Source organism: Streptomyces sp. ISL-98 (genome assembly GCF_018614055.1).
GTDB classification, from domain to species: Bacteria; Actinomycetota; Actinomycetes; order Streptomycetales; family Streptomycetaceae; genus Streptomyces; species Streptomyces spiramyceticus.
In genome coordinates this window covers 114,605-169,184 of sequence record NZ_JAGGPB010000020.1, presented here as the reverse complement: position 1 = coordinate 169,184, position 54,580 = coordinate 114,605, and the positions used below count along the sequence as shown (strand labels likewise).

General features: G+C 70.2%; 59 protein-coding genes, 1 pseudogene and 1 riboswitch (1 of these 61 only partly in view). Of the genes and pseudogenes, 24 read left to right on the top strand and 36 right to left on the bottom strand.

Features of this window, described 5'->3' with window-relative positions:
- Positions 1–135 carry the 5' end (the start) of a glycosyltransferase family 29 protein gene (locus tag J7I98_RS15420; RefSeq protein WP_214921253.1) on the bottom strand. The gene continues 1,374 nt to the left of window position 1, outside the view, so the window shows 135 of its 1,509 coding nt (coding positions 1–135); its start codon is at positions 133–135; the stop codon falls past the left edge of the window.
- A gap of 370 nt (positions 136–505) precedes the next feature.
- On the opposite strand from J7I98_RS15420, the gene J7I98_RS15415 reads away from it, so the two are divergent.
- The gene (locus J7I98_RS15415) at positions 506–1,954 is read left to right on the top strand and encodes an aldehyde dehydrogenase (protein ID WP_214921252.1); all 1,449 of its coding nucleotides are present in this window, start codon (positions 506–508) and stop codon (positions 1,952–1,954) included.
- A gap of 30 nt (positions 1,955–1,984) precedes the next feature.
- The gene (locus tag J7I98_RS15410) at positions 1,985–2,410 is read left to right on the top strand and encodes a nuclear transport factor 2 family protein (protein ID WP_214921251.1); all 426 of its coding nucleotides are present in this window, start codon (positions 1,985–1,987) and stop codon (positions 2,408–2,410) included.
- Here J7I98_RS15410 and leuE read toward each other — a convergent pair.
- Positions 2,393–3,052, bottom strand: a complete 660-nt coding sequence (gene leuE, locus J7I98_RS15405) for a leucine efflux protein LeuE (protein WP_214921250.1) — start codon at positions 3,050–3,052, stop codon at positions 2,393–2,395. The two genes, J7I98_RS15410 and leuE, sit on opposite strands and share 18 nt — an antisense overlap.
- A 137-nt stretch (positions 3,053–3,189) precedes the next feature.
- A complete protein-coding gene (locus J7I98_RS15400) occupies positions 3,190–4,770 on the bottom strand; it encodes a methylmalonyl-CoA mutase (RefSeq protein WP_214921249.1) in 1,581 nt (526 codons plus the stop codon).
- Between the two features lie 199 nt (positions 4,771–4,969).
- Between J7I98_RS15400 and J7I98_RS15395 the strand changes: the two genes are divergently transcribed.
- Positions 4,970–5,845 (top strand): L,D-transpeptidase family protein, encoded by an 876-nt coding sequence (locus J7I98_RS15395; RefSeq protein ID WP_214921248.1) that lies wholly within the window; start codon positions 4,970–4,972, stop codon positions 5,843–5,845.
- 211 nt (positions 5,846–6,056) lie between these two features.
- On the opposite strand, the gene J7I98_RS15390 is transcribed toward J7I98_RS15395, so the two are convergent.
- From J7I98_RS15390 to J7I98_RS15365, 6 genes are all read right to left on the bottom strand, one after another.
- Positions 6,057–7,157, bottom strand: coding sequence for a hypothetical protein (locus J7I98_RS15390; RefSeq protein ID WP_214921247.1), 1,101 nt, complete (start codon positions 7,155–7,157; stop codon positions 6,057–6,059).
- The gene (locus J7I98_RS15385; protein WP_214921319.1) at positions 7,157–7,900 is read right to left on the bottom strand and encodes an RNA polymerase sigma factor; all 744 of its coding nucleotides are present in this window, start codon (positions 7,898–7,900) and stop codon (positions 7,157–7,159) included. The genes J7I98_RS15390 and J7I98_RS15385 overlap by 1 nt, the downstream gene beginning before the upstream one ends.
- Before the next feature lie 373 nt (positions 7,901–8,273).
- Positions 8,274–9,113 (bottom strand): hypothetical protein, encoded by an 840-nt coding sequence (locus J7I98_RS15380; protein ID WP_214921246.1) that lies wholly within the window; start codon positions 9,111–9,113, stop codon positions 8,274–8,276.
- On the bottom strand, positions 9,110–9,736 hold the full coding sequence (locus J7I98_RS15375) for an RNA polymerase sigma factor (RefSeq protein ID WP_214921245.1): 627 nt from the start codon (positions 9,734–9,736) through the stop codon (positions 9,110–9,112). The genes J7I98_RS15380 and J7I98_RS15375 overlap by 4 nt, the downstream gene beginning before the upstream one ends.
- 161 nt (positions 9,737–9,897) lie before the next feature.
- A complete protein-coding gene (locus J7I98_RS15370) occupies positions 9,898–10,341 on the bottom strand; it encodes a hypothetical protein (protein ID WP_251020654.1) in 444 nt (147 codons plus the stop codon).
- Positions 10,342–10,489: 148 nt separating this feature from the next.
- On the bottom strand, positions 10,490–11,029 hold the full coding sequence (locus J7I98_RS15365) for a GNAT family N-acetyltransferase (protein ID WP_308377816.1): 540 nt from the start codon (positions 11,027–11,029) through the stop codon (positions 10,490–10,492).
- A 155-nt stretch (positions 11,030–11,184) separates the two neighbouring features.
- On the opposite strand from J7I98_RS15365, the gene J7I98_RS15360 reads away from it, so the two are divergent.
- From J7I98_RS15360 to J7I98_RS15345, 4 genes are all read left to right on the top strand, one after another.
- Complete coding sequence (locus tag J7I98_RS15360) at positions 11,185–11,994, top strand: DUF4239 domain-containing protein (RefSeq protein WP_214921243.1); 810 nt, start codon at positions 11,185–11,187, stop codon at positions 11,992–11,994.
- 197 nt (positions 11,995–12,191) lie between these two features.
- The gene (locus tag J7I98_RS15355; protein ID WP_308377794.1) at positions 12,192–14,861 is read left to right on the top strand and encodes an FG-GAP-like repeat-containing protein; all 2,670 of its coding nucleotides are present in this window, start codon (positions 12,192–12,194) and stop codon (positions 14,859–14,861) included.
- A gap of 80 nt (positions 14,862–14,941) precedes the next feature.
- Positions 14,942–15,697: a hypothetical protein gene (locus tag J7I98_RS15350; protein ID WP_214921241.1), complete on the top strand. Its 756-nt coding sequence runs from the start codon at positions 14,942–14,944 to the stop codon at positions 15,695–15,697.
- A 38-nt stretch (positions 15,698–15,735) separates the two neighbouring features.
- Positions 15,736–16,188 carry a DUF1877 family protein gene (locus J7I98_RS15345; protein ID WP_214921240.1) on the top strand — a complete coding sequence of 151 codons (453 nt, stop codon included), beginning with the start codon at positions 15,736–15,738 and terminating at the stop codon, positions 16,186–16,188.
- 11 nt (positions 16,189–16,199) lie between these two features.
- Here the strand turns inward: J7I98_RS15345 and J7I98_RS15340 are convergent, their stop codons facing one another.
- The 3 genes from J7I98_RS15340 to J7I98_RS15330 all read right to left on the bottom strand — a co-directional run bounded on the left by J7I98_RS15340 (position 16,200) and on the right by J7I98_RS15330 (position 19,481).
- On the bottom strand, positions 16,200–16,790 hold the full coding sequence (locus J7I98_RS15340) for a hypothetical protein (protein WP_214921239.1): 591 nt from the start codon (positions 16,788–16,790) through the stop codon (positions 16,200–16,202).
- A gap of 72 nt (positions 16,791–16,862) precedes the next feature.
- Entirely contained in the window at positions 16,863–17,717 is an 855-nt protein-coding gene (locus J7I98_RS15335) for a DUF4328 domain-containing protein (RefSeq protein WP_214921238.1), read from the bottom strand.
- Positions 17,718–17,846: 129 nt separating this feature from the next.
- Positions 17,847–19,481, bottom strand: a complete 1,635-nt coding sequence (locus tag J7I98_RS15330; protein ID WP_251020652.1) for a glycoside hydrolase family 20 protein — start codon at positions 19,479–19,481, stop codon at positions 17,847–17,849.
- A gap of 164 nt (positions 19,482–19,645) precedes the next feature.
- Here J7I98_RS15330 and J7I98_RS15325 point away from each other — a divergent pair, with 164 nt between their 5' ends.
- The 6 genes from J7I98_RS15325 (at position 19,646) to J7I98_RS15300 (ending at position 24,446) form a co-directional block, all read left to right on the top strand.
- Complete coding sequence (locus tag J7I98_RS15325; protein ID WP_214921316.1) at positions 19,646–20,242, top strand: 2-oxo-4-hydroxy-4-carboxy-5-ureidoimidazoline decarboxylase; 597 nt, start codon at positions 19,646–19,648, stop codon at positions 20,240–20,242.
- 148 nt (positions 20,243–20,390) lie between these two features.
- Entirely contained in the window at positions 20,391–20,771 is a 381-nt protein-coding gene (gene sdhC / locus J7I98_RS15320) for a succinate dehydrogenase, cytochrome b556 subunit (protein WP_214921237.1), read from the top strand.
- Positions 20,772–20,778: 7 nt separating this feature from the next.
- The gene (locus tag J7I98_RS15315) at positions 20,779–21,252 is read left to right on the top strand and encodes a succinate dehydrogenase hydrophobic membrane anchor subunit (protein WP_214921236.1); all 474 of its coding nucleotides are present in this window, start codon (positions 20,779–20,781) and stop codon (positions 21,250–21,252) included.
- Between the two features lie 22 nt (positions 21,253–21,274).
- Positions 21,275–23,029, top strand: coding sequence for a succinate dehydrogenase flavoprotein subunit (gene sdhA, locus J7I98_RS15310; protein ID WP_214921235.1), 1,755 nt, complete (start codon positions 21,275–21,277; stop codon positions 23,027–23,029).
- Positions 23,029–23,796: a succinate dehydrogenase iron-sulfur subunit gene (locus tag J7I98_RS15305; protein ID WP_214921234.1), complete on the top strand. Its 768-nt coding sequence runs from the start codon at positions 23,029–23,031 to the stop codon at positions 23,794–23,796. Before sdhA ends, J7I98_RS15305 begins: the two co-directional genes overlap by 1 nt.
- A 125-nt stretch (positions 23,797–23,921) precedes the next feature.
- A complete protein-coding gene (locus J7I98_RS15300; RefSeq protein ID WP_214921233.1) occupies positions 23,922–24,446 on the top strand; it encodes a hypothetical protein in 525 nt (174 codons plus the stop codon).
- Here the strand turns inward: J7I98_RS15300 and J7I98_RS15295 are convergent.
- A pseudogene (locus J7I98_RS15295) lies at positions 24,422–24,744 on the bottom strand (Lrp/AsnC ligand binding domain-containing protein); the annotation flags it as partial. The gene J7I98_RS15300 and the pseudogene J7I98_RS15295 sit on opposite strands and share 25 nt — an antisense overlap.
- Positions 24,745–24,838: 94 nt before the next feature.
- Between J7I98_RS15295 and J7I98_RS15290 the strand changes: the two are divergent.
- From J7I98_RS15290 to J7I98_RS15280, 3 genes are read left to right on the top strand one after another with little or no spacing between them, the layout of a single operon-like run.
- Positions 24,839–25,282 (top strand): hypothetical protein, encoded by a 444-nt coding sequence (locus tag J7I98_RS15290; protein ID WP_214921232.1) that lies wholly within the window; start codon positions 24,839–24,841, stop codon positions 25,280–25,282.
- A 5-nt stretch (positions 25,283–25,287) separates the two neighbouring features.
- Positions 25,288–25,698 (top strand): thiol-disulfide oxidoreductase DCC family protein, encoded by a 411-nt coding sequence (locus J7I98_RS15285; protein ID WP_214921315.1) that lies wholly within the window; start codon positions 25,288–25,290, stop codon positions 25,696–25,698.
- Between the two features lie 11 nt (positions 25,699–25,709).
- Positions 25,710–26,414, top strand: coding sequence for a TetR/AcrR family transcriptional regulator (locus J7I98_RS15280; RefSeq protein WP_214921231.1), 705 nt, complete (start codon positions 25,710–25,712; stop codon positions 26,412–26,414).
- Positions 26,415–26,493: 79 nt separating this feature from the next.
- Here J7I98_RS15280 and J7I98_RS15275 read toward each other — a convergent pair whose 3' ends face one another.
- Both J7I98_RS15275 and J7I98_RS15270 read right to left on the bottom strand, forming a co-directional pair.
- Positions 26,494–27,819, bottom strand: coding sequence for a metallophosphoesterase (locus J7I98_RS15275; protein ID WP_214921230.1), 1,326 nt, complete (start codon positions 27,817–27,819; stop codon positions 26,494–26,496).
- A gap of 8 nt (positions 27,820–27,827) precedes the next feature.
- Entirely contained in the window at positions 27,828–28,079 is a 252-nt protein-coding gene (locus tag J7I98_RS15270; protein WP_214921229.1) for an SCO4848 family membrane protein, read from the bottom strand.
- A 124-nt stretch (positions 28,080–28,203) separates the two neighbouring features.
- Between J7I98_RS15270 and J7I98_RS15265 the strand changes: the two genes are divergently transcribed.
- Positions 28,204–29,475, top strand: a complete 1,272-nt coding sequence (locus J7I98_RS15265; RefSeq protein WP_308377789.1) for a D-alanyl-D-alanine carboxypeptidase — start codon at positions 28,204–28,206, stop codon at positions 29,473–29,475.
- Here the strand turns inward: J7I98_RS15265 and J7I98_RS15260 are convergent.
- The 3 genes from J7I98_RS15260 to J7I98_RS15250 all read right to left on the bottom strand — a co-directional run bounded on the left by J7I98_RS15260 (position 29,423) and on the right by J7I98_RS15250 (position 31,953).
- Entirely contained in the window at positions 29,423–30,388 is a 966-nt protein-coding gene (locus J7I98_RS15260; protein ID WP_214921227.1) for a YihY/virulence factor BrkB family protein, read from the bottom strand. The two genes, J7I98_RS15265 and J7I98_RS15260, sit on opposite strands and share 53 nt — an antisense overlap.
- Before the next feature lie 67 nt (positions 30,389–30,455).
- Positions 30,456–31,421 carry a decaprenyl-phosphate phosphoribosyltransferase gene (locus tag J7I98_RS15255; RefSeq protein ID WP_374225126.1) on the bottom strand — a complete coding sequence of 322 codons (966 nt, stop codon included), beginning with the start codon at positions 31,419–31,421 and terminating at the stop codon, positions 30,456–30,458.
- A complete protein-coding gene (locus tag J7I98_RS15250) occupies positions 31,414–31,953 on the bottom strand; it encodes a phosphatase PAP2 family protein (protein ID WP_214921226.1) in 540 nt (179 codons plus the stop codon). Before J7I98_RS15250 ends, J7I98_RS15255 begins: the two co-directional genes overlap by 8 nt.
- A gap of 122 nt (positions 31,954–32,075) precedes the next feature.
- Between J7I98_RS15250 and J7I98_RS15245 the strand changes: the two genes are divergently transcribed.
- Positions 32,076–33,452, top strand: a complete 1,377-nt coding sequence (locus J7I98_RS15245) for an FAD-binding oxidoreductase (RefSeq protein ID WP_214921225.1) — start codon at positions 32,076–32,078, stop codon at positions 33,450–33,452.
- A gap of 18 nt (positions 33,453–33,470) precedes the next feature.
- Entirely contained in the window at positions 33,471–34,226 is a 756-nt protein-coding gene (locus J7I98_RS15240) for a decaprenylphospho-beta-D-erythro-pentofuranosid-2-ulose 2-reductase (RefSeq protein ID WP_214921224.1), read from the top strand.
- 23 nt (positions 34,227–34,249) lie between these two features.
- Here the strand turns inward: J7I98_RS15240 and J7I98_RS15235 are convergent, their stop codons facing one another.
- Together J7I98_RS15235 and trpS are read right to left on the bottom strand one after the other, a co-directional pair.
- Positions 34,250–34,843, bottom strand: a complete 594-nt coding sequence (locus J7I98_RS15235; protein ID WP_214921223.1) for a 2'-5' RNA ligase family protein — start codon at positions 34,841–34,843, stop codon at positions 34,250–34,252.
- A gap of 153 nt (positions 34,844–34,996) precedes the next feature.
- Entirely contained in the window at positions 34,997–36,010 is a 1,014-nt protein-coding gene (trpS, locus tag J7I98_RS15230; protein ID WP_214921222.1) for a tryptophan--tRNA ligase, read from the bottom strand.
- A 54-nt stretch (positions 36,011–36,064) separates the two neighbouring features.
- On the opposite strand from trpS, the gene J7I98_RS15225 reads away from it, so the two are divergent.
- From J7I98_RS15225 to J7I98_RS15215, 3 genes are all read left to right on the top strand, one after another.
- Positions 36,065–36,739, top strand: coding sequence for an RNA polymerase sigma factor (locus tag J7I98_RS15225; RefSeq protein ID WP_214921221.1), 675 nt, complete (start codon positions 36,065–36,067; stop codon positions 36,737–36,739).
- A complete protein-coding gene (locus J7I98_RS15220) occupies positions 36,732–37,598 on the top strand; it encodes a hypothetical protein (RefSeq protein WP_251020651.1) in 867 nt (288 codons plus the stop codon). The genes J7I98_RS15225 and J7I98_RS15220 overlap by 8 nt, the downstream gene beginning before the upstream one ends.
- Positions 37,599–37,683: 85 nt before the next feature.
- The gene (locus tag J7I98_RS15215) at positions 37,684–38,376 is read left to right on the top strand and encodes a hypothetical protein (RefSeq protein WP_214921220.1); all 693 of its coding nucleotides are present in this window, start codon (positions 37,684–37,686) and stop codon (positions 38,374–38,376) included.
- 37 nt (positions 38,377–38,413) lie between these two features.
- On the opposite strand, the gene glyA is transcribed toward J7I98_RS15215, so the two are convergent.
- Positions 38,414–39,685 carry a serine hydroxymethyltransferase gene (gene glyA, locus J7I98_RS15210; protein WP_214921219.1) on the bottom strand — a complete coding sequence of 424 codons (1,272 nt, stop codon included), beginning with the start codon at positions 39,683–39,685 and terminating at the stop codon, positions 38,414–38,416.
- 41 nt (positions 39,686–39,726) lie between these two features.
- Positions 39,727–39,816, bottom strand: a riboswitch (ZMP/ZTP riboswitch).
- Between the two features lie 117 nt (positions 39,817–39,933).
- On the opposite strand from glyA, the gene rocD reads away from it, so the two are divergent.
- Positions 39,934–41,145: an ornithine--oxo-acid transaminase gene (rocD, locus tag J7I98_RS15205; RefSeq protein WP_214921218.1), complete on the top strand. Its 1,212-nt coding sequence runs from the start codon at positions 39,934–39,936 to the stop codon at positions 41,143–41,145.
- A 92-nt stretch (positions 41,146–41,237) separates the two neighbouring features.
- Here rocD and J7I98_RS15200 read toward each other — a convergent pair whose 3' ends face one another.
- Positions 41,238–42,236 (bottom strand): ScbA/BarX family gamma-butyrolactone biosynthesis protein, encoded by a 999-nt coding sequence (locus J7I98_RS15200; protein WP_214921217.1) that lies wholly within the window; start codon positions 42,234–42,236, stop codon positions 41,238–41,240.
- A gap of 121 nt (positions 42,237–42,357) precedes the next feature.
- Here J7I98_RS15200 and J7I98_RS15195 point away from each other — a divergent pair, with 121 nt between their 5' ends.
- Positions 42,358–42,975, top strand: coding sequence for a ScbR family autoregulator-binding transcription factor (locus J7I98_RS15195; RefSeq protein ID WP_214921216.1), 618 nt, complete (start codon positions 42,358–42,360; stop codon positions 42,973–42,975).
- A 67-nt stretch (positions 42,976–43,042) separates the two neighbouring features.
- On the opposite strand, the gene J7I98_RS15190 is transcribed toward J7I98_RS15195, so the two are convergent.
- From J7I98_RS15190 to J7I98_RS15125, 14 genes are all read right to left on the bottom strand, one after another.
- Positions 43,043–43,771, bottom strand: coding sequence for a ScbR family autoregulator-binding transcription factor (locus J7I98_RS15190; RefSeq protein WP_214921215.1), 729 nt, complete (start codon positions 43,769–43,771; stop codon positions 43,043–43,045).
- Between the two features lie 113 nt (positions 43,772–43,884).
- Positions 43,885–45,015, bottom strand: a complete 1,131-nt coding sequence (locus J7I98_RS15185; RefSeq protein WP_214921214.1) for a tRNA-dihydrouridine synthase — start codon at positions 45,013–45,015, stop codon at positions 43,885–43,887.
- A complete protein-coding gene (locus J7I98_RS15180; protein ID WP_214921213.1) occupies positions 45,012–46,124 on the bottom strand; it encodes an NAD(P)-dependent oxidoreductase in 1,113 nt (370 codons plus the stop codon). Before J7I98_RS15180 ends, J7I98_RS15185 begins: the two co-directional genes overlap by 4 nt.
- Before the next feature lie 11 nt (positions 46,125–46,135).
- Entirely contained in the window at positions 46,136–47,035 is a 900-nt protein-coding gene (locus J7I98_RS15175; RefSeq protein WP_214921212.1) for a ScbA/BarX family gamma-butyrolactone biosynthesis protein, read from the bottom strand.
- Positions 47,036–47,185: 150 nt separating this feature from the next.
- Positions 47,186–47,629: a MarR family winged helix-turn-helix transcriptional regulator gene (locus J7I98_RS15170; RefSeq protein ID WP_214921211.1), complete on the bottom strand. Its 444-nt coding sequence runs from the start codon at positions 47,627–47,629 to the stop codon at positions 47,186–47,188.
- A 150-nt stretch (positions 47,630–47,779) separates the two neighbouring features.
- On the bottom strand, positions 47,780–49,099 hold the full coding sequence (locus tag J7I98_RS42215) for a sulfotransferase (RefSeq protein WP_214921210.1): 1,320 nt from the start codon (positions 49,097–49,099) through the stop codon (positions 47,780–47,782).
- Positions 49,100–49,237: 138 nt separating this feature from the next.
- A complete protein-coding gene (locus J7I98_RS15160) occupies positions 49,238–49,633 on the bottom strand; it encodes a MarR family winged helix-turn-helix transcriptional regulator (RefSeq protein ID WP_214921209.1) in 396 nt (131 codons plus the stop codon).
- The gene (locus tag J7I98_RS15155) at positions 49,612–50,304 is read right to left on the bottom strand and encodes a DsbA family protein (RefSeq protein ID WP_214921208.1); all 693 of its coding nucleotides are present in this window, start codon (positions 50,302–50,304) and stop codon (positions 49,612–49,614) included. The genes J7I98_RS15160 and J7I98_RS15155 overlap by 22 nt, the downstream gene beginning before the upstream one ends.
- Positions 50,305–50,356: 52 nt before the next feature.
- On the bottom strand, positions 50,357–50,866 hold the full coding sequence (locus J7I98_RS15150; RefSeq protein WP_214921207.1) for a nucleoside deaminase: 510 nt from the start codon (positions 50,864–50,866) through the stop codon (positions 50,357–50,359).
- Positions 50,863–51,513 (bottom strand): 4'-phosphopantetheinyl transferase superfamily protein, encoded by a 651-nt coding sequence (locus J7I98_RS15145; RefSeq protein WP_214921206.1) that lies wholly within the window; start codon positions 51,511–51,513, stop codon positions 50,863–50,865. Before J7I98_RS15145 ends, J7I98_RS15150 begins: the two co-directional genes overlap by 4 nt.
- A 38-nt stretch (positions 51,514–51,551) precedes the next feature.
- Positions 51,552–51,770, bottom strand: coding sequence for a DUF6253 family protein (locus tag J7I98_RS15140; RefSeq protein ID WP_214921205.1), 219 nt, complete (start codon positions 51,768–51,770; stop codon positions 51,552–51,554).
- The gene (locus J7I98_RS15135) at positions 51,751–52,560 is read right to left on the bottom strand and encodes a maleate cis-trans isomerase (protein WP_214921204.1); all 810 of its coding nucleotides are present in this window, start codon (positions 52,558–52,560) and stop codon (positions 51,751–51,753) included. Before J7I98_RS15135 ends, J7I98_RS15140 begins: the two co-directional genes overlap by 20 nt.
- Positions 52,561–52,585: 25 nt before the next feature.
- On the bottom strand, positions 52,586–53,281 hold the full coding sequence (locus tag J7I98_RS15130; protein ID WP_214921203.1) for a transglutaminase family protein: 696 nt from the start codon (positions 53,279–53,281) through the stop codon (positions 52,586–52,588).
- 74 nt (positions 53,282–53,355) lie between these two features.
- On the bottom strand, positions 53,356–54,495 hold the full coding sequence (locus J7I98_RS15125; RefSeq protein ID WP_214921202.1) for an acyl-CoA dehydrogenase family protein: 1,140 nt from the start codon (positions 54,493–54,495) through the stop codon (positions 53,356–53,358).
- Positions 54,496–54,580: the final 85 nt, after the last annotated feature.

Genomic DNA, 54,580 nt, shown 5'->3' with positions numbered 1-54,580 from the left:
GAGCTTGCCGCTGTGCACGGCGCATGCGCGCAGGCACTCGTCCAGTTCGACCTGGTTCACTTGGCCGCCGTCCGGCGCGGCAGCGGAATTCTCCCCGTCGCGCGGTCTCGGCCATCGGTTGCGGGCCTTCGTCATGATGCTCCAAGGTCTTTCCGCCCCGCTGACTGGTGGCGGGTCCGCGTCACCCTAGGAACCGAGCACGACTCGTGGGTGAACTCCCCCGGTCGGCCGGGAAAACGGCAGGGCCCTACTCCCTCTGTTCGAACAGAACCCGCCTGGCGGTGGCCTTCGCGCCACCGATCCAGGTCGTTGTTCCGTACACCGACGAGGGCGGCGTCGACGAGCCGCATTGTCGGCATCGGTCCTCCGTCTGGTGCAGGCCCGCGCGCGGCCGAGGCCCGGACGTGGTCGGCTGAGGGCTGACATCACGCGGTGACGGCTTGGCTGCTTCGCGCCCCGACGGCCATCCACGTGGGCGCGTCTTGGCACTACGAAAGGAGCGGCCATGAGCAGCCGCACGATTCAGGACCGGCTGTTCATTGGCGGGGACATGGTCACGCCGTCCTCGGAAGACGTGATCGAGGTCATCTCTCCCTTTACGGAGGAGCGAGTCGGTACGGCTCCCTCGTCGAAGCCTGCTGATATCGACCGCGCGGTACGCGCGGCTCGTGCCGCCTTCGACGATGGTCCCTGGCCCCGCATGTCTCCACAGGAGCGAGCGGATGCGCTGGGTCCGTTCGGGGAGTACCTGCGCACGCGTGTCCCCGAGATCGCACAGCTCATCACCACGGAGATGGGCTCTCCGATCACCTTCTCGACCCAGCTCCAGGCACCCGTTCCCGTGATGGTTCTGGACTACTTCCGGGACCTTGCCGCGACGTTCCCCTTCGAGCAGGATCGAGCCGGTCTCAGCGGTCCCGCGCGGATCCTTCGGGAGCCTGTGGGCGTCGTGGGGCAGATCGTGCCGTGGAACGTGCCGCTCATCCTGACGATGGTGAATCTTGCTCCCGCGCTGATCGCCGGCTGCACCGTCGTGCTGAAGCCCGCGCCGGAGACCCCGCTGGATGCGTATCTGCTCGCCGAAGCTGCCATGGAGGCCGGTCTGCCTCCCGGTGTCCTCAACATCGTGCCCGCCGACCGGGAGAGCAGTGAGGCGCTCGTGCGGCACCCGCTGGTTGACAAGATCAGCTTCACGGGCAGCTCTGCCACGGGCCGGCGGGTTGCCGCGCTGTGCGGCGAGCAGTTCAAGCGCGTCACCCTGGAGTGCGGCGGGAAGTCGCCTGCCATCATCCTCGAGGACGCCGACATCGACAGTGTGGTGCCCGCCCTCATGCCGTACGCCATCATGATGTCGGGTCAGCAGTGCCTGGCGCAGACACGGATCCTCGCTCATCGCAGCCGCTACCAGCAGGTCGTCGACGCCGTATCCCAAGCGGCTGCTGCGCTGCGGGTCGGCGATCCGGACGACCCCTCGACCGAGGTCGGCCCCCTGGTGGCCGAGCGCCAGCGGCGGCGGGTCGAGGACTACATCGCCGACGGGCTGAAGGATGGCGCGACGATCACGGTCGGCGGCGGCCGACCCGCGAGCCAGCCAACGGGTTGGTACGTCGAGCCGACGATTTTCGCCAACGTCGACAGCTCGATGCGCATCGCTCAGGAGGAGATCTTCGGCCCCGTGCTCGTCGTGATTCCGTTCGACGACGACAACGACGCCGTCCGCATCGCGAACGACTCGAAGTACGGCCTGTCGGGAAGCGTCTGGGCCAACGACCTGGACCGGGCCATGCGCGTCGCCCGCCAAGTGCGCACGGGGAGCTTGACGCTGAACGAGTACCGGATCGAGTTCGCCGCCCCCTTCGGCGGATACAAGGAATCCGGAGTCGGCCGCGAGTTCGGCCCCGAGGGCCTCAGCTCGTTCCTGGAGTACAAGACGATCAATCTCCCTGGTAGTTGACAGGGACGGTGGCATCGGAAGGAACGAGCAATGCCCGATGACGAGGGACAGATCCGGACGCTGATCGAGCAGTGGGCCGAAGCGGTGCACCGTGGCGATATCGACGCTGTCCTCGCGGACCACACCGACGACATCGTGATGTACGACGTGCCGCCGCCCCACGACGGCGTGCGCGGCATCGGCGCCTACCGCGAGACGTGGCCGCCCTTCTTCGAGTGGCAGGCACAAGGCGCCGCGTTCGAGATCCTGTCCCTGGACGTGACCGCCGGCAGTGACGTCGCCTACGCGCAGGCGCTGCTGCGGTGCGGAACTCCGAAGGAGCTCGCCGAGCGTCCGGAGAGCCGTCTGCGGCTCACGGTCGGGCTGCGCAAGGAGCAGGGGCGGTGGGTGGTCGCACACGAGCACCACTCGTTCGCCGACACCACGGCCGGGAGCGGGTCAGACGCTGCTGAATGACAGCTTCGCCGCAAAGCCCAGGAACAGCGCTCCCGCCGCCGACGTGGCGCCCGCCGACAGGCGCTTGCGGCGGCGGAAGGTGGCGGCCAGGCGGGTGCCGCCGAAGATCAGGGCCGAGAGGTACAGCACGCTCGCGAGCTGCGCGAGGGTGCCCAGCAGCAGGAAGGACAGCGTGGGGTGGGCGTACCCCGGGTCGACGAACTGCACGAAGAAGGAGATGAAGAAGAGGATCGCCTTCGGGTTGAGCAGGCTGATCAGGAAGGCGCGGCGGTACGGGCGCTCCGCGGCGGCCGCGGCGGAAGCGGACTCGGATGCCGCGTCCGGCGTGACCTCGTCGCGGGTGCGCCACATCGACCAGGCCGCCCGAACCATCCCGATCGCCAGCCAGGTCAGATAGCCCGCACCCGCGTACTTCACGATCCCGAACAACAGGGGGTTCGCCTGCAGCAGCGAGGCGACACCGGCCGCGGACAGCACCATCAGGACGGCGTCCCCGCTCCAGACGCCTGCGGCGGCGGTATAGCCCGTGCGTATGCCGCGTCGCGCGGCGACGGACAGCACGTAGAGGGAGTTCGGCCCCGGCAGAAGAATGATCAGGACGAGCCCGACGAGGTAGGTCGGCAGATCGGTTACACCCAGCATGGGCGGAGTGTCGCATGCACATACGACACTCCGCCCATGTGTTTCACATGGCAGGCAGCGGGGCGCCCGTCAGTCCTCGTCGCCGCCGAGGAGCATCCGCGCCGGATCAGCCGTCCGGGTACGCCCCTCATCCCGCCTCAGAACGCGTCCGTGGGGACATACATCCCCCAGACCTCCCGCAGCGCGTTGCACACCTCGCCGACCGTCGCCCGCGCCCTCAGCGCATCCTTCATCGGGTACAGCACGTTGTCCGTGCCCTCCGCCGCCTTCTTCAGCTCCACCAGGGCCGCGTCCACCGCAGCCTGGTCGCGCTCGGCGCGGAGCTTCGCGAGGCGTTCCGCCTGCTGGGCCTCGATCGCCGGGTCGACGCGGAGCGGCTCGTACGGCTCCTCCGCGTCCAGCTGGAAGCGGTTCACGCCGACGACGACGCGCTCGCCGCTGTCCGTCTCCAGGGCGATGCGGTACGCGCTGCGCTCGATCTCGTTCTTCTGGAAGCCGCGCTCGATCGCATTGACCGCGCCGCCCATGTCCTCGACCTTCGTCATCAGTTCGACGGCGGCGGCCTCGACCTCGTCCGTCATCTTCTCGACGACGTACGACCCGGCGAAGGGGTCGACGGTGGCCGTGACGTCCGTCTCGTACGCGAGGACCTGCTGGGTGCGCAGGGCGAGGCGGGCGCTCTTGTCGGTGGGGAGCGCGATCGCCTCGTCGAAGGAGTTGGTGTGCAGGGACTGCGTGCCGCCGAGGACCGCCGCCAGGCCCTGTACGGCGACGCGCACCAGGTTGACCTCGGGCTGCTGCGCGGTGAGCTGCACGCCCGCCGTCTGCGTGTGGAAGCGCAGCATCAGCGACTTCGGGTTCTTCGCGCCGAACTCGTCGCGCATGACCTTCGCCCAGATCCGGCGCGCGGCACGGAACTTGGCGACCTCTTCGAGGATCGTCGTACGGGACACGAAGAAGAAGGAGAGGCGCGGCGCGAAGTCGTCGACGTCCATGCCGGCGGCGACGGCCGTACGGACGTACTCGATGCCGTCGGCCAGCGTGAACGCGATCTCCTGCGCGGGCGAGGCACCGGCCTCCGCCATGTGGTAGCCGGAGATCGAGATCGTGTTCCACTTCGGGATCTCGGCCTTGCAGTACTTGAAGATGTCCGCGATCAGGCGCAGGGACGGCTTGGGCGGGAAGATGTACGTCCCGCGCGCGATGTACTCCTTGAGGACATCGTTCTGGATCGTGCCGGTCAGCTTGTCGGCCGGTACGCCCTGCTCCTCGCCCACCAGCTGGTACATCAGGAGGAGGAGCGCGGCCGGCGCGTTGATCGTCATCGACGTCGAGACCTTGTCCAGCGGGATGCCGCCGAACAGGACGCGCATGTCGTCGATCGAGTCGACGGCAACGCCGACCTTGCCGACCTCGCCGCTCGCGATCGCCGCGTCGCTGTCGTGGCCCATCTGGGTCGGCAGGTCGAAGGCGACGGAGAGGCCCATCGTGCCGTTGGCGATCAGCTGCTTGTAGCGGGCGTTGGACTCGGTCGCGGTGCCGAAGCCCGCGTACTGGCGCATCGTCCACGGACGCCCGGTGTACATCGACGGGTATACGCCGCGCGTGAAGGGGTAGGAGCCCGGCTCGCCCAGCTTCTCCGCAGGGTCCCAGCCCTCCAGGGCGTCCGGCCCGTACACCGGCTCAATAGGCAGTCCCGACTCCGACTCGCGCGCCATCTGCTGTGCCTCCCGCTGAACGTACTGGCTGGTAATTAACCGACCCTCGCGACGGACTGTAGCGGCGGGCGTGCGGCCGGTGGAGAGTCGCAGGCTGGGACCTTGCTCACAACGTCGCTCTTCCCATCATGCGGTGGCTTACGCAACCGGGCAGAGCGGAAAACAGTCCTAAGGGACAGACGGAAGACCGGGGGCCGAAATGCGCCAGAAGAAGCGGAACGTACCCATAGGCAGAGTCGTCGCCACGGCCGCTGTGCTCGCCGTTACGGCGGGATGCACGGCGCAGGCGGCCGGGGCGGGAGCAGGGGCGGGCGCCGCGCGTACGAAGCCGCCGTTGCCGGCAGCGGCGCACGAGGCGACGCCCGCCCCGTCGCCGACGAAGACGACAGAGCCTACGAAGGCCGCGCCGAAGCCCACGCCCACGCCTACGCCCACACCCGAGCCCAAGACGCTGCTCGCACGCGGCGCCGACGGCGCCCAGGTGCGCGAGCTTCAGGCCAGGCTCCGCCAGATCGGCCACTTCAACCGCACCCCCACCGGCCACTACGGCTCGGTCACCGCCGCCGCCGTCTCGTCCTTCCAGGGCAAGCGCGGCCTGGACCGCACGGGCACGACGGACACCGTCACCTGGGACAGGCTCCTGGGGATGACGAAGGAGCCGACGCGCGCCGAGCTGTACCCGTCGACCGCCAACCCGGTCGCCAAACCCGATCCGCGCTGCATGACGGGCCGGGTCCTGTGCATCAGCAAGACGAGCCGCACGCTCTCGTGGATGGTCGACGGGAAGGTCGTCTCGGCGATGGACGTGCGCTTCGGGTCGCAGTACACGCCCACGCGTGAGGGAACGTTCAACGTGTACTGGAAGTCCCGGCACCATGTCTCGACGCTGTACGACACCCCCATGCCGTACGCCCTCTTCTTCAGCGGCGGGCAGGCCGTCCACTACTCGTCGGACTTCGCGGCCCGGGGCTACAGCGGTGCCTCGCACGGCTGCGTGAATGTCAGGGACGAGGGGAAGATCGCCGGCCTGTTCGCGCAGGTGCGCAACGGCGACAAGGTGGTTATTTACTGGTGACACCAGTGACGGTCTGAAGAGGAAGATGTGGCGCGGGCGGGACCGGGGGAACGTGTCCCGCCCGCGCCTAGTGCGCGGAGCCGAAGGTACGGGGGGAACCCCGGCTCGTCGCGCTGCCGATGACCAGTCGGCTCACTCATTACTGCGTCACCGGCTCGAAAAACGTCACACCAGCGCGGGCGAAGTACGGAAAGAATCAGAAAACCGCAGGTCAGCCGGGCTGCGGCGTGGGCGCGGTGGTGGTGGAGGGGGCGACCGTCGGGGACGGCGGGAGGGTGTAGGAGATCGGCGGGAGGGCGCGGCTGCCCTCGGCGCCGGGGGCGCCTTGGCCGCCGCCGCTCCTACCGTCGTCATCTCCACTGCCGCCGTCGCCGTCGCCGCTGCCGCCGTCGCTGCCCTGGCCGCTGCCGTCGCCGTTGTCGCCGTCGCCACTGCCGCTGTCGCCGTTGTCGCTCTCGCCGTCGCCGTCCCGCCCGTCGGCGCCGTCCAGCACGCGGTCGCAGAAGCGGTCCACGCCTTCGGAGCCCTTGGCCGCCGCTTCGAGGCGGCGCTTGCGGTCGGCGGCGATGTTGCCGCTGCGGTAGTCCTGGCAGGCCTGGACGGTCCTGCGGTACAGGTCGCCGGATCCCACGCCGCCACCGGTACCCGCCGCGGGGTCACTTGTGGCACCGTCGCCGGATCCCGGGTCGGTGGTGGACGTGCCGCCGTCCGTTCCCGGGGCGGACTGGTCCGTACCGTCGCCGCTGCCCGGGTAGCTGTCGTCCGGTGTCTCGCCGGGCCCGCTCGGGGTGCCGGTGCCCGGCGTGCTCTCTCCGGGGCCGCTGGGTTCGCCGGTGGGTGACCCGGAAAGGAGCGGATCCGGTGTCGCGGCTGCCGATACGGAGGAGGCGGGCGTGGGGTCGGAGCTGCGCCCGAAGGGGCTCGACAGTACGCCCGTACCGGCCGCCACCGCTACGCCGCCGAGGGCCACACCGGCAAGCGCACCGGCCAGGCCGATGCGTACGGGACGCCCCCACCGGACGGGGGCGCCGCCCCTGCGCCCGGGGGGTACGGATGCGGCGGAGGAGCCGATACGTATGCCGGGCATCGCTTCGGGGGATGCGGCTCTGGCCTTGCGGAACGCTGCGAGCGCGGCCGCCTCGCCGGGGAGTTCACCCGCTTCGGGGCCGCCGGCGCGGGCGATGCCGTCCAGGGCGGCGGAGAGGCGGTCGGCCTGGGCGCGCGCGTGGTCGCCGACAGGCCCGACAGGTTCTCCGCGGAGCAGCCGCTCCGCCGTGTTCTTGTCGAGCCACTCATAACGCTCGTCGGCCATCACATGTCCTTCTGCGTCCGCACGCACGATTGCGTCACACCGGCGGACGTCACCCTGCCCTGTCGTGGGCCACGCTGTGGAGGTACGGCGTCGAGTTCCGGCCGGTCACCGACGGACCCGCCGGCGTGGCCGCTGCCGTGGGCATTGCCGCCGCGGTGGGCCGCCGCGCCGGCTTCCGCTTCGGCTTCGGCTTCCACCGCGCTGAGGAGCTCGGCCAGCCGCTTCAGGCCTCGGTGCGCGGCCGTCCGTACGGCGCCGGGGCGCTTGCCCAGTGTCTGCGCGGCGCTCTTCGCGTCGAGCCCGACCACGACGCGCAGGACGACGGCCTCGGCCTGGTCCTGCGGGAGCTGGGCGATGAGGGCGAGCGTGTCACCGGTGGCGAGTGCTTCCATCGCCTCGCTCGCCGTGTCGGAGTCGCCGGGCTTGCCTGTGAGCTCCGTCTCATCGCCGCCGATGGCGGGGCGCCTGCCCCGCATCCGGATGTGATCGAGGGCGCGATTGCGCGCTATTCGCGCCGCCCAGCCCCTGAAACGGTCGGCGTCACCGCTGAACCGTTCGAGGTCGCGGGCTATCTGGAGCCACGACTCGGAGGCGACGTCCTCGGCCTCCGGGTCACCGACCAGCGTTCGTATGTAGCCCAACAACCGCGGGTGCACGGCGCGGTACACAGTCCGGAAGGCGTTCTCGTCTCCGTCCTGTGCCGCGAGCACCGCGGCGGTCAGCTCCGCGTCGTCCCCCAGCACTCCCTCAACCTGTTCCAAAGTCGCAGCTGGTCACCACTGCCGCGCAACCCAGCGCGAGTCAGCACGCTACGACGTCCGACGGGGTCGCGTCCACGTCTTGTACAACGCGCAACTGCATGCTGACACAGAGCGGTGTGACAGAAAACGCACCCGCGGCGCTGAGAGAAGTACGGGCCGCCGCACGGTCCGTACGGACGGCGACCGGGGCCTCTCCTGTGGGGGGTGGCGGCCCCGGTCGTCCTTCCGGACTGGCGGCGGTCCCTTTTGCAACCCGGGACGGGTTGTTGGCAAATGTCACAGCCGGGAAGAATGGGGTCTCCCCTGCTCGAACGAAGTTGAGAGCTTGGGGAAGGGTGAGGGGAATCCCACTCACTCACTGACCGCGGCTGCCACCCTGGCTTCCCGCTCCGCTCCCGCCCTTGCCACCCGGCTTCGAGTCCTCCCCCGTCCCGGCCTCCGGCGGCTTCGTTCCCTTGGAGGCGGACTGGGAGGGCTTCGCAGGCACTTTCGTCGCCGCCCCCAACAGCCCCTCGCAGTACGTCTGAACCGTCACCCCGGCGTCCGCAGCGCCCGCTTCGAGGCGCTCAAAGGCCGTACCTGTGTCGGTACCGCGCCCCGCACCTGTACCCGGACCCGCACCCCCGCCGCGCCCCTCCGCCGCCAGGTACGCCACGCAGCGCGCCTCGTCCTCCCGGGCCTGGGCGGTACGCGCCGGCCCCGAGGGCGTCACGGCGGCCGAAGGGCTGCGCGACGTCGGCCCCTCCGTCGCGCCCTCCGCACTCCCCCGCGCCACTCCCGGCGTCGCCGGCGCACTGGTGCCCGGCCGGGCACCCGCCCCGCCGCCACCCGAGCCGCCGTCTCCGATGCCGAACGGCGCCGGGATCGCCCCGGACTGGGCGGCCAGCGCCACGCCGCCCAGCGTCACCGTCGCGGCGAGCGACGCGAACGCCGCCCGCACCGGAAGTGCGCCGCGCCGCCGTGCCGGCCGCCAGTCGTCGCGCCTGCGCACCCGCCACCAACGCCCCGGGGGCACATGCGCCCCCGTGTCGCGCGCCTCGCGGAAGGCGGCGAGGGTCGCATCCAGGATCTGGGCATCGGCCTCACCAGGGCGTCGTACGGCGGCCAGCAACGCCTCGACTTCCGCCGGGACCCGCCCGTCCGCCGTTGCCTCTGTCACCGCATCTACTGCTTCGTGTTCGCTTTCCCGACTCATGTCTCATCCTTCAGCGTGCGCGGCGCCGCAGACGTCACAGCGCCCGCCCCGCGCGAGGCCAACTGCTCGGCCAGCCGCTTGAGTCCGCGATACGCCGACGTACGCACGGATCCGCTGCGCTTGCCCAGCACGCGGGCCGTCGCCGGCCCGTCCAGCCCGACAACGACGCGCAGCAGTACCGCCTCCGCCTGCTCGCGCGGCAGGGCGGCGATCATCGCCAGCGCATGTTCGGTCGAGAGCGATTCGAGGGCGTCGAGCGCGGTGTCCTGCCTGCCGGGCAGCTCAAGCACATCCTGCTCGATCAGGGACGTACGCGGTCTTCGCTTCTGCTTGCGCAAATGATCGAGCGCGCGGTGGCGGGCGATCGTCGCCGTCCAGCCGCGGAATCCCGCCCCGTCGCCGCGGAACCGTCCCAGATCCCGGGCAATCTCCAGCCACGCCTCGGACGCGACGTCCTCGGCGTCCTCCCCCACCAGCCCCCGTACGTATCCGAGCAGCCCGGGATGCACGAGCCGGTACGCCGCTGCGAACCCGTCCTCGTCCCCCCGTTGAGCCCGCTCGACGGCAACGCCAAGTTCCACGTCGTACACCTGTGTACGACGCCGCTCCCCGCCCCTGACCACACGTCCCTCTTCGTGCCGACGCGACACTGGTCACCGTGCCCATGCCCCCTGGGCGACCATGGCCCCCCATAGCTCTGCGCCGGGGGACACAGAAACGTCACAGCTTCGCCGCCAGTCCCGACTCGGGCCCACATCAGAAGGTCACTTTCGAGCCAAGTGCCCTAGTGGCAGACGGCTTTACGGGCACGCCCGTGAAGCAGCAGATAGAACCGCTGCACCGACTCCTCCGACCCGGCCTCGAACCGGTTGACGACCTTCCCCAGCGGATTCCACACCCGCCCGTCGGGCATCCGCACACCGACCGGCTGCCGGAACAGCTCCCGCTGCTCGGCCCCGAAGTCGACCCAACGGCCCCCGGCCCTCCGGACGATGACCTCACCGGTGTACGCCCCGAGCCCCTGCAGCACCGCGTCGATCTCCTCGCGCCCGGGCCCGTTGCGCCGCAGGCCGTCGACGACGAGGTCGACGAGCCGGAGGCTGGCCACCGAGTAGTCGAGGGGCAGCCGGTTCCGCTCCGTCAGGTACGCGACGAATTCGGCGACGTACGCACGCATGCCGGCCGCACCGGCCACAGGGAACTCCAACTCCCGCACGCGCTCAGCCATGTTCCCCACGCCCTTTCGGCGCAGCTGGTCCACGCCCTCACTGGTCAAGCGCCAGGGGCTTCAGGAACATCACGCGGATGGGCATGTGGCAGTTCTCACGCCCTGGATCCAGCTAAATCTTCCACCGCAGTACAACCTTTGAGGCAACTCAGGCGCCTGAGCAGCTCGCCCACTGCCACCTGACCTCGCCCTCATGCAGTTGTTCGGTGGGCGCGAGCCCTGCGGCAGCGGCAACGGCGGCGGACGCCCGGTGATCCGGGTGAACATGGGCGACAACGGTCCCCACCGCCCGGCCCCGAAGCCACGCGACGAGTCCCGAGGCGGCTTCGGACGCGATACCTCTCCCCTGCCAGGGCGTCCCCACCACCCAGGCGACCTCGGCGACGGTTCCATCGCCGTAGGGCGTCACGGTGGCCTGAACGGTCCCCACAAGAACCGCTTCGCCACGGAGGCGGACGACCCAGTTGCACCAGGAGACGGCGGGATCGGGCGGGCCCGCGACCATACGGGCGTAGCGCGCACGCAGCGCGTCGGGTTCGGCGGGAGCACCGCCGATGAATGTGTGCAGACCGGGATCGGCCAGTACGACGGCCATCTCCTCGGCGTGCCCGACGCTCAGCGGCAGGAGATCCAGCCGGGGGGTGGCGATGGCCTCGGGCCTGAAGTCACCCGCACGTGAACGGCGAATCGTTTACTCCCTCTGTTTGCGGACGGAACACGCTCGCGTTGCCCGATGCGACAGGCCTATGACTGCTATCCAGGTGATCGCCGACGAGGTGACCACGGAGGATGGCGGAGAGATGACAGGGCTAAGGCCGTGCGAGAGGCGACGGTACCGCTGACATGGTGACGACGCTCGTCGTGGTCGGGCTGGCGCTGGTACTGGGCATGGCAGCGAACCGGCTGCTGCGCCACAGACTGCTGGGCGAGGACGCCGAAGCGCTCACCGTCCGGGATTTCCTGGAGCCGCTGCTGACACTGGCCGTGCTGGTACTGGCCTTCGTGATGGTGCTGGCCGCCGAGTCCTACGGCAATGCCGAGGACGCCGCACGCGCGGAGGCAGGCGTGGTGGACCACCTCTTCGAGGTGTCCGACTTCGCACCCGATGCCCAACGCGAACGCCTGCAGGCCGACGCGGTCTGCTACGCGCGAGCGGTGCACTCCCGGGAGTGGCCGGCGATGGTGGACGGCAACGGATCCTCCACACCGAGCAGGTGGAGCACCGACTTCCGCATGCAGCTCAAGCAGATGGACAGGCAGGACTCCGTCTTCGAAATCCTGGTGACCGCAGACCGCGACCGCTCCGAGGCACGGCAGACCCGAATCGCAGAGTCCACTCCGGCCATTGCGCCGCTGTTCTACTGGTTCATGCTCGTCACCCTCGCGGTGACGGTGATCGTGCTCGCCTTCTGCCTTCCACGCAGAAAATGCGGCACGGAGATCACCTTGCTGATCGTGCTCACCACGCTGCTGACCTCGTCGCTGCTCATCATCCACGATGTCGACCGCCCCTTCGACGGCCTGATCGACGTCCCACCGACGGCGATGGCCGAGGCCGAGCGCGATGTAGCGGACGACTTCGCGGCGGCGTACGGCGAGAGCAGACTCCCTTGCGACACCGAAGGCCAAGTTCGGGAACCCTCCGCGGCCTGACGTGCGGTGATCTGCGCCACAACCCTGCCAACCCGTGTGACGTTTGCGTGGGAGGGCTCGCTGGGTACAACAGGCGGCCCCTGTGACAGGTGTGCCGCAAGTGAACTCTCGTGAGGGGTAAGGGATTTGAGCCGCGCAAGTCGCATGCCTACAGACCGCTGAGCCTGAAACGCCGAGCATGGCTGACCGTCGGCGCAGTGGTACTCGGCGGTGCAGGGGCGGTCACCGTCGCCATCGCCAATCCCGATGCCGATCCCGCGCAGGACGGGCTCCAGCCGCGCAGGGCCGAGGTGCACGCGCTGGCCTTCAAGGGGACCGGAAGCACCAAGCGGGATCTTCCGCGTACAGGTACGGAGCCGTTCTCGCTGGTCGGCGTCACCTGGGCCGACCCGGACGCCGAGATCGACGGTACGGCGGAGGTGCGTACGCGCAGCCGCGAGACCGGCGAGTGGGGCAAGTGGCTGGAGGTGCACCTCGACCAGCACCTGGCCGAGAAGCGCGACGCCAAGGCGAAGCTGCCCGGCATGTCCGAGCCGCTGTGGGTCGGGGCTTCCGACGGTGTCGAGGCGCGCATCCTGAAGGCCGACGGCACCTCCACCGCCGGGCTGCCCAAGGGGCTCGAACTGACCCTTGTGGACCCGGGCGTGACGGCCAAGGAAGCCAAGGCGCCGGGCGCGGACGCCCAGACCGCGGCGTACGCCGTCGAGGCGACCGAGACTCCGGCTGCGACGCCGACTCCGACTCCGAGCGATCCGGCGACCGAGACGGCCGTTCCCACGCCGACCGACAGCGCCACGGCCACCGAGAGTGCGACCGCCATGCCGACGGACACCGCCACGGCCACCGAGTCCGCGACCGCCACCCCGTCGCCTACGCCGACCGTCCCCACCGCGCCGCCGTCGACCGTGACCCGGCCGCCGATGACCCTGCGCGCAGGCTGGGGCCCGGAGAAGTCGCTCGCGACGAACTACAGCGACCCCGAGTACATCGAGAAGGTCCAGGCCGTCTTCGTCCACCACACGGTCGACTCGAACAATTACAGCTGCGCCGAGTCCCCCGCCATCATCCGGGCGACGTACGCGTACCACGTGACACCGCGCCCCGACGAGAAGTACGACGGCTGGAAGGACATCGGCTACAACTTCCTCGTCGACAAGTGCGGCCAGATCTTCGAAGGCCGTGAGGGCGGCGTCGACCTGCCCGTCCTCGGCGCGCACACGTACGGCTTCAACTCCTACTCCACCGGCATAGCGCTGCTCGGCGACTTCGAGTCGGGCAAGCCCACCCAGGCCGCCCTGGACTCGGCCGCGCGCGTCGCCGCCTGGAAGCTCGGCCAGTACGGCGTCAGCCCGACCGGCACGGTCACGCTGGAAGCCGCCGCCGACACCGGCAAGTACGCCCGGGGCCAGAAGGCCACGCTGAACACCGTCTCCGGCCACCGCGACGGCTTCGCCACTGTGTGCCCGGGCGCGAACCTGTACAGCAAGCTGCCCGCGATCCGTAAGTTCGCCGTCGGCCCCGGACGCAACTCCGCGATCCCGACCACCGACGTCAACCGCGACGGCATCACCGACCTCGCCGTCGGTACGCCGAAGGTCGCGAGCGGCGACGGCACCATCACCGTGCTGCCCGGCTCCACAGACGGCCCGGTCGCCGGGGCCCGCCGCACCCTGAACCAGAACAGCCCCGGCGTTCCCGGCAGTTCCGAGGGCGACGACCGCTTCGGTTCCTCGTCGGCGTACGGCGATGTGAACGGCGACGGCTTCGCCGACCTGGTCGTCGGCGCCCCCGGTGAGAACGGCACGTCGACGCAGGTCAACACCGGTGCCGTCACCGTCATGTACGGCCCCGGCCTCACCACCGGCACCTCGTACTGGACCAACACGGCCACCCGCACCTCGGGCGAGGCACTCGGCGCGACCGTCGCCACCGGCGACTTCAACGCCGACGGCAGGTCCGACGTCTTCTCCGTCGCCCCGGGCAAGCCGGGCCGCTGGTGGGCCTGGGACTCGAAGACCGGGGCCGCGAAGAACGGTTACCTGAACACGGCGGCGTACACCGGCGCCGTCTCCTACGCGTCCGCCGCGAGCGGCGACTTCAACCGCGACGGCTACGCCGACGTGGCGGTCTCCTACCGCGACCCGGCGGGCGCCGGACGCCTGCTGTGGCTGAAGGGCTCGTCGACCGGTCTCCAGCGGGTCGGCATCCTGACCGCGCGCGGCGGCCGTTCGCTCGCGAGCGGCGACATCAATGGCGACGGTTACACCGACCTCGCCGTCGGCCTGCCCTCCGCCACCGAGTCGGGTCACACCGCCAAGGGCGGTGCGGTCAGCGCCGTGTTCGGTTCCCCGACCGGGCTGACGTCCACCGGCGCCAAGACCGTCCACCAGGACACCGCGGGCGTCCCCGGCGGCGGCGAGACCGGTGACGACCTGGGCGCGTCCGTCTCGGTCGGCGACGTCAACCTCGACGGGTACGGCGACATCCTCGCCGGTCAGCCCGGCGAGGACCTGACCCGCAGCGGCGTCTCGTACGCCAACGCGGGCCAGAGTGTCCTGCTGCTCGGCACGTCCACCGGCCCGACCGGCACGGGCTCCGTCGCGTACTCCCAGGACACCTCGGGTGTCCCGGGCGCGGCCGAGGCCAACGACCGCTTCGGCTCTGCGGTCTCGCTGACCGACCTGTCCGGCTTCACCCGGGCGGACCTGGCGATCGGCGCGGACGGCGAGGACGCGGGCAACGGCACCGTCCTGCAGCTCGACAACAGCAGCACGAACGGCGTCGTCGCCTCCTCCGGCATCTACTACAGCACTACGCCGCTGGGCGCCCCCACGGGCGCAGCGATCGGCAAGGTCCTCAACCCGTAAGTCACGCACATCACCGGGGCCCCTTCTCTCAGGAGGGGCCCCGGCCCTTCGCGCCACGAAGTCTCACCAGTAAGGCAGTCATGAAGACCCTCGCTTCACGCACGCTCGTCCCGGCCGTCACCGCTGCGGCCGCCCTGCTGGCCCTGACGACGGGCTGTTCGAGCTCGGACGCCAACTCCCCCAAGGACGACAACCCCGCGACGGAGAAGGCGGCCGACCAGCCCGCGAAGGAGCCTCGGGGCGCCGTCCTGACCGAGACCCAGCTCAAGGCGGCCCTCGTCGGCAAGGCCGACGCGAAGGCCTACGAGCCCGAGGACAACACCGCCCCCGCCGTGCGCCCCAAGGCCGACAAACCGGAGTGCACCGCCCTCGCCGACATGACGGCGTCCGGCACGGGCCGTACGCCCGAGGCCGAAGCCTGGGCCAGCCGTACCTATGGTTCATCCACCGCGCCGGGCCTGGCCGTGAAGACCGGCCTTCTCTCGTACGAGGGGGAGGGCGCCCAGCAGACCCTCGACGGCGTCCGCAAGGCGATGACCGACTGCGCGGGCGGCTTCTCGACGACCGGCAACAACGGCGGCGCGACGGTCAAGTACGTCTCGGTGAAGCCGGAGCAGAACGCGAAGTCCGGCGACGACTCGCTGTCCTTCGTGATGACGGGCGAGGTTCAGGGCGCGCAGGTCCCGATGCGCTTCACGCTCGTGCGCGAGGACAACACGGTGGCGTCCTTCTTCACCATCCACCTCGCCGAACCGGCGAAGGCGAAGCTCCCGCAGGACCTCTTCACCAGCCAGGTCACCAAGCTGGCGGAGCACGCGGGCAGGGCGGCGAGTTGAGCCTCTACTTCCATCTGCGTTCGGTGCCCCAGGAGGTCGTGAGCGACAATCCCGACCACCTGCGGGCACTGTTCGCCGACGACTGGGACATCGTCCGCGCCCGGTGCCGGACCGCGACCGAAGCCGTACTGAACAAGGACTACCTCGACGTCGAGCGCCTGTACTCGGGTGCGCCGGCCCGTCCGGGCCCGCCCGGCCCCGAGGAGCTGCCGGTGCTCGGCGGGCGGCCGGTCCCCTACCCGGACCACCAGCTGCCGCCGTTCGTCGTCCTCACCCCGCCGCAGGTGGCGGCGGCCGCCGCGTACCTGGCCACAGTGTCGTTCGACGCGCTGTGGCAGGCCGGGCGCGAGGACCTGACGAAGCTGTACGGGCAGCCCTACGACGCGTCGGAAGTCCGGGACCACTTCGCGGGCTGCCACAGCGAGCTCCGCGCCTTCTACGCGCGCGCCGCCGACGAGGGCCGTGCGGTCGTCAAGTGGCTGCTCGTCTGAGGCAGAGCCGCTCAGCCCCTGCTGCGGGCCCGGCGCGAGGCCGCGGCCCGCAGTACGCGCTTGCCCTCGTTCGAGAGCTGGAGGGCATGGTTCAGCCCGCCGCCGCCCGAGCCTTCGGCGAGCATTTCGAGGAGCTGGGCCTGGCGGCGCAGTTCGCCGGCCGTGAGCGGGCTGATGCCGTCGGTCTCACCGTTCCGGTACGCCTTCACACGTGCCTCGTCGTTGCCGGTCGCCACCCCGTCCAGCCGCAGATGGACCTCCAGCACCGCCGCCGAGCAGTCCTCGGCCCAGTCGCGCAGTTCGGGACCGTGGTACGCGGCCGGGACCGCCGCGGCCATGCGGATGGCGAAAGGAGCCAGTTCGCCGGGGGCCGCACCCGCGACGCGCTGCACGACGGCCGCCACCCTGCGCAGCTGGCCGAGCCAGGCGTCGCCGCCCTCGACCGCGACCCACAGGGGTCTGAGCGCCTCGTCGGTGTCGAGGCCTATGCGCCCGGCGCCTTCGACGTACTCCAGCAGCGGCAGGCAGCGGTCCAGGCAGGCGACCGCACTCGCGGCCAGGCTCCGTTCATCGGCGCGGCCGATCAGTTCCACCAGGGTCACGATGCCTCCATAGGCACTGCTTGGCCCGCACTATTGCGGACCCTCTCCTTCCGACTGCGTCCAGCGCCGCGTTTACGTCACAGGCCGCTCACTGACGATCACAGCCCCAGCCGGTCCGGGAAGCGGCGGCTCGGTTGAAACAGCGGGCCCTGCCGTGGCCTTGAGGTGCTGCATGCGCGTCAGCGCGCGTACGAAGAAGATCGCGAGCACGGCGGCCGCGATGTCGAGCAGATCGGCGACGATCAGCAGGTCGAGCGCGTCGCGGATGTCGGCCGGCGCCTCGGCCTTCTCGTAGCGCTTGTTGGCGAACCGGCCGTACAGCAGCGACGCGACCCATGCCGTCCACCACAGGTCCAGGACGAGCTTCGGCTCCCTCTTCGCGGTCTCCAGTCCGTACGGATCGCGCCTGCTGGCCGCCCATACGTCGACGGCGATTCCGCGCGGCATCCAGAGGTTGGCGACCGGAATGAACCAGGTGCCGATCGCCCAGCCCCGCCCTCTGCGCTGGAGATCCGGCGCGAAGACGTCGGCGTTGCGCCGTACCCGGAAGAACCAGACGAGGAAGACGGCGGCCGTCGCCACCAGCACCGGGGCGTACACCATCGACGACCAGACCACCAGGATCTGGCTCCGGTCGATCTCCTCGGCGGCGACGGTGGAGAAGCCCTCCGACGCCAGATCACTCCACTGACCGCGGGAGTGGGCCAGGACGACGAAGGAGAAGCAGTCGGCCGCGACGACGGCGCCCAGCAGCGCCATCACGGCGTAGGAGAGTCCGACCGGCGAGCGGAGCACCGCCGCAGGCCCGGACAGCGGCACCGCGGGTGCGCGGGGCAGCGGCGCGGAATGGGCGGCGGCGATCACGCAGCCGTCGCAGAGCCCTTCGCCCGTCGTGGCCTTTTCTGTACCGCAGTTCGAGCACGGCATGACTGGGCAGCCCCCCAAGAGCGCCGGGACGCCCCTCCCCAGAGGCGTACGGATGTGCGGACGCCTGCCGGCGGCTGCGTGCGGAACATACGCTGCCGCCGGCCGGGCCGTCCATCACGATTCCGCAGCTCAGCCCGTACGCTCGGCCAGCGCCTTGAAGCCCTCCCAGCTGAGGGCCGGCTTGTCCGGGTCCCAGGTCTTCTGGGCGAGGGCGCGCAGCGGCAGGTGGATGCCGCGCGCGACCTGCTCCTGCGTCTGCGCGTTCGACAGGTCGCACCAGACGGCGAGGCGGCCGCCGAGGATCTGGCCCGAGTAGCGCGCCGGTACGGGGGCCGTGCCGCGCAGGACGAGCGGGGTCCAGTCCTCGTAGATGCGGCGGCCCGTCGGGTAGGTGAAGGTGTTCGGCTCACCGAGTACGTAGTAGAGGTACTCGTCGTTGGCGTTGACCAGGTCGCGTCCCTCGTTCAGGTACTCAATGGGCTGCCGCGCGCCCAGCTCCTTGCCGGTCCAGTACTCGACCTCGCGGTCCTGGTCGGCCTTGACGACGCCGCCGGCGTGGAGGCCGTCGTTCCATGCCTTGAGGCGCTTGCCGTGGGGGCGCAGCGTCTCGGCGCGGTCGTTCAGCCAGCCGGTGGCCAGGTCCTGGATCTTCGCGTCGGGGCCGTACGAGCGGACGGCCTGGCGGGCGAGTCCCGGGTACGACGCCTCGGGGTCCCGCTTCATCAGCGCCTGGTACTCGTCGCCGCCGAGGTGCCAGTAGCGGCCGGGGAAGACGTCGGCGTACTCGCGCAGCAGGTCGTCCACGATCCGCGCCGATTCGGGGTTGGCGATGTCCACGGCGCCGGGCGCCGCCACGCCACTGGTGTCGCGCAGCTGGAGTCCGGGGTGCGTGCGCGTCACCGCGCCGAGATGGCCGGGCGAGTCGATCTCCGGGATCACCGTGATGTGGCGGCTCGCGGCCAGCTTCACGATGCGCCGGACCTCGGCCTTGGTGAGGTGCTGCTCGGAGACGACCTCGGGGTGGCTGTCCGATGCGATACGGAAGCCCTGGTCGTCGGAGAAGTGCAGGCCGAGCTGGTTGAGCTTGAGGTCGGCCATCTCGCGGACGGTGTCCTCGATCCACCCGGCGGTGAAGTGCTTGCGCGCGATGTCGAGCATCAGCCCGCGCTGCGGCTTGGCGGGGCGGTCGCGGACGACACCCTCCGACAGCCGGCCGTCGGCGTTCAGGGCCTGCTTGACGGTGCGGGTCCCGTAGAAGACACCGGCCTCGTCGGCGCCTGTGACGCGTACACGCCCGTCACGCACGGTGAGGGTGTACGACTCGGGGGCACCCCCGGGCACGATCGCGAGCTCGATGTCACCCGCGCGGCCGGACCCGGCGGGCGAGAAGCCCCGCTTCAGTTCCTGGGCCAGGAGCTTTCCCTCGTCGGCGAGCGCCCGGCTGTTGTCCGGTGCCACGACGACCCGCGTGCCACGGCCGGGCTGCCAGCCGGGGCCGGTCGCGGCGTCGTATTCCCGCACCGACGGGATGGCGCCGGGAGCCTTGGACGGCCCCGCCGGCGCGGACGGCGCCGCCGTCCTGGAGGGTGCCGCCGCCGGCTTCGAGGGCGCCGCCGGCTTGGGGGACGCCGTCTTGGACGGTGCTGACGGCGCTGCCGGTGCCGCCGTCGGCGCGGACGGCTTGGACGGTACGGCGAGGGCTATGAGCGGGATGGACAGGGAGACGGCGGCCACGGCCAGCGGGCCCCGGAATTGCGACATCATTGGGCGAACGATGCCGAATGGGCCACCAAACTTCCACAATGTGTGCCCAAACTCTCCCGTCCGGGTGAAATCGCCGCATCCGTCGGACAGCCCTCCCGGACCGTCGATAGCGTTGCGGCACACCAGCACCGCCCTTCTCGTCGGTCCCATTCGAGGAGCTCACGCTGTCCGGTCGAACGCCCGTACCCCAGCAGAAGCACGGACCGGCGGTCGCAGCCGGTCTCGACCGGTTCAATGCCGCGCCCGCCGGCGCCGCCGAAGCCGCCCTGCTCGCCTGCTGCGGCAGCCGCCGCTGGGCGCAGCGGCTGGTCGCGCACCGCCCGTACCCCGACCTCGAATCCCTGCTCGCCGCGGCCGACGAGGCGGCGTACGACCTGTCCTGCGACGAGATCTCCGGCGCCCTGGCCGACGAGTCCTCCGCGGGCCTGCGCGACGGCGCCCCCGCCAGCGCGCGCACCGCGCTGCGCGCCGCCCACGCCGCGTACGAGAGCAGCTTCGGCCACGCCTTCGTGATCTGCCTGGACGGCCTGCGCCCGGAGGAGCAGCTCAACCAGGTGCTCGGCGGGATCCGCACCCGGCTGGGCAACGAACCGGACGAGGAGCGGGCCGTCGCCGCCGACGAACTGCGCAGGCTGGCACGCGGACGGCTCGCCCACCTCGTATCCGAACCTCAGAAATCCGTTGATTTCCTGGAAAATGCTGACCATCCTGGCCACACCGGCCGCCCTGACCGGCCCGATAGCCCGTCCGTGGCTGTTTGATTGCCACTTTGATCACACCTGTCGACCCCGCGCGAACGAACCGACAAGTCGTCGCTACGATGGCCGGGGCCGGTGGACCGTACCCGGCCGGGCCAGACCGACAGAGAAGCCGGCATGGCCCCAATCCCCGCTCCCGGAGGGTTTTTCCGTGCCGGCTGGAACGCTGTATCGCGGCCGGGAAGGTATGTGGTCCTGGGTGGCTCATCGAGTCACCGGCGTCCTCATTTTCTTCTTCCTGTTCGTACACGTCCTCGACACCGCTCTCGTCCGCGTCTCTCCCGAGGCGTATGACGATGTCGTGGCCACCTACAAGACCCCTCTCGTGGCACTGCTCGAGTACGGCCTTGTCGCCGCCATCCTGTTCCACGCGCTGAACGGCCTCAGGGTCGTCGCCGTGGACTTCTGGTCCAAGGGCCCCCGCTACCAGAAGCAGATGCTCTGGACCGTCATGGGCATCTGGATCGTGCTGATGGCCGGCGCGCTCTACCCCGTGCTCGGCCACGCCGTACGCGAAGTCTTCGGGAGCTGACGCAGACATGTCTGAGACCACTTCCGCAGTCGGTCCCGTCGAGGGCGAGAGCCTCTACGACGTGGACAACCCGGCTCCCGTAATTGAAGCCCCCCGCGTTCGCACCAAGAAGACGCCCAGGACGACACGCACGAACTTCGAGCTGTACGGCTGGCTGTTCATGCGGCTGTCCGGCATCGTTCTGGTCGTCCTGGTCCTCGGCCACCTGCTGATCCAGCTCGTGCTGGACGGCGGCGTGTCCAAGATCGGCTTCGCCTTCGTGGCCGGCCGCTGGGCCTCGCCGTTCTGGCAGACCTGGGACCTGCTCATGCTGTGGCTCGCGATGCTGCACGGCGCCAACGGCCTGCGTACCGTCATCAACGACTACGCGGAGCGGCCCAACACCCGCTTCTGGCTGAAGAACCTGCTGTACACCGCCACGGTGTTCACCGTCCTTCTGGGCACGCTGGTGATCTTCACCTTCGACCCGAACATCCGCTAGGCCCGGGGCTGAGGCAACCACCATGAAGATTCACAAGTACGACACCGTCATCGTCGGCGCCGGTGGCGCCGGCATGCGCGCGGCCATCGAGTCGACAAAGCGCAGCCGCACCGCCGTGCTGACAAAGCTGTACCCGACCAGGTCCCACACGGGCGCCGCGCAGGGCGGCATGGCCGCCGCGCTGGCGAACGTGGAGGAGGACAACTGGGAGTGGCACACCTTCGACACGATCAAGGGCGGCGACTACCTGGTCGACCAGGACGCCGCCGAGATCCTGGCGAAGGAGGCCATCGACTCGGTTCTCGACCTCGAGAAGATGGGCCTGCCGTTCAACCGCACCCCGGACGGCACCATCGACCAGCGCCGCTTCGGCGGTCACTCCCGCAACCACGGTGAGGCCCCGGTCCGCCGGTCCTGCTACGCGTCGGACCGCACCGGCCACATGATCCTCCAGACGCTGTACCAGAACTGCGTCAAGGAGGGTGTGGAGTTCTTCAACGAGTTCTACGTCCTGGACCTGCTGATGCAGGACGTAGACGGGGTCAAGAAGTCCGCGGGCGTCGTCGCGTACGAGCTGGCGACCGGCGAGATCCACGTCTTCCAGGCGAAGGCGATCATCTTCGCCTCCGGCGGCACCGGCAAGTTCTTCAAGGTGACGTCGAACGCGCACACCCTGACCGGTGACGGCCAGGCAGCGGCGTACCGCCGCGGTCTGCCGCTGGAGGACATGGAGTTCTTCCAGTTCCACCCGACGGGCATCTGGCGCATGGGCATCCTGCTGACGGAGGGCGCCCGTGGTGAGGGCGGCATCCTCCGCAACAAGGACGGCGAGCGCTTCATGGAGAAGTACGCGCCGGTCATGAAGGACCTCGCGTCCCGTGACGTCGTCTCGCGCTCCATCTACACCGAGATCCGCGAGGGCCGCGGCTGCGGGCCCGAGGGCGACCACGTCTTCCTCGACCTGACGCACCTGCCGCCGGAGCAGCTCGACGCGAAGCTCCCGGACATCACGGAGTTCGCGCGTACGTACCTGGGCATCGAGCCGTACACGGACCCGATCCCGATCCAGCCGACCGCGCACTACGCCATGGGCGGCATCCCGACGAACGTCAGGGGTGAGGTCCTCGCGGACAACACCACGGTCGTTCCGGGTCTGTACGCCGCCGGTGAGGTCGCCTGCGTGTCGGTGCACGGCGCGAACCGTCTGGGTACGAACTCGCTGCTGGACATCAACGTCTTCGGCAAGCGCGCCGGCATCGCCGCCGCGGAGTACTCGGCCGTGAGCGACTACGTCGAGCTTCCCGAGGACCCGGCGTCGCTCGTCGTCGCGCAGGTCGAGCGCCTGCGCAGCAACACCGGCAGCGAGCGGGTACACGACATCCGCCGGGAGCTGCAGGAGACGATGGACGCCAACGTGATGGTGTTCCGTACCGAGCAGACGATCAAGACGGCGGTCGAGAAGATCGGCGAGCTGCGCGAGCGTTACCTCAACGTCTCGATCCAGGACAAGGGCAAGCGGTTCAACACCGACCTGCTGGAGGCCATCGAGCTGGGCAACCTGCTCGACCTGGCCGAGGTCATGGCCGTGTCCGCCCTGGCGCGCAAGGAGTCCCGCGGCGGTCACTACCGCGAGGACTACCCGAACCGCGACGACGTCAACTTCATGCGCCACACCATGGCGTACCGCGAGGTGGGCGACGACGGCTCCGAGTCGATCCGGCTCGACTACAAGCCGGTCGTCCAGACCCGCTACCAGCCGATGGAGCGTAAGTACTGATGGCTACCCCGACTCTGGACAAGGTCGACGACGCGAAGCCCGCGGCCGTCCCCTCGCCGTACATCACGGTCACGTTCCGGATCCGCCGCTTCAACCCGGAGATCTCCGCCGAGGCCGAGTGGCAGGACTTCCCGATCGAGATCGACCCGAAGGAGCGTGTGCTCGACGGTCTCCACAAGATCAAGTGGGAGACCGACGGCACGCTCACCTTCCGCCGCTCATGCGCGCACGGCATCTGCGGCTCCGACGCGATGCGGATCAACGGCAAGAACAGGCTCGCCTGCAAGACGCTGATCAAGGACATCAACCCGGAGAAGCCGATCACGGTCGAGGCCATCAAGGGCCTCACGGTCCTCAAGGACCTCGTGGTCGACATGGACCCGTTCTTCCAGGCGTACCGCGATGTCATGCCCTTCCTCATCACGAAGGGCAACGAGCCGACGCGCGAGCGTCTGCAGTCCGCCGAGGACCGCGAGCGGTTCGACGACACCACCAAGTGCATCCTGTGCGCCGCGTGCACGTCCTCGTGCCCGGTGTTCTGGAACGACGGCCAGTACTTCGGCCCGGCGGCGATCGTCAACGCGCACCGCTTCATCTTCGACTCGCGTGACGAGGGCGGCGAGCAGCGGCTGGAGATCCTGAACGACAAGGACGGCGTGTGGCGTTGCCGTACGACGTTCAACTGCACGGACGCCTGCCCGCGCGGTATCGAGGTCACGAAGGCGATCCAGGAAGTCAAGCGTGCGCTGATCACGCGCCGCTTCTAGTTCCTCCTGGCGCTTGCGCTGTTTCTGTACGAAGGCCCGTCCCCGGTGCGAACGGGGGGCGGGCTTTCGCCATGGTGTGCCAGGATCAGGGGTATTGCAGGCGCGCCGAGGGGAGCACGGGGAACATGAGCGAGCAGAATCCGAATCCGTACGCGGCGGACGGTGACCCGAACGGGAACTACCAGTGGGGTCCGACTCCGGGTTACGGATACCCCAACAACGCGCCCGGGTACGGCTATCCGCAGCAGCCGACGGTGGCCGACGGTACGCCGATGCCCTACACCGGGGCTCCGGCGGGCGGCGGGGGTGCGCCGCTGATGTCGATCGGTGACATCACCGTCATGAACGACGGGATCGTGACGCCGTCGGGCACGATGCCGCTCAAGGGCGCGGTGTGGACGGCGACCGACATGTCGCGCACGGAGGAGAAGATCCCGACGGTCGCGATCGTGCTGGCGATCATCTTCGCCCTGTTCTGCCTGATCGGGCTGCTCTTCCTCCTGATGAAGGAGAAGCAGACGACCGGTTTCATCCAGGTCACGGTCACCAGTGGCGGCCGGCACCACTCGACGATGGTCCCGGCCGTCGGTCCCCACTCCTTCCACATGATCATGGGCCAGATCAACTACGCCCGCTCGCTCAGCGTCTGAGACTCGTGCGGTGTCACCGGCCGTTCGAAGAACCTCTCCGGCGACACCGTCGCCCGGGTGCCGCTGACACCGTCGGTCTCGTACAACCGGCGTAATACGTCCCGCAGTTGCTCCGTGGCCGACGTCCGCACCTTGACCGGCACGGAAGCACTGCCCGCGATGACGTGCGCCTCCTTGATCCCGGGGATCGCCGCGAAGGCGTCCGCCGAGTCCCCCGTCCACGCCGACGACTGAACGTCGGCGAATGTCGGCGTTCGCCGCGCCCGAGCGCCGCCGGGTCGACCTCCACCGCCGTACGCCCCGACGCCCGGGCTCCGTGCTTGAACATGTTCAAAAATAGGTCTAGATTCCTTCCTGCCAGCCTTTTGAACACGTTCAAGAAGGGGTGGGGTATGGACCTCACTGTTGTCGCCTACGTCGTCTACCTGCTGATCAGCGTCGCGCTCACCATCTGGGTCGCGCGGACGCTGAGCCGCAACGGGCGCATCTTCATCGCGAGCGTCCTGCACGGGGACGAGAAGCTCGCCGACGCGGTCAACCACCTCCTGGTGGTCGGCTTCTACCTGGTCAACCTCGGGTTCGTCGCCCTCTACCTCAAGGCGGCGGACGCCGTCGAGGACGCCCGAGGGCTCTTCGAGGCGCTCTCGGTGAAGCTCGGTGTCGTCCTGCTCGTCCTCGGCGTCATGCACCTCGGCAATGTCTGGGTCCTCAACAAGATCCGGCGGCGGAGCATCATGGAGCGCGAGCAGGTCCCGCCGGTTCCGCCGCAGGGCTGGACGGACCAGGCCGGTCAGGGCCCGTGGGCCGCTCCCGCCACCGGTCCCGCCGGGGCGTGAGCGCGATGGGCCGCACCCCGGTCAGCAGACTGACAGTCCTGTACGACGCCCAGTGCTCCCTCTGCGTCCACCTGCGGAGCTGGCTGATGCGCCAACGCCAGCTCGTACCGCTGGACCTGGTCCCGGCCGGCTCGGTCGAGGCGCGGCGCCGGTATCCGCGCCTCGACCACGCCCGCACCCTGCGGGAGATCACCGTCATCGGTGACAAGGGCCAGATCTACGCCGGGCCCGCCGCCTTCGTCGTGTGCCTCTGGGCCCTGGCTGAGCACCGGCCCAGAGCCCACTGGCTCGCCACCCCGGCGGGCGCCCCCTTCGTACGGGTCTCGATGCTCGCGGCGGCCAAGTACCGCGAGGCGACGGGGGCCGGGGCGGCCGGGGGAACGCCCTGCGACGACCGGTGCTCCGTACCCGGTTAGGCTCGGACACCGTGAAAGAAGACAAGGCCCCCAAGAGCGAGCAGACCCGCACGCTCATCCTCGAGACCGCGCTCCAGCTCTTCCAGGACCGCGGTTACGACAAGACGACCATGCGGGCCATCGCCAAGGAGGCGGGAGTCTCCGTAGGGAACGCGTACTACTACTTCGGCTCCAAGGAACACCTCGTCCAGGGCTTCTACGACCGGATCGCCGCCGAACACCAGGCGGCGGTCCGTCCCGTACTGGACAAGGAGACCGATCTGGAAGCGCGGATGGCCGGGGTGCTGAAGGCCTGGCTGGACATCGCCGCGCCGTACCACGAGTTCGCGGCCCAGTTCTTCAAGAACGCCGCGGACCCCGAGAGCCCGCTGAGCCCCTTCTCCCCCGAGTCGGAGCACGCCCGCGAGGCGGCCATCGCCGTCCACCGGGAGGTGCTGGCCGGCTCCAAGGCCAAGGTCGCCGAGGAACTCCGGGACATCCTGCCGGAGTTGATGTGGCTCTCCCAGATGGGACTCGTCCTGTACTGGGTGTTCGACCGCTCCGAGGACCGGGAACGCAGCCGCCGCCTGGCCGAACGCGGCGCCCGCCTCACCGCCCGCGGGGTCGCGCTCGCCCGCTTCCGGGTGCTGCGTCCGCTCGTACGCGAAGTGCACGAGCTGTTCACGGACTTCCTGCCGGGGATGGCCCAGACGGTGGCCTCGCACAAGGCGCACTGACCGCAACGCGGACGGACAGCTAGGCGGGCCGACAGCCAGGCGGACCGACCGTCGGCCGGGCCCGGCGGCGGTCGTGCGCCTACGCCCGGCGTGAAGCCAGTTCGACCACCGTGATGTCGGACTCCGCCCCCACGCGCACCGGCGGCCCCCACGCCCCCGCACCCCGCGAGACGTACAGCTGGGTGTCGCCGTACCGCTCGAGGCCGGCCAGCGTCGGGTTCGCGCGGGCGGCGATGAAGTTGCCGGGCCAGAGCTGGCCGCCGTGCGTGTGGCCGGATAGCTGCAGATCCACGCCGTGCTTCACAGCGTCGTGGATGACGACCGGCTGATGCGCGAGCAGCACCGAGGCCCGCGTACGGTCGCGGTCCCCCAACGCGCGTACGAAGTCCGGTCCCTGTCCTTCGCTCTCGCCCGCGACGTCGTTGACCCCGGCGAGGTCGAAGCCTGCGATCTCGACCCGGTCGTTCTCCAGCGGCCGCAGCCCGAGCTCACGCACGTGCTCGACCCACTGCTCCGCACCGGAGAAGTACTCGTGATTGCCGGTGACGAAGTACGACCCGTGCCGCGCCTCCAGCTGCGCGAGCGGCTCGGCGGCGTACTCCAGGTCGGCCACGCTCCCGTCGACGAGGTCGCCGACGACGGCCACCAGATCGGGCTGGGTGGCGTTGATCGTGTCGACGATGCGCTGGGTGTGGGCGCGGCCGAGAATCGGCCCGAGGTGTACGTCGCTGACGACGGCGATCCGGAACCCGTGGGCGCCCCGCGGCAGTTTGGCCAGCGGCACCACGACCCGCTTCACCCGGGGCCCGCGCAGCACCCCGTACGTCCCGTATCCCACCGTCCCCAGAGCCGCGGCCGCCGCGCCTCCGCCGACCACTCGCGAAACGAACAGGCGCCGCGAAACACCGGCCGGTGGCGTGGGCGCTGTGGGGGCCACAGGCGTCGTAGCCGTCGGGGGCATCGTCACCGTGTCCGTACCGCCACCGCTGCCGCTAGCGCTGCCGCTGCCGCTGGAAGACGCACGTCCCGAGCCACTGGAGGCCTCCCCCAACGCCTCGGGAAGCACCGCAGGCGCAGGGGCGGACCGCCGCTCCAACCCCCGGCGCAGCAGGGGCCGTACCGCCTCCCCCACCACCAGCGCCATCACCAGGTACATCAGCACCGCCAGCCACAGATACCCCGGCCAGGACACCACCTGCTGCACCCAGAACGGCGCACCCGCCCGCCCCGAGACCAGCGCACCCACCGTCAGCAGCGGCAGCACCACCACCGCGACCGTGCCCGCGCGCCGGGCAGAGCCGCCGCGCGCCGTCGTGTCGCGGACCAGCCGCCGCCAGACGTACCAGTGCGCCCCACCCAGCACGGCGACCACCACGACCGCACCCGCGAGGAGACCCAAGACCATGCCCACAGTTATCCCCGGCTCCGCTCACGTCGAAGGGTGCGCACTCCACGCAACCCGATCACCCCAACGGCCGTCCCCAGAAGAAAGGACGTAACGGCAAGCAGCAGATGCACCCAGAAGTACGTGGTCGGGTCACCCGCGTCGTCAAAGGCGAGCCCGCTGGCGTCCTTCCACAGATTCCGAGCGAAAGTGACCCAGATGAACCAGCTCCACACCCCGAAGGCGAGCAGGAACCAGGAGACGGAGCGGCTGAGCTTCATAGGCTCAGTATCACCGCCGTCCCCGGGCCCCCGCCGCCCGGGGGCTGGGCTGTCCCGGCGGAGCTCACGGCGGGTCCCACACGCCCTGTCGGCATCCTTGATCACGCCCTGTACGTTCTCGTCCGTGTCTTCTGTTAAAAAGACCGCACTGACGGTCCTCGCCGCCGCGTTGCTGCCCGCTCTCACCGCCTTGCCCGCGCACGCGGCAGCGACGGACGACAACCCAGGCAGGAAGCAGCCGAACCCACCGTCCGTGATGTCGACGGTCGGTGGATCACAGCTCGGCCGGCCCGGTACGCAGGTGAAGCTCGGCCAGGGTGCGCCGGTGCTGCCGAAGGAGCTGAGCGGCCGGTCGTGGATCGTCGCCGACGCCGAGTCGGGCGCCGTACTCGCGGCGCACAACGCCCACTGGCGGCTGCCTCCCGCGTCGACCATGAAGATGCTCTTCGCGGACACGGTCCTGCCGCGCCTGCCCAAGCGGCAGGTCCACAAGGTGACTCCGGCCGAGCTCGCGAACGTCGGCGAGGGCAGCAGCCTCGTCGGCATCAAGGAGGACCACACCTACACGGTCCACGACATGTGGCTCGGGGTGTTCCTGCGCTCGGGCAATGACGCCGTGCATGTGCTGTCCGCGATGAACGGCGGAATGTCCAAGACCGTACGGGACATGCAGACGCACGCGGAAGAGCTGCAGGCGCTGGACACCTCTGTCGTCTCGCCCGACGGTTACGACGCGAAGGGCCAGGTCAGCAGCGCGTACGACCTGACGCTCATCGCCCGCAGCGGGATGCAGAAGAAGGACTTCCGCGAGTACTGCGCAACGCCGAGCGCCGCCTTCCCCGGTGAGAAGAAGAAGGGGAAGAAGCGCGAGAGCTTCCAGATCCAGAACACCAACCGCCTGCTGACCGGCGACTACGGCATCTCGCCGTACAAGGGCATGGCAGGCATCAAGAACGGCAACACCACCCACGCCGGAGCGACCTTCACCGGTGTCGCCCAGCGCGGTGACAAGGTGCTGCTCGTCACCGTCATGAACCCGTCGGCGAACGAGGGGCACGCCGTCTACAAGGAGGCCGCCCGCCTGCTCGACTGGGGCTTCGCGGCGGCCGGCAAGGTCGCCCCGGTCGGCGAGCTGGTGCCGCCGAAGTCGGCGGAGACCAGCAAGGGCGCCCCGTCCGCCAAGGAACCGGGCGCGGGCAAGGACGCCAAGGGCAAGGGATCGGACACGTCGGAGAAGAACGAGGCGCAGCTCGCCTCGACCGACCACGATTCGAGCGGCGCCGGCGTCGCGCTCGCCATCACGGGCGGCGCGCTGCTGCTGCTTGCCGGCGGGGTGTACCTGGTCAACCGGCGCTGGCCCCTTCCCGCCCTCGTACGTCGTCGTCCCCGCCGCTAGCCGGCTCGTCCCCGCCGCCGGGCTCGTCCCCGCCACCGGTCTCCTCGACGCCGTCGGCCTCCTCGTCGCCGCGCTGCGTCGCCGTCCAGGCGGCGCAGCACAGCAGCAGCTTCGCGCTGAAGTTGATCCACAGGAGCAGGGCGACGGGGACGCCGAAGGCGCCGTACATGCTCCTGGCGGCGACACCCTTCATATAGCCGCCGAGCAGCAGCTTGAGCAGTTCGAAGCCGACGGCGCCGATGAGCGCGGCGGTGAACAGCCGGTGCCTGACCGGCTGCACACCGGGCATCAGCGTCAGCAGATACAGCAGGATGACGAAGTCCGCGCAGACGGCCAGGGCGATGGCGATGATCTGCAGCAGGACGCCGCCCGCACCGCTTCTGGAGATGCCGAGCTGTTCGGCGGTCCAGTCGACGGCGGTCGATCCGACGGAGGAGGCGGCCAGGGACGCGAGCCCGGTCACGCCGAGACCGATCAGCACTCCGGCGTCCTTGAGCTTGCGCAGGACGGGGTTGCCCTCCTCGTCGTCCAGCCCCCATACGGCCCGCAGGCATTCCCTGATGGAGCCGACCCAGCCGATGCCGGTGAAGAGCAGCAGGGCGCCCGCGACGATTCCGACGGTGCCCGCGTTGTCCACGAGTGATCCGAAGTCGAGCTGCCCGGAGATGCCCGGCACCTGCTCGGCGATCTGTCCTTCCAGCCGGTTCAGCTGGTCGTCGGAGAGCAGGGCCGCGGCAATCGCCGCGCCGACGGTGATCAGCGGGAAGAGCGCCAGGAAGCTGAGGAACGTGATCGCGGCGGCCAGCCGGGTCCAGTGGACGCGGTCGAGTGTCTCGTACGTGTGCCAGGCGTGAGTGACCGTCAGCCGTGTCACGAGGGGGCCGACGACGGGCAGTTTCTTCAGCCAGTCCATGGGGTGCGCTTACCCTCCGTCGCGAGATCCAGTGTCCTGGTTGCTGCCGGTTCACAGGTCTGCCGGTTCACAAGTCGGCCACGGCGAGGGCGTACATCGCCGCCCATACGAGCCCGATCACGGCGAGCCCCCGGTCGCGCAGGACGACGTCCTCGGGTGCCCCCGCCGTGCCCCGGTCGGCGAAGACGGCGTACCGCAGCACCGCGAGGATGAAGGCGATCACCGAGAGCTGACGCCAGGGCAGCAGGCTGCCGTTGGCGGTGCCGCCGCTCTCCAGCGCCCACAGGCAGTAGCCGAGCACGGCGACGCCTGCCGCCAACTGCCATACGAAGCGCAGATACCCGGTGGTGTATTCGCCGAGCAGCGCCCGGGTGGCACCGGGCGACTGCGCCCGGTCCGTCATCTGCACGGCCTCCGAGTAGCGCTTGGCGGCGACCATGAAGAGCGCGCCGAAGCCCGCGGTGATCAGGAACCAGCGGGAGAGGGGGATCCGCAGGGCGACGCCGCCGATCATCGCGCGCATCAGGAATCCGCTGGTGACGACGACCAGATCGACGACGAGTACGTGTTTGAGCCATATGCAGTACGCGAGTTGCATGACGACGTACGCCGTCAGGAGGGCGGCGGTCATCGGATTGCACAGCAGGATCGCGGCGGCGGGCGCGAGCAGCGCCAGCAGGCCCCCTGCGGTGTACGCGACGGATGCGGGCACCTGTCCGGCGGCGACGGGGCGGCGGCACTTGACGGGGTGGGCCCGGTCCGCTTCGGCGTCGCGCGCGTCGTTGACAAGGTAGACGGCGGACGAGGCAGCGGTGAACAGTGCGAAGACCACGGCCAGTTGGGTGAGGGTGTGCCGGGAAGCCAGTTCTCCGGCGGCGGCGGGCGCGGCGACGACCAGGGTGTTCTTGACCCACTGGCGGGGGCGCGCGGTGCGCAGCAGCCCGCCGGACATGCTCAGGGAGCGGCGAACGGGGTCTCCCGGCGGGGAGCGCAGGGGCTCGGTGATCAGTGCCGTGATGCCGCGCTCAGACACTCCCTGCTCCCCCGTCGACCGCGGCGGGCGGCCGCGTCATCCAGGCCGCCCCGAGCCCGGCCGTGAGCCCGCCGAGCAGGGCGCCCGCCGCGACATCGGTCGGGTAGTGGACGCCGACGACCAGCCGGGACACGCACATGGCCGCGGCCAGCGGCGCCGCGATGTTGCCGCCGCCGGGGCGCAGCGCGCCGAAGGCCACTGCGGCGGCGGCCGCCGAAGCCGCGTGCGAGCTGGGGAAGGAGTGCCGCCCGGCGGTACGTACCAGGGGCTCCAGGGCGGGGAGTTGGGGGCGGGCGCGGCGTACGGCCAGCTTGACGGCCATGCTCGCGAGGTGTGCCGCGCCGATCAGTGCCGTACCGCGCAGCCAGGCCCGGCGGTGGTCGTGGTCGGCGCCCGCGCCCAGCAGGCCGGCGGCGATCCAGACGGCGCCGTGCTCGCCGCACCAGGAGAGCCCGCGGGCGGCGGCCGCGACGTGCGGGTCCGTACCGCAGTCCCGCATGGCCGACAGCAGACGGCGATCGGCTTCTCGCATCTGTCACCCCTCTCCCGCTCTCCACTTCAGTTAATCCCACTATTCACGACAAGGTGGCTCAATCACGCAATTGACACCTTTATGGGCTATACGGGGCCAGGCGGGGCGATACGGTCGGAGTCATGTCTGTCGACACCGTCTCAGTGACCGGCTGGGGCCGCACGGCCCCGACCACCGCCCGGCTGATCCGGCCGCGTTCGTACGAGGAAGCGGCGGCCGCGGTCGTCGAATGCGCCGCGCACGGCGCACGCGGCGGCATCGCACGCGGCCTCGGACGGGCGTACGGCGACGCGGCGCAGAACGCGGGCGGCTCCGTGCTCGACATGACCGGCCTCGACCGCATCCGCAGGATCGACGCGGACGCGGGCGTCATGGTGTGCGACGCGGGCGTGAGCCTGCACCGGCTGCTGGAAGTGCTGCTGCCGCTCGGCTGGTTCGTACCGGTGACGCCCGGGACCCGGTATGTGACCGTGGGCGGCGCGATCGGCGCGGACATCCACGGCAAGAACCACCACGGATCGGGCTCCTTCTCCCGCCATGTCCTGTCGTTCGACCTGCTCACCGCCGACGGCGAGGTACGCACCGTCCCGTCCGGCACCGATCTCTTCGACGCGACAGCGGGCGGCATGGGCCTGACGGGCGTCATCCTTTCCGCGACCGTCCAACTGCTGCCCGTCGAAACCTCATTGATGTGCGTCGACACCGAACGGGCAAGCGACCTGGACGACCTGATGGCCAGGCTCACCGCCGACGACCACCGCTACCGCTACTCGGTCGCCTGGATCGACCTGCTCGCGCGCGGTGCCTCGACGGGGCGCTCGGTCCTCACGCGCGGGGAGCACGCCCCGCTGGACGCGCTCCCGGCGCGCGCCCGCCAGTCACCGCTCGTGTTCCGCCCCGGCCGGCTCCCGGCCGCGCCACGCTTCGTACCGGACGGGCTGCTCGGCCGTACGACCGTGGGCCTGTTCAACGAGCTCCGGTACCGGACGGCCCCCCGCGCGCGCCGGACCGGGGAAATCCAGAAGCTGTCCGCCTTCTTCCACCCGCTGGACGGCGTACCGCACTGGAACCGGCTCTACGGGCGCAGCGGGTTCGTTCAGTACCAGTTCGTCGTCGGGTACGGGCAGGAGGACGCCCTGCGCCGCATCGTCCGGCGGATCTCCTCGTGCACGGGCGGCGGGCGGGGGTGCCCGTCGTTCCTCGCCGTGCTGAAGCGGTTCGGCGACGGCGATCCGGGGTGGCTGTCCTTTCCGATGCCCGGCTGGACCCTGGCCCTGGACATCCCGGCGAACCTGGCGGGGCTCGGCGCGTTCCTCGACGAGCTCGACGACGAGGTCGCGGCGGCCGGGGGGCGTGTCTACCTGGCCAAGGACTCCCGGCTGCGGCCCGAGATGCTGGCGCCGATGTATCCGAAACTGGCCCGATTCCGGGCGCTGAGAGCCGAGTTGGACCCCTTGGGCGTGTTCACGTCGGACCTCTCCCGCCGCCTCTCCCTCTGACGTACCAGGAGCTCACCCATGAAGGACGCTTTCGGCACCCCGCAGTCCCTGCTCATTCTCGGCGGTACGTCGTCGATCGGCCTCGCGACGGCCCGCCGTCTGGTCGCCCGCCGCACCCGTACGGTCTGGCTGGCGGGGCGGCCCTCCCCCGCCCTCGAATCGGCCGCTGCGGGGCTGCGCGCGCTGGGCGCCGACGCCCGTACCGTCGCCTTCGACGCCCTCGACTCCACGTCGCACGAAGAGGCGCTCGGCAAGGTCTTCGCCGAGGGCGACATCGACATGGTGCTGCTGGCCTTCGGGATCCTCGGCGACCAGGCGCGCGACGAGGCGGAGCCGCTGGCGGCGGTCCGGGTCGCGCAGACCAACTACACGGGCGCCGTCTCGGCCGGCCTGGTGTGTGCGAAGGCTCTCCAGGGGCAGGGCCACGGCTCGCTGGTGGTGCTGTCGTCGGTGGCGGGCGAGCGCGCCCGCCGCGCGAATTTCATCTACGGGTCGAGCAAGGCGGGCCTGGACGCGTTCACACAGGGGCTCGGCGACGCACTGCACGGGACGGGCGTGCACGTGATGGTCGTACGCCCCGGATTCGTACGGTCGAAAATGACGGCGGGCCGCGAGGAGACACCCCTGGCGACGACCCCGGAGGCAGTCGCGGCGGCGATCGAGCTGGGCCTGCGACGGCGCTCGGAGACGGTGTGGGTGCCGGGGGCGCTGCGCCTGGTGATGTCGGCACTGCGCCACGTACCGAGGCCGCTGTTCAGGCGACTGCCGGTCTGAAGAATCCAGCCCGCCCCGCTGTGTCAGGAGCGCAGTGAAGGCGCCGCCGGTTCATCGACCGGTGAATTCTGCGCAGGCACGACACCCGCCGTGCCACCCCCGAACGCGTACTCGCAGAGCTTGCGCCACACGCCGTCCGCCCCCTGCTCGTACAGCGCGAAACCGCTGCAGGCCCACTCCGCCTCGTACTCGGAGAGCTCCTCGTACGCCCGGTCCATGCCCTCTTCGGAGATGCCGTGGGCGACCGTGACGTGCGGGTGGTACGGGAAGTGCAGCTCGCGTACGAGCGGGCCCGACGCGTCCCTGACCCGCTTCTGGAGCCACGCGCAGGCCGCCGCGCCCTCCACGACCTGCACAAAGACGACCGGGGAGAGCGGGCGAAACGTACCGGTGCCGGACAGCCGCATCGGGAAGGAGCGGCCCGACGCCGCGACCGCGGCGAGGTGCGCCTCGACCGCCGGCAGCAGCGAGGCGTCGATCTCGGTCGGCGGGAGGAGGGTGACATGCGTGGGGATGCCGTGCGCGGCAGGATCCCCGAAGCTCACGCGCCGCTGCTGGAGCAGGCTGCCGTACGGCTCCGGGACCGCGATCGAAACGCCGAGCGTTACGGTCCCCACGTCGTTCTCCTCCGTAGTCCGGTACGTCCTGTGGTGCTGTCCTGTGTGGTGCTGCCAGTGTGCAGTGTGACGGGCGCGGCGCCCTTGTGGCCAGAGTCCTTGGTCAGGGCCTTGTGCCCGGCCCTGTCGGGCGTCCGCTCCGTGCTTGGCGGGTCAGTGCTTGGCGGGCAGGAGACCGACCTTGTCGTAGGCCTGGGCGAGGGTCTCGGCGGCTACTGCGCGGGCCTTTTCGGCGCCCTTGGCCAGGATTGAGTCCAGCGTCTCCGGGTCGTCCAGATATTCCTGGGTGCGGGTCCTGAACGGCGTGACGAAGTCCACCATCACCTCGGCGAGGTCCGTCTTCAGCGCGCCGTACATCTTGCCCTCGTACTTCTTCTCCAGCTCGGCGACGGTGGCGCCGGTGAGCGTGGAGTAGATGGAGAGCAGGTTGCTGACGCCCGGCTTCTCGACGGCGTCGTAACGGATCACGGTGTCCGTGTCCGTAACCGCACTCTTGATCTTCTTGGCGGTGGCCTTGGGCTCGTCGAGGAGGTTGATCAGGCCCTTCGGCGTGGACGCCGACTTGCTCATCTTGATCGCCGGGTCCTGGAGATCGAAGATCTTGCCCGTCTCCTTGAGGATGTACGGCGCCGGGACGGTGAACGTGTCGCCGAACCGGCCGTTGAAGCGCTCGGCCAGGTCGCGGGTCAGCTCGATGTGCTGGCGCTGGTCCTCGCCGACCGGAACCTGGTCGGCCTGGTACAGCAGGATGTCCGCGACCTGCAGGATCGGGTACGTGAAGAGGCCGACGGTCGCGCGGTCGGAGCCCTGCTTGGCGGACTTGTCCTTGAACTGCGTCATACGGGACGCCTCACCGAAGCCGGTGAAGCAGTTCATGACCCAGCCGAGCTGGGCGTGCTCGGGGACGTGGCTCTGGACGAAGAGCGTGCAGCGGTCCGGGTCGAGTCCGGCGGCCAGCAGCTGGGCGACGGCGAGCCGGGTGTTGGCGCGGAGCGCGGCGGGGTCCTGCGGAACGGTGATCGCGTGCAGGTCGACAACCATGTAGAACGCGTCGTGGGATTCCTGCAGGGCGACCCACTGGCGCACGGCGCCAAGGTAGTTGCCGAGGTGGAACGAGCCTGCGGTGGGCTGGATGCCGGAGAGCACGCGAGGACGATCAGAGGCCATGAACTCATTCTCTCAGGTGTGGAACCCAGCTCGGTTCTCCGGTGTATCAAGAGTGTGAGGACGCGGAAGGGGACCCTGGAGGGGGGCCGCATCGGCATCGACGATGCTGCGGCGATCGCGCGCGTACGGTCCGGGGAGCCCGAGGCGTACGCGGAACTGGTGCGCGCGTACACAGGAATTGCGCTCAGGGCCGCCGTGGCGTTCGGAGCCGGTGCGGACGCGGAAGACGTGGTGCAGACGGCCTTCTTCAAGGCGTACCAGTCGCTGGGGCGCTTCAGGGACGGCTCGGCCTTCCGGCCGTGGTTACTGCGGATTGTCGCAAATGAGACCAGAAACACAGTGCGGTCCGCGGTGCGGTTGCGGGCGGCTACGGGACGGGAGGCCGCGCTGCTCGCGGCCGAGCCGCTGATACCGGAATCGGCCGATCCGGCGGTGGCGGCGCTGGAGGAGGAGCGCCGTGCGCTGCTCCTGGCGGCGCTGGACGAGCTGAACGAGGACCAGCGCCAGGTCGTGACGTACCGCTATCTGCTGGAGATGGACGAGGCGGAGACGGCGGAGGCGCTGGGCTGGCCGCGGGGCACGGTGAAGTCGCGGCTGAACCGGGGGCTGCGGAAGCTGGGGCGGATTCTGCCGGGTATGCGGGACGAGTGGGACGGACGGGAGCAGCAGGGGCAGCGGGACGGGCAGGACGAGGGGTGCGAGCGGGAAGGGGGTGATGGGCATGAGTGAGGAGCGGCCGGAGGGGCGGCGGGACGGGCGAGAGGAGGCGCGGCGGGACGGGCGGCACGCGGACCTGCCGGAGCCCGGCCATGAGCTGGCCGACGAGCTTCGCGGGCTGGGGCGCCGGATAAGGATTCCGGACGTCGACGGGCCGACGATGGCCGAGCGGGTGCTGGCGCAGATCGTCGCGGAGGCGGTCGCCGTACCGGTGGCGCGGCCCCCGGGGCGCGGCGAGCGGCTGCGGGCCTGGTCGCGGCGGAGGTGGCGGACGGTGACCGCCACCCTGTCCGGGCTGCTGATCGTGCTGGTGCTCACGCCTCCGGTGCGGGCCGCGGTCGCGGACTGGTTCGGTTTCGGCGGCGTGGACGTGCGGTACGACCCGACGGCCTCGCCGCCGCCCGGGCCGCCCGGGGCCGGGGCGCCCGACTGCCGGGGCGGGCTGACGGTGGCCGAGGCGGCGCTGCGGGCGGGCTTCGACCCGGTGCTGCCGCGCGGGCTGGGCACGCCGGTCGCGGCCTCCGTGTCGCGTGACCGGCGGGTGCTGTCGGTGTGCTGGCGGACGGTGCGGATCGACGAGTTCCGGGCGGCCATCGACCCCGTCTTCTACAAGGCGACACCGGTGCCCGCCGAGTACACGGAGGTGGACGGGCAAACGGCCCTGTGGTTCCCGGAGCGCCACCGGCTGACGCTGCGGCTGGTGGACGAGGACGGCCGGCCGTACGCGCGGAAGGTCAGGTCGGCCGGGCCGACGCTGGTCTGGCAGCGGGCCGGGGATCTGACGCTGCGGCTCGAAGGCGTCAGGTCGATGGAGCGCGCGGTGGACCTCGCGGAAACCGCCTCGGAATCCGCTGCGGAATCCGCCGACTGAGGGGGAACCTGCGCGGACCGAGCGGTGTATGAGAAGTGACACCGCAGTGCAGACAGGCAGTGCGGGTGCGTCGGATGGGGGAATCATGCGACTGCTGCAACGACTTGCCGCCGTTGTCGGGGCGGTGCTCACGACGGCCGTGCTGTGCGCATCGCAGGCCGTGGCGGGCGGGCCGACCAGTGTGCTGGTGGTCTCGCCCGAGAGCGGCCGGACGAGTTCGCTCTACTACACCGCCTCCCCTTACCGGGAGTTGGGGAAGAACCTCGGGCCCTGGGGCTCGGGAGGAGTGGCCGAACGGCCGTCGGAGCTCGCCCCCGAGACTCTGGAAGCGGGCGGGGCATGGCGCCAGGTCACGGTGACCTGGCTGAGCCACGACGTGTCCGTGTGGCGGGTCAACCATGTGTTCCTGCCGAAGTCGGACGGACCGATATGGGTCAGCACGGTGACGGAGGACCCGTCCGCCGACGAGGAACGCTGGCACGAGGCCGAAGACCCGGCGCAGTTGCGCGCACTGCTGAAGAAGCTCGGCGTCCTGGACAGCCCGCCGGCAGCGCGGGCAAGCGGGAGCGACGCTCAGGAAGCCGAAGAAGCGGCAGCTGCCCCGCCCGAGGCCGCTTCGACGGGGGCCGGGGACAGCACCGGCTGGTGGTGGTCGATACCGGGGCTGGCAGCCGGGGTTCTGCTCGGGTTCGGCGGGACCGTGCTGGTGCGGCGTGGCGACGCGGCCCGGCGGGGCACAGACCCGCCGGGACCGCGACATCAACTCATCGATATGTGAGGGAGGTTGGGGTTTGGGGCAAGGCGCCGGCCCGCGGTCAGTCCGTCGGAAGGCCCGGTGCGGGGAAGGAGGCCATGAGGTCGGCGACCTCGGCGCGGATGCCGGCCAGTGCGTCCTCGTCGCCCGTGCGGGCGGCGGTGACCCCTCGGTCGATCCAGTCGGCGACGGCCGCCATGTGCTCCGTGCCGAGACCGCGCGAGGTGAGGGAGGGGGTGCCGATGCGGACGCCGGAGGGGTCGAAGGGCTTCCGCGGGTCGTACGGGACGGTGTTGTAGTTGACGACGATCCCGGCCCGGTCGAGGGCCTTGGCCGCCACCTTGCCCGGTACATCCTTGGGGGTGAGGTCCATCAGGATCAGGTGGTTGTCAGTGCCGCCGGAGACCAGGTCGAAGCCGCGGGCGAGCAGTGCCTCGGCGAGCGCCTTGGCGTTGGCGACGACCGCGTGCGCGTAGTCACGGAAGGAGGGCTGGGCCGCCTCGTGGAGGGCGACGGCGATGGCCGCTGTGGTCTGGTTGTGCGGGCCGCCCTGGAGACCGGGGAACACAGCCTTGTCGATGGCCTTCGCGTGTTCCTCGCGGGACATCAGCATGGCTCCGCGCGGGCCGCGCAGCGTCTTGTGGGTGGTCGTGGAGATCACGTCGGCGTGCGGGACCGGGGAGGGGTGGGCGCCGCCCGCGATCAGGCCCGCGATGTGGGCGACGTCGGCGACGAGCACGGCACCGGACTCGCGGGCGATCTCCGCGAAGGCGGCGAAGTCGATGGTGCGGGGAAGGGCGGTACCACCGCAGAAGATCAGCTTCGGGCGCTCCTTGAGGGCGAGGTCGCGCACCTCGTCGAAGTCGATGAGGCCGGTGTCCTGGCGTACGCCGTACTGGACGCCGCGGAACCACTTGCCGGTGACCGAGACGCCCCAGCCGTGGGTGAGGTGGCCGCCCATCGGGAGGGCCATGCCCATCACGGTGTCGCCGGGCTCGGCGAAGGCGAGGTAGACGGCGAGGTTGGCCGGGGAGCCCGAGTAGGGCTGGACGTTGGCGTGGTCGACGCCGAACAGGGCCTTGGCGCGGGCGGTGGCGAGGCGTTCGACCTGGTCGATGTTCTGCTGGCCCTCGTAGTACCGGCGGCCCGCGTAGCCCTCGCTGTATTTGTTCTGCAGGACGGTGCCGGAGGCTTCGAGTACGGCCTGCGAGACGTAGTTCTCGCTGGGGATCAGGCGCAGCGTGTCGGCCTGCAGCTGTTCCTCGGCGCCGACCAGGGCGGCCAGTTCGGGGTCGGTCGCAGACAGGGCGGGGTGGCTGAGTGGGAGCGTCATGGCGTCCTCCGGGGGCGAGCGGTCAGTGTCCGGTCGGGATCCCGGGGTGCCCAGGCGGGCGGCACCTCGTGCGGTTCTCGCGCACGGCTTCCCCGCGGTTCGTTCCGCGTACGCCAGTCGCCGTGCGTACACACCCTAGCGGGCGCGCCGCCGCGGAAGGTTTCCTTGTCCGCCATGCGAGCGACGATAGAAAGGGGCACCATCCCCTGCCCCTCACCGGATGGATTCTCTCGACGATCGGAGACCCCGTGCCGACCACTAACGCTGCCATTGCCTCCGCGGAGGCGCACTGTGCGCACACCTACCACCCGCTGCCCGTCGTCGTGGCGTCGGCGGACGGCGCCTGGATGACCGATGTCGAGGGCCGCCGCTACCTCGACATGCTCGCCGGGTACTCGGCGCTCAACTTCGGGCACGGCAACCGCCGGCTGATCGACGCCGCCAAGGCGCAGCTGGAGAGAGTGACGCTGACCTCCAGGGCTTTCCACCACGACCGGTTCGCCGACTTCTGTACGCAGCTCGCCGAGTTGTGCGGCATGGACATGGTGCTGCCGATGAACACCGGGGCCGAGGCGGTGGAGACCGCCGTGAAAACGGCCCGCAAGTGGGGTTACAAGGTGAAGGGGGTGCGCGACGGCCGGGCAAAGATCGTCGTGGCGGGCAACAACTTCCACGGCCGTACGACGACCGTGATCAGTTTCTCCACGGACCACGAGGCGCGGGCGGACTTCGGTCCGTACACCCCCGGCTTCGAGATCGTCCCGTACGGAGACCTGACGGCGCTCGACGCCGCGGTGACGCCGAGCACCGTGGCCGTCCTCCTTGAGCCGATCCAGGGCGAGGCGGGGGTGCTGGTACCCCCGGCCGGATATCTCCCGGCGGTAAGGGAGTTGACCCGTGAGCGGAACGTGCTCTTCATCGCGGACGAGATCCAGTCGGGGCTCGGCCGTACGGGCAAGACCTTCGCCTGCGAGCACGAGGGCGTCGTGCCCGACATGTATGTGCTGGGCAAGGCCCTGGGCGGCGGTGTCGTGCCGGTGTCGGCCGTCGTGTCGTCGGCCGAGGTGCTGGGCGTGTACCGGCCGGGTGAGCACGGTTCGACGTTCGGCGGAAACCCGCTGGCGTGCGCGGTGGCACTGGAGGTCATCGCGATGCTGCGCACCGGTGAGTTCCAGCAGCGCGCCACCGAGCTGGGCGACCACCTCCACCACCAGTTGGGCCTGCTGGTGGGAGGTGGCGCGGTCACCGCGGTGCGCGGCCGGGGGCTGTGGGCGGGCATCGACATCGATCCGTCGCACGGCACCGGCCGGCAGATCTCCGAGAAGCTGATGGACCGGGGTGTGCTGGTCAAGGACACCCACGGTTCGACGATCCGGATCGCCCCGCCGCTGGTGATCAGCAAGGAGGATCTGGACTGGGGCCTCCAGCAGCTCGGCGAGGTGCTGGCGGGCACCCCCTAGGGACGGCCGGTACGGCTGGGAACGAGTCCGCGCCGTGCGTTCGCTGTGGCGTCACAGCGAACGCACGGGGCGCGGTCGCGCCCGCGCCGGGGTCAGTTCACCTGGGTCGCACAGACCGTGGTGACCATGGTCTCGAAGAGGACCTCGCCGTTCTGCCGGAGGGTGACACGGACGCGGGACCGGCCCAGACCGTCCGCGCTCATGCGCTCCGTCTCGATCCAGCAGGGCGCGTCGAACTCCGCGTACCGGGTGAAGGCCGTGTTCATCGCCACCGGGACGACCGGTACCGAGCCGCTGGTGAGCTGCACCGCCTGGCGGGCGGCCTCCAGCAGCAGCATGCCGGGCGCGTGGTCGACGGGGTGGTCGAAGAGCACCGGGTGTGTGACGTCGGTGCGCAGCCGCCAGCGGCCCTCGGCCCCGCCGGGGGCGAGAACGACATCACCGCGCCGGTCCCGGCCGACCAGATGCGGGGCCACCGGCTGCGGCATCGGAATCATGCCGCCGAGCGCGGTCTCGAGATCGGCGTAACCACCGCGCAGCCGCCGGTACACGGCGGGGGCGTGGCTGGTGAAGCGGGCGGTCGCGCTGGCGAGGAACTTGCCCTCACGCAGTACGAGGAACTCCATTCGCATACCGACCAGTCGCCCCGATCTTCGGGCAACATTGTGGCAACTGACGCGCAGCTCCAGCTCGGCCGGCACGGCCGCGGTGCGCAGCGCCTCCGGCTTGAGCGTGTAGTGCAGGTCCTGCCATATCAACCGGTGCCCGAACGGCACGCCGTATGCGACGTGCGACAGCAGCGGGATGGTCTGACGGATGGTCTCGGCCAGCAGCAGCGGGTCGTGCAGGCCGTAGGACGGACCGTAGAACGCGTGCGCGCGGGGCCACTGGGCGGTCACCGAGAAGCAGTCTTCACCGGTGTCCTTCCAGCCCGTCAGGAATACTTCGGCGGCCGCGGCCCGGTGCACGAACTCCTTCGGAACCATGGTGGTCAGCTTCTCGTTCCCGAACCCCCCGAAGCCGTGCTGAAAACCAGACCGCGCAACGTGCTCGAAACCGGTGTGGGCGATGGTGGCATGCGTGCTGGACAAGCGAGTTCCCTCCCCTTGGAACAGGCAAAAATCACCAAGCGCCGCAGTCTCTGCGGGCGAGGTGCACACTGATAAGATACTGGCTGGATGGTTTTTTTCTACCCCCGTTCGAGAGGTATCCATGGCGAAGCCCAAACAAGAGCGAGCGATCAAGACGCGCGAGACGCTCATCAACGCCGCCGCCGCTGTGTTCGAGGAGCACGGCTTCACGACCGCGAGCATCAACGACATCCTGGCCAAAGCAGGCGTCACTCGCGGAGCCCTGTACTTCCACTTCCCCTCCAAGGAGGAGCTGGCGCAGGGCGTGATGTCGGCGCAGGGCGACTCCCTCGAACTCCCCCAGGGAGAACCGGGGCTCCAGACGCTCATCGACACGACCCTGTACCTCGCGCGCGAACTGCAGGCGAACGTCCTGCTGCGCGCGGGTGTGCGGCTCTCGATCGAGCAGTCCTCTTTCGGCGTGCAGGACACCACGCCGTACGAGCTGTGGGTGAAGGCCTTCCGCGAGCACCTCGACGCGGCCAAGGCACGGGGAGAGCTGCTGCCGCACGCCGACCCCGGGGAGCTGTCCGAGCTGCTCGTCGCGGCGTACAGCGGTGTGCAGCTGTTCTCCCAGCTGTACACGAACCGGACCGACCTGCCCCAGCGCATTGCCGTGCTGTGGCGCGCACTGCTGCCCGGCATCGCCGTCTCGGGCATGCTGCCGCACCTGAAGGCAGAGGGCAGCGCCGCCACTTAGGGACAGAAACAGTGGCGGAAATGGATGCAGGAACAGGGAGAAGAAGAACCGGGGCTCGAACGGGGGCTCAGCCGGCGGACGGGCCGGATTTCCTGCCCGACGCGTCCAGTGTCCCGCCCACACCGGTATCCACCAGCGCGGGCAGGACAAGGCCCCAGATGCGCGCAAGCCATTCGAACGCCCCGTCCGACCGGTCGCGGCCCGCACCCGTAGGCGTGTCCGCATCCGCATGGGCGTCCGTATCCGTCTCCGTGGACAGGGCCGGGTCCAGCCCGGCGTCCAGCACGTCCCTGCGGGCGAAGAACTCCGTCCCGCAGATCATGGACACCACCAGAGCGGTGACGGCGTCACGGCAGACGCCGGGCCGCAGCGCACTCTCGGCCTCGGCACGCAGCAGCAGCGCCTGTACACAGCGGAGCCAGACCGCGTAACAGTCCAGGGCCGCATCGGCGCTCCCGCGCTCGCGCGAGAGCAGCACGCCGGCCCGTACCACCATGTCGTCCCGCACCAGGCGGGCCAGGGCATGGGTCACATCGATGAGCACCTGAAGCGCCGGTGCTCCGGGCCGGTCGAGTCCGGCGAGCACCTCGGCGGATCCTTCGCAGGCCCGCGCCTGAACGGCCCTGGCCAGCTCGTCCTTGGTGGCGAAGTGGAAGTAGAGGGCTCCCTTGGTCACCCCGGCCGCGGCACTGATGCGTGCCATCGTCGCCCGCTCGTACCCGATGGCGTCGAACACCTCGGCCGCCGCGACGACCAGCCGGTTGCGGGTCCGCCTGGCCCTTTCCTGCTCCGCCATGCCACACCCCGATCGACCGTTAGTCGTCTGTAGTTCACCGAAGCAAAAAACCTACCAGATGGTTTTGAACTGCCGTACTCCAACGAGGGGTTCCGGCCAGTTGTGACGGATGCTCACAGAGGCTGCCCCGCCCGCACCCGACGGGCGTTGGCGAGCGTGGCCAGCGGCTTGAGCACCGCCGGGTCGAACCGCGCGGGCTCCGCGCGGCCCTCAAGACGGCGCGGCAGATCGGGGTTGGCGAGAGCGCCCGTACCGACCGAGAGCAGATCTGCGTGCCCCTCCTCCAGGACCCGCGCGGCCTGGTCGGGGTCGTGCATGCCGCCGTTGGCGATCACCGGCAGCCCGGTGGACTCACGGGCGACGGCGGCGACAGTCCGGCCGTCGTCCAGGCGCTCGGCGGTGAACCAGTCCCGGCCGCTGCCAGCGATGTGCAGATAGTCCGCTCCCGCCGCCGAGGCCGCCGTGAAGATCGTCTCGGCCTCGCAGGTGCCGCCCGCCCAGCGGTGGGCGTGGTCGTTGACCTTCGCCTGGGAGAAGCGGACGCCGACCGTGAAGCCGTGCCCCGTCGCGGAGCGTACGGCGGCGACGGTCTCGCGCATCAGCCTGACGCGCTGCCCGATCGGGCCGCCGTAGCAGTCGGTCCGTAGGTTGGTGCAGTCAGTGAGGAACTGGTCGAGCAGATAGCCGTTGGCCGCGTGCACCTCGACCCCGTCGAAGCCCGCCTCCCGTGCCCGCGCGGCGGAGTCCGCGAAGCCGCGGACGGCCTCGGTGATCTCCTCCTGGGTCATGGGCACGGGGACCGGCCACGGCCCCCCGCCGCCGTAGTTGGCCAGCTGCTCGCCGCGCGGCCGCACGGCGGAGGGCGCGGCGGTGTCCGGCCGGAACCGGTTGCCCTGGGCCAGCGCACCGGCATGCATGAGCTGGAGCACGATCCGGGAACCCGCCGCGTGGACCCGGTCGGTGACGCGCTGCCAGGCGGCGGTGTGCGTGGTCGACACGATGCCGGGCTGGTTGGCGTAGCCCTGGCTGTACGCGCTGTCCGTGTACGTGCCTTCGGTGATGATCAGGCCGAAGCCGCCGTGGGCGAAGTCGGTGTAGTACGCCGCCATCTCGGCGGTCGCCAGTCCCTGCGCGGTGGCCGAGACGCGGGTCATCGGCGCGACCGCGAGGCGGTTGCCCAGACGCAGTCCGGCGAAGTCGGCCGGCGCGAGGGCGGGGTGGAGCCGTTGGGGGGAGGTGGTCATGCGGAAGTCTCGATCCGGGTCGGAACGGATGGTGCGGCGCTGTGCGGGACAGAGGGCGTGGGCGGCACAGGGTGCGTGCGCTGGACAGGGTGCGTCGCCGGGGCCTGGTCGAGAAACGCCCGGTACCAGGGGGCGTACGAGCGCATACGGGCCTGGAACCCGGGTCCCGGCAGGCACCCGGCGAGCTGCCACACGGAGCAGCTGCGATACCAGTGATCGGTGGCCAGCAGGGAGAGCTGACGCTCGGTCACCCAGCCCGGCACCGCTGCCAGACGCCTGCGGTACTCCTCGTACGTCAGGTCCTCCTGCGGCAGCGGCAGTCCCACGCCCAGGCAGAGCTCGATCAGCAGGTCCCGGAGGGAGACCGGCTCGGGGTGGTTCGCATGGTGCACCGTGCCGGGCGGCAGCACCGGGTCGTACGACATGGCGGCCGCAGTGAGCAGCCGGGCCAGGTCGTCGACGGCGATCATGGACAGCAGCGCACGGCCGCCGTCGCACCAGGCGGGCACCCGGCCGAGGAGTTCGGCGACGGCCGGTACGACCCATTCGTCTCCGGTGCCGTAGACGAGGCCCGGCCGCAGGACCACGCCTCCCGCGGCGAGCACGGCCTGCTCGGCGAGCAGCCTGCTGCGGCTGGTGGGCGACACCGGTGCGGGCGCGACGTCGTGTTCGCCGATGCTCCGGTGCGGGCCGCCGCCGTAGACCGCGGTCGTGGAGACGGTCAGGATGCGGCGGGTGCCGGCCCGGGCCGCCTCGGCGAGCAGGGCCTTGGTGCCCTGCTCGTTGACGGCGGTGCAGAGCCGTTCGTCGGGGCCTATGTAGCAGGCGAGATGGATCAGTACGTCGATGCCGTCGCACACTCCGTGCAGGGAGGCGGGGTCCGTCACGTCGCCCTGTACGTACTCGATGCCGGGGTCGATGACGGGCCGGCTGATCCGGGGTCTCGGGACGTTTCTGACCAGGGCCCGTACCTGCCCGCCGGTCCCGCCGTGCCGCGCAGCGAGGTCGCGCAGTACGGCGGAGCCGATGAAGCCGGTCGCCCCGGTCACCAGGATGCGGGGGCCGTTGGCGGCCTCGGCGGTGCCGGCGGCCTCGGTGGTGGTCGTCACTGGTACTCCGCTCACGCCGAACGCACCGGCTGAAGCTGCAGCGTGCCGAACGCGGCGAGTTCGCCGTCCTGTTCGACGGCCACATGGACCGGGACGCCGCCGCCGTGCGAGGAACCGATGACCTCGGCGGTGACCAGCGCGGGGCGGTCGAAGCGTACGTACCGGGTGAACTCGCTGGCGAAGTCGAGCGAGAGGACCGTGCCGCATCCGGCGGCGAGCTGGGCGCCCTGGCGCATGGCCTCCATGAGGGCCATGCCCGGGACAGAGTCGGCGGCCGGGTCGCAGAGCACGGGGTGCGCGCGGTCGACGCGCAGCTGCCAGGCGCCGGCGGTCCCGGTGGGGGCGAGGAGTACGTCGGCCGGGTCGGTCCGGCCGACGAGCGGCGGGGAGACCGGGGCGGGCAGTCCGGGGGCCGGGTCGGTGGCGGGCTCGTTGACGCCGCACAGCCGCTCGTACTCCTGGGGCGAGACACAGGTGAAGGTGGTCTCGCCGCGGCCGATGAGGGCGGTGCCGCGATAGAGGTCGGCCGTCGCGCGCATGCTGGACAGTTCGGCGCCGGCCCGCTTGACGTCGCGGCACACGATCCTGACGGTGAGTCCGGTGGGCGCGGGGCCGACGCGCAGGCCGACCGGAGAGAGCGTGTACTTCAGGTTCCACATCAGGAAGCGGTGGCCCTGCGGGACGGCGAAGCCGGTGTGCGCGACCGCGAGGGCGGACTGCCGGATGATCTCGGCGGCCAGCAGCGGATTGTGCCAGCGCTCCAGCACGGGCCCGAACAGGCCGTGCTCGCGCGGCCATCGGGCGGAGAGTTCGTACGTGCGGTCGTCCTCGGCCTGGCAATGGGTGATGAGTTCCCCGGCCGGCGCGTCGTGCTGCGCGGTGACGACCGGCGGCTCAAGCAGTACAGCCATGTTCGCGAATCCCCTCGGTGACGGTTCGACTCAGTAAAACATACCTGTCCACCGGTTTTTTTTCCACCGCGATCCAAAGAAAAACGCACACAAAAAGCCGGCCCCGACAGTCCGTCGTGGGCCGGCCTCTGCGGACGCGTCCGCTGTCCGCTACTCCCGGCGCAGCACCGCCACCAGAGCCGCCGTACGGGAATCGACCGCGGCAGCGTCCAGCACCGTCGCGAAGTCGTCGTCGAAGGTGGCGGCGGCCTCGCGCACCACCCTCTGCCCCTGTTCGGTGATCCGCGCGTACGTCGCCCTGCGGTCCGCCTCGCAGATTTCCCGGCGGGCCAGCTCACCGGCCTCCAGGCGGCCCATGAGCCGGCTCACCGTGGACGGATTGACCCCCACGGCTTCAGCGAGGTCGTTCATGCGCAGGCTGTCGTCGCCCGCGTCCGCGAGCTTGGACAGCGCCATGTATTCGAGCGGGGTGACGCCGTGCCTTCTCAGCATTCGCTTTTCGAGCGTGCCGCTCGCCTGACCGACGAGGATGGTCAGCTGCCGGTAAAGGTCCAGGCCGACAAGGGTTGCCGTGCCGTTCGCCGCCTCGGCCATCGCGGCCACCTCCTGCCCTGGGCGCCGATCGGCGCCCGCTCAGGCAAGTGTAATGCTTACGCAAGCATTTATGCAGTGGACCGCGGAGAACAAGGCGGGGAACAAGGCGGAGATCGAAGCGGACATCAAAGGCGGGATCAAAAGCGGGGATCAAAGACCGTACCGCTCACGGTAAAAGGCGAACCGGCCGGCCAGAGCGCCCCTCGAAATCCCGAATTCCGCCGGCCTGAAAGGAACGCTGCGATTCGCTGCCCGCATGGTCCGGGCCGCCAGCTCCGCCACATTGCCCTCCACCACCGGCACCTGCTCCACCCCCATGAACGCCAGGACCCGGCGAACCTCGTCCGTCGGCGCCCCCACCAGATCCGCGTGCCGCACATCGAGAATGCGCCCGCCCGGCAGGCTGCGGCGCGCGACCTCCGCCGCCACCAGCTGGCGCTCGATACGGCCGGTCCACTCGCGCCCCGTCTCGCGCGGGTCACCGCCGTCACTGCCCGCGCCGCGCAGCGCGTGGCTGATCCCGGCGGTGGCGGTCACCGTACGCACCGGGTCGTGGTGCACGACGATCACGCGCGCGCTCGGATATACGTCGAACAGGTCCCCCAAATGCCCCGCATGGAAGGGGTCGCGCAGCAGGGGCGCCGGGCCGGGAATCCGGTGGCAGATCGCCTGGAGCTGCTCACGGTGGAAGTGGTACGCCTCCGTCATGGAGCCCGCCGCCAGCCCGTCCGCGTATCCCGGCACCCGCCAGGGCAGCGCGAACGCCACGCTCTGGAAGGCGTTGCCGAGCAGCCAGGAGCAGCCGCCGGGACGGGTCGCCGTGCGCAGCAGCCCGGCAGGCCGGCCGTGCAGCGCCTGGCTGCCCGCTTCCGCCGCGGCCCGCCCGCGCCCGATCAGGGCGCGGAACTCGCGCGGCCCCGCAGCCCGGGCGACCGGCTCCGCCAGTTCCCAGAGCGTCGGGGCGTCCACCGCCGGGTGCTCGGCCAGCAGATTGTGCAGCAGCCCCGCCCCGCTGCCCGGCAGCCCGGTGATGAAGACCGGCGCCGGTTCGATGTGCGCGATCGCCGGTACGGCGCTGCGCAGCATGCGCAGCTGCACCGGCCGGGTGAGCGCCGTACGCAGCCGCTCCACGACGGCGGCCGCTCCCCCGGTGGTCAGCCGGGCCTGCGAGTTGAGCGACTCGACGAGGCGTTCCAGCTCGGGCAGGAAACGCACCGAGCAGCCGCCGGGGGCGCGTACCGCGTCCGCCAGCAGCGCCTCCAGGTCGATGGCCGCGTGGCCGGAAGGCCCGGTGGGCCGGACGGCCCCCGGGATCGCACCCGGGACCAGCCCTCCCCGGACTCGCCCTTGACCTTGCCCCACAGCCCCCCGGCCGGTCGGGGCAAGCACTCCCGTACGGCCGCCGGAGTGCCCGTGTCCGTGTATTGCGTACGCCCCGGAGTCCCGCGCCTGACGGTCATCGCTGTACATGGCCATCCCCCACCCCGCTCGTCACCAAAGACTTGGTGGGCAGTCACCGAGTCCGCAGACCGTGCACCGCACGGGCCCACCCCTCGTGACTACCCACCTGGAGACTATACCGGACATCCGGTTTTTTTCCATAGGTTGTCAGAGCTTCAATCGAACGGCGGCGAGAGCCGCTCCCACTTCCTTCTCGAAGGTGCCGGTGGCTTCGTCCACCGCCGCAAGACCCGCCTCCGTAATCAGGGCATAGGTTGCGCGCCGGTCGTGGTCCCCGATGCGCCGCCGCACCAGACCCGAATCCTCCAGCCGGTTCAGCAGCCGGCTCACCGTCGACTGCGTCAGCCCCACCGCATCGGACAGCTCCTGCACGCGCAGCAGCTGTCCCTCCGTCTCCTTCAGCGCCGACAGCGCGAAGAAGCCGGAGAGGCAGATGCCGTGGTGGCGCAGCATCGCCTTGTCGACGGCGTGACCGACCCGGCCGGTCAGCACGATCAGGTCACGCCAGTGGGCGGCCTCGCTCAGCATCCGTCGATTCCGCATGTGGCACCCCAGTCGGCGGGTGCCCCTCCGGCCTCGGCGGCCGCGCTCTCGGCCGCAGCTTTCTCCGCCTTCGCGGTCTCTGCCTTCGCGGCCTCGACCGCCTTGCGGAGCTGAGCGGGGTGCGGGACTCCCTCGATGCGGTGGGTGCCGCCCACGATGATCGTGGGCACGCTCTGGATCAGATTCTTCTCCGCCATTTTCAGCGCGTCCTGGTGCGCCTGCCGGTAGGTGCCGTCCTCCAGCGCCTGCCGGAATTCGGCGGCGGGGAGGCCCAGTTCGGTGGCGATGTCGGTCAGTACATCGATCCGGCCGATGTCCCGGCCCTCCTGGAAGAACGCCCGCAGCATCCGCGGCGTGTACTCCGTGCCCTTCCCGTGCTCCTTCGCGAACTGGTAGCCCTCGAAGGCCGTCCCGGTGTACGGCTGCGGAGAGACGTCCGGCAGCTTGATGTCCACCTTCATGCGGTGCGCCATCGGGTAGACCGCCCGCTTCCAGACGGTCTGGAGGTACTCCCCCTCGGGGTGCAGCGTCGGCACCGGGTGCGGGCGGAGTTCGAACGGCATCCACTCGATCTCGACGTCCTCGCCCTCCACCGCCTTGAGCAGCGGTTCCTCCGCCAGCAGGCAGAACGGGCAGACGTAGTCGGACCAGACCTTGATGTTCACCGTCATGCGGTCGGCTCCTTCGTGCTCAGTACGGTGCGGTGGTGGGATTCGGTTCGGTTCAGTGGTGCAGACGTACGCCGCGCCACTCGTCGAAGGGCCGCTCCGAGCCCTCCACGGGAAGCGCGGTGACCTTGAGGGGCCACTGGGTGGGGTCGGTGGCGAAGATGCGGTACGAGTCGGCGTAGTCGAAGCCGGCCCGCGCGGCCATGTGCCGGTCCGCCGCGTACACGATGTGCTGTACGCCGAAGTGGAGCGCCGCCATGTAGCACAGCGCGCACGGCTCCCCCGAGGCGATCAGGGTGGACCCGGCCACGGCCCGCAGACCATGCTGCTTCGCCGCCGCGCGCAGGGCCACGATCTCCGCGTGGGCGGTCGCGTCGCGGTCCTCGCTGACGGTGTTGACGCCGGTGCCGAGCAGGTCGCCCTTGCGTCCGACGACGAGACCGGTGAAGGGGATGCCGCCACGGGCCACGTGCTCTGAGGAGAGCCGGACGGCCTGGCGCACGTACTCGACGAGCTGCGGGTCGGCGTCGGCGGCCGCTGTGGAGGCGGAGGAGGGAGTGGTCATCGGGTCGGCTCCTTGCCGGTCGTGGGGTGGTGGGTGAGGACCACGGAGGTGAGGACCTCCGTGGCGGTGAAGGCGTAGCGGCCCCGCACCCTGAGGCCGTTCAACGGCCCCGGGGCCAGGACCAGGGCGAAGAAGCGGCCCGAGGTCAGCCGGGCGGCCGGGACGGTGACGGTCACGTCCTGGAAACCGAGCGGCACTCCGGTCAGTGGGTGGAGTGCCTTGTAGAGCGCTTCCTTGGCCGAGAAGACGAGGGTCGCCCGCTCCTCGGCCGGGTACGGATCCCGCTCGCACCAGTCCAGTTCCTCCGGTCGGCAGACCGCCCGGGCCATCACCTCCGTCACGGTGGTCCGCTGGGCGGCGTCGAAACCGATCCCGGCCGCCAGCGCCGCCGGGGCGACCGCTGCGGCGCAATAACGGCCACTGTGCGAAATGGATCCGACGGCCCCTGCCGGCCAGCGGACCCCGCCGCCAGGGGCGGGGAGAAGCAGCTCCGGCCGCAGCCCGATCCTGGCGAGCCCGGCCCGGGCACTGTGCCTGCCCGCCCGGAACTCCCCTATCCGCCGCGGTACAGCGCCCGCCAAGTGCTGTTCCTCGGCGGCAGGGAGGGGCTGCTCCCACATGTCCGCCGCCGCCTCGGTGAAGACCACCCCTCGCAGAAAGAGCGACCGCCCCGTACGGGCTGCTGTCAGCCCACGGCGTGGAGGCGGCACTCCGACTGTTCTTCCGCCGTGCGGTAGTTCAGGAAGCCGTTCAGGGCCTCGGCCCTGCGCAGGGATCCTTTGTGCAGCACCATGCCGTAGACGCACGTGTCGTCCTCCCGCCAGCAGATCAGCGGCTCGGTGTAACGGTCGCCGTCCTGGGTCATGAACTGCGCGACGAAGCCGTCAGCCGGCAAGAGGGCCATCAGTGCTCCCGAAGAGTCGCCCGTACGAGGTGATTTCTCTGGCCGCGTCCGCGGCGCCGGCGAGGTGGAGCGCGTGCCAGAAGAGCACCTGGTTGGCCGTCAGGACGGAGAAGCCGAGCTCCTCCTCCAGGCCCTTGATGACACCGACCGCGCGGATCCCGTTGCCCGCGACGAGTACGGCGTCCGGCTTGTACGACGCCACCTCGGTGCGTATCCAGGCGGAGAGCGCCTCGGGGGTGATCTCCTTCTGGTTGCTCGGCAGTCCGCACGGCCCGTGGTGCACGACGTGCAGCCCCTGGTCGGTGAAGTACGTGGCGCCGAGCCCGGACAGCTCGTCGTCGAACCACGGCGGGTTGACCAGCGCCAGGCGCTCCGCGCCCAGTGCCCGCATCGCGGTGACGGCCGCCGTGGTGGTGCCGGTGATCGGGATGCCGCGGGTGCGCTCGGCCAGCCGCTCGTACAGCGCCTTCTCACCGGCCACCCCGACGACGTACGACGAGCTCGTGAAGCCCATGGCGATCGAGTCGATGGGCGAGGCGGCCAGCAGTTCGGTGGCGACGTCCACGTGCGGCGGCTCGATGAACGCGTACACGGGCGAGTGCGGGATCTTCGGGTCCATCTCGCCGCCGGGGCGCATCGCCCCGAAGTGCAGGCGCGAGCCGTGGATGAAGACGTCCTCGGGAGCCATCGCCTGGAGCTCGGACTCGGGGCCGACGTCCGCGTGCGGGACGACGACGCCGACCCGAGCGCGGGCCCGCCAGCCGTCGGTGGGGGTGGTGACGTTGCTCATCGGTTCTCCAGGAGGAAGTAGGGGCTCAGGACGCCTCGGCGGCCAGCGAGCCGCCCGCCACCGTGCCGTCGCCGTGCACGAACTTCGGGTGCTTGGACCGCATGTTCGACATGACGTAGTCGTAGGGCAGGTCGTCGAACTCGCCGTGCATGCGCAGGAACTGCATGGCCTGCGAGGAGTCGCCCTCGTCCCCGTCGAACGGGTGGTAGAGGCTGTCGCCGGTGCCGTCGAACTCCAGCGGGGTCATCCCGTACAGCCGGCACAGCAGCTTGTTGAAGACCGGGGTGGCCTTCATCCAGCGGCCGTCGAGGAAGACCGAGGTCAGGCCGTGGAAGAAGACGTCTCCGCCGATGTGCTGCTTGAGGCGGTCGGAGGCCAGGTGGTTGCGTACGTCGCCGTAGACGAGGCGGCTGGGTATCCCCACCGCGCGGACGGCGGCGGCGTACAGGATCGACTTGTGCAGACAGAAGCCCTGCCCGCCGATGGCTATGGAGCTGGCCCGCAGTCCCTCGCGGGACAGGTCGGCGTCGTACACCTCGTAGAAGACGTTGTCGCGGACCGCGTAGTACAGCTCCACGGCCTTCTTGGCGGCCGGGGCGTCGCGGTCGGTGACCCAGCGGTCCACGAACTCCTGGATCTCCGGGGTGTCGTGGTCGAGGAAGTAGGTGGGCCGCAGCAGGTACTCGAAGGTGTCGGGGCTCTGCTCGGTGACGATGGTCATGGCACGTCCCTCCGGGGACTCTCGTACGGGTGCGGGAAGCAATGCGGTGGTGCGTCGTGCAAGGGCCCCGAGGATCAGAGGCCGAGCATTGACGCGATGCGGTTGCGCTGGATCTCGGACGTACCGGAGTAGATGGTTCCGGCGAGCGCGTTGCGCACGTCCTTCTCGATGCCGTGCTCGGTGAGGTAGCCGTAGCCGCCGAATATCTGGAGGGCGGTGAGGGCCGTGGCCTTGTTCGCCTCGCTCACCGTGATCTTGGTGGCGGCGACATCGATCGTGCTGTCCTTGTTGGCGACGACCTTTTCGGCCGTGTCGTAGAGCCACTTGCGGGCGGTCTCGACCGCGATCTTCATGTCGGCGATCTTGTGCGACACGCCCTGGAACTTGCCGATGGGCCGACCGAACTGCTCGCGGCTCCTGGCGTACGCGACGACGCGCTCCAGCCGGTGCTGCATCTCGCCGAGGTTGATGGAGAAGGAGAAGAGGATCTCCCGCTTCATCACGTAGTCCAGGATGAGGAATCCGGCGCCTTCGGAGCCGAGCATGTTCGAGGCAGGCACCCGCAGGTTGTCGAAGAACACCTCGGCGAGCGGCGAGCTGTGCAGGCCCATCTTCTTGATGTTCGGCCCGACGCTCAGGCCGGGGGTGTCGCGGTCCACGAGGAAGACGCTGATGCCCAGCGGGCTGCCGGGCTCGCCGGTGCGTACGTACAGCAGAAAGACATCGGCGATCGTGGCGTTGGAAATGAACATCTTGGAGCCGTTGATGACGTAGTCGTCGCCGTCCTTGACCGCGACCGACCGGATGTTCGTCGCATCCGAACCGTGGTCCGGCTCGGTGATCGCATGTGCGCCGATCAGGCTGCCGTCCAGGATCCGTGGCAGATAGCGGTCCTTGAGCGCCTTGGAGCCGAAGCGCTGGAGCGGGATGCCGGTGGAGACGATCTGGGTGGAGGCGGAGAAGTTGAGCCCGGCGTCACGCGAGTGGTAGCCGAGCCCCTCCAGTGCGTACATCGTGGTCGGCAGCGACTCGCCGCGGCCGCCCCATTCCTCACGGAAGGGCACGGCCAGCAGGCCGGAGCGCTGGATTGTCTTCCACTTGTCGTACGGGAACTCCTCCTTCTCGTCCCACTCGATGTGCCCCTCGTTCAGCTCGTCCGCCAGGGGGGCCATCAGGTCCCGGAACTCCTGCTGCTCGGCCGTCCACGTGATCATTTCGGTCCTTAGGGGATGAGGGGTCGAAGAGGTTCAAAGGGGGGAGCGCCGGCCCGCCCGCCGTCGAGCGGGCCGGCGCAGTTTC

Excerpts from the sequence above, each read along its gene's own strand:
- J7I98_RS15155 (WP_214921208.1), bottom strand. The coding sequence starts at position 50,304 with ATGACGGTGAACATCAAGGTCTGGTCCGACTACGTCTGCCCGTTCTGC.
- J7I98_RS15290 (WP_214921232.1), top strand. The coding sequence starts at position 24,839 with ATGGACCTCACTGTTGTCGCCTACGTCGTCTACCTGCTGATCAGCGTC.
- sdhA (WP_214921235.1), top strand. The coding sequence starts at position 21,275 with ATGAAGATTCACAAGTACGACACCGTCATCGTCGGCGCCGGTGGCGCC.
- J7I98_RS15350 (WP_214921241.1), top strand. The coding sequence starts at position 14,942 with ATGAAGACCCTCGCTTCACGCACGCTCGTCCCGGCCGTCACCGCTGCG.
- J7I98_RS15270 (WP_214921229.1), bottom strand. The coding sequence starts at position 28,079 with ATGAAGCTCAGCCGCTCCGTCTCCTGGTTCCTGCTCGCCTTCGGGGTG.
- J7I98_RS15190 (WP_214921215.1), bottom strand. The coding sequence starts at position 43,771 with ATGGCGGAGCAGGAAAGGGCCAGGCGGACCCGCAACCGGCTGGTCGTC.
- J7I98_RS15335 (WP_214921238.1), bottom strand. The coding sequence starts at position 17,717 with ATGCCGTGCTCGAACTGCGGTACAGAAAAGGCCACGACGGGCGAAGGG.
- J7I98_RS15220 (WP_251020651.1), top strand. The coding sequence starts at position 36,732 with ATGAGTGAGGAGCGGCCGGAGGGGCGGCGGGACGGGCGAGAGGAGGCG.
- J7I98_RS15390 (WP_214921247.1), bottom strand. The coding sequence starts at position 7,157 with ATGGCCGACGAGCGTTATGAGTGGCTCGACAAGAACACGGCGGAGCGG.
- J7I98_RS15135 (WP_214921204.1), bottom strand. The coding sequence starts at position 52,560 with ATGAGCAACGTCACCACCCCCACCGACGGCTGGCGGGCCCGCGCTCGG.
- J7I98_RS15170 (WP_214921211.1), bottom strand. The coding sequence starts at position 47,629 with ATGGCCGAGGCGGCGAACGGCACGGCAACCCTTGTCGGCCTGGACCTT.
- J7I98_RS15125 (WP_214921202.1), bottom strand. The coding sequence starts at position 54,495 with ATGATCACGTGGACGGCCGAGCAGCAGGAGTTCCGGGACCTGATGGCC.
- J7I98_RS15150 (WP_214921207.1), bottom strand. The coding sequence starts at position 50,866 with ATGACCACTCCCTCCTCCGCCTCCACAGCGGCCGCCGACGCCGACCCG.
- J7I98_RS15360 (WP_214921243.1), top strand. The coding sequence starts at position 11,185 with ATGGTGACGACGCTCGTCGTGGTCGGGCTGGCGCTGGTACTGGGCATG.
- J7I98_RS15160 (WP_214921209.1), bottom strand. The coding sequence starts at position 49,633 with ATGCGGAATCGACGGATGCTGAGCGAGGCCGCCCACTGGCGTGACCTG.
- J7I98_RS15245 (WP_214921225.1), top strand. The coding sequence starts at position 32,076 with ATGTCTGTCGACACCGTCTCAGTGACCGGCTGGGGCCGCACGGCCCCG.
- J7I98_RS15285 (WP_214921315.1), top strand. The coding sequence starts at position 25,288 with ATGGGCCGCACCCCGGTCAGCAGACTGACAGTCCTGTACGACGCCCAG.
- J7I98_RS15315 (WP_214921236.1), top strand. The coding sequence starts at position 20,779 with ATGTCTGAGACCACTTCCGCAGTCGGTCCCGTCGAGGGCGAGAGCCTC.
- J7I98_RS15240 (WP_214921224.1), top strand. The coding sequence starts at position 33,471 with ATGAAGGACGCTTTCGGCACCCCGCAGTCCCTGCTCATTCTCGGCGGT.
- J7I98_RS15260 (WP_214921227.1), bottom strand. The coding sequence starts at position 30,388 with ATGGACTGGCTGAAGAAACTGCCCGTCGTCGGCCCCCTCGTGACACGG.
- J7I98_RS15380 (WP_214921246.1), bottom strand. The coding sequence starts at position 9,113 with ATGAGTCGGGAAAGCGAACACGAAGCAGTAGATGCGGTGACAGAGGCA.
- J7I98_RS15400 (WP_214921249.1), bottom strand. The coding sequence starts at position 4,770 with ATGGCGCGCGAGTCGGAGTCGGGACTGCCTATTGAGCCGGTGTACGGG.
- J7I98_RS15370 (WP_251020654.1), bottom strand. The coding sequence starts at position 10,341 with ATGGCTGAGCGCGTGCGGGAGTTGGAGTTCCCTGTGGCCGGTGCGGCC.
- J7I98_RS15275 (WP_214921230.1), bottom strand. The coding sequence starts at position 27,819 with ATGGTCTTGGGTCTCCTCGCGGGTGCGGTCGTGGTGGTCGCCGTGCTG.
- J7I98_RS15175 (WP_214921212.1), bottom strand. The coding sequence starts at position 47,035 with ATGGCTGTACTGCTTGAGCCGCCGGTCGTCACCGCGCAGCACGACGCG.
- J7I98_RS15215 (WP_214921220.1), top strand. The coding sequence starts at position 37,684 with ATGCGACTGCTGCAACGACTTGCCGCCGTTGTCGGGGCGGTGCTCACG.
- J7I98_RS15185 (WP_214921214.1), bottom strand. The coding sequence starts at position 45,015 with ATGACCACCTCCCCCCAACGGCTCCACCCCGCCCTCGCGCCGGCCGAC.
- J7I98_RS15140 (WP_214921205.1), bottom strand. The coding sequence starts at position 51,770 with ATGGCCCTCTTGCCGGCTGACGGCTTCGTCGCGCAGTTCATGACCCAG.
- J7I98_RS15415 (WP_214921252.1), top strand. The coding sequence starts at position 506 with ATGAGCAGCCGCACGATTCAGGACCGGCTGTTCATTGGCGGGGACATG.
- J7I98_RS15195 (WP_214921216.1), top strand. The coding sequence starts at position 42,358 with ATGGCGAAGCCCAAACAAGAGCGAGCGATCAAGACGCGCGAGACGCTC.
- J7I98_RS15130 (WP_214921203.1), bottom strand. The coding sequence starts at position 53,281 with ATGACCATCGTCACCGAGCAGAGCCCCGACACCTTCGAGTACCTGCTG.
- glyA (WP_214921219.1), bottom strand. The coding sequence starts at position 39,685 with ATGACGCTCCCACTCAGCCACCCCGCCCTGTCTGCGACCGACCCCGAA.
- J7I98_RS15300 (WP_214921233.1), top strand. The coding sequence starts at position 23,922 with ATGAGCGAGCAGAATCCGAATCCGTACGCGGCGGACGGTGACCCGAAC.
- leuE (WP_214921250.1), bottom strand. The coding sequence starts at position 3,052 with ATGCTGGGTGTAACCGATCTGCCGACCTACCTCGTCGGGCTCGTCCTG.
- J7I98_RS15410 (WP_214921251.1), top strand. The coding sequence starts at position 1,985 with ATGCCCGATGACGAGGGACAGATCCGGACGCTGATCGAGCAGTGGGCC.
- J7I98_RS15330 (WP_251020652.1), bottom strand. The coding sequence starts at position 19,481 with ATGATGTCGCAATTCCGGGGCCCGCTGGCCGTGGCCGCCGTCTCCCTG.
- trpS (WP_214921222.1), bottom strand. The coding sequence starts at position 36,010 with ATGGCCTCTGATCGTCCTCGCGTGCTCTCCGGCATCCAGCCCACCGCA.
- J7I98_RS15305 (WP_214921234.1), top strand. The coding sequence starts at position 23,029 with ATGGCTACCCCGACTCTGGACAAGGTCGACGACGCGAAGCCCGCGGCC.
- J7I98_RS15395 (WP_214921248.1), top strand. The coding sequence starts at position 4,970 with ATGCGCCAGAAGAAGCGGAACGTACCCATAGGCAGAGTCGTCGCCACG.
- J7I98_RS15250 (WP_214921226.1), bottom strand. The coding sequence starts at position 31,953 with ATGCGAGAAGCCGATCGCCGTCTGCTGTCGGCCATGCGGGACTGCGGT.
- J7I98_RS42215 (WP_214921210.1), bottom strand. The coding sequence starts at position 49,099 with ATGTACAGCGATGACCGTCAGGCGCGGGACTCCGGGGCGTACGCAATA.